We start from the raw sequence: 55,576 nt of genomic DNA on the forward strand, positions 1-55,576 counted from the left end.
CGCCCTGTGCGACAGCGGATACGCACCCGTGCGCAAGGAGAACCTCGCCACCGCGGGACCGGGCCCCTACCTGGTCCGCGTCCACGCCGCCGACCGCTCGACGGACGGCAAAAGGCCCCGCTTCCTCATCCAGATCATCCCCGGGGACCGCCCCGGAGCCGAACCCGGACCGGCGGCCCCCACGATCGAGGAGAGTGCCGGTCCGCTCCTGCTCCGCACCTCCTTCGACCAGCCAGACCGATGGCAACGCCTGCTCCAGGCCATCGAAGGCTGCTCGGAGAACTGCGAGTCGGTCACCGTCATCGACAACCCCCTCTACGCGGGCTTCACGGCCGGTCAGCTGCAGGAGCGGGTCGGCCGTGATGACGAGGACCGGCCCGGCAGCCCCTTCCTCCTCATCGCCGACGAACAGGCCTTGGCATCGGCGGAGTTTCCGCTGCTGGCCGTGAACAACCTGGCCGACGAGGACGACGCCCCGTTCAGGATCACCCTCGCCGCGGCAAGTTCCTTCGTCACCAACATCGAGCTGGGCAACACGAGCTTCGGCGACTGGAGCCGCGGCGCCGGCACCGACGGCGTCTACCGGGCACAGCACTACTGACAGGCACTCTTGCGGGCGGTGCCCGCAGCCGCACGGCGGAAGGCGCCCCCGGGATGGGCGAGCACCAGCACCTGGTCCATCAGGTGCTGGTGCCGGGCCGATGGGGAGGCGAAGGGGAGCCGCCCGATGCGTACGTCCAGGCTTTTGAGCGCGAGCGGTTCCCGCTCGGCCTCGGCCTTGGACTCCGGGTAGGCCCCGCATCTCACCGGGGCGCGGACCGTCGACGGCCGTCGCCCGTACAAGCGCCCGGACCGAGGCGCGGGCTGTGGCGGGTGCCGTCACCGTCTCGGCCATCGACGTCCTGGCCCGCCCCGCGACGTCGCACCCCGCGCGGATTGCGAAGATCACCGCGTTCCCGTCGCCGCACACGGCGGCGACGAAGGCTGCCCGGCTCGTGTGACTCCAACCGATCGAGGCAAACGCCTGTGCGATCCGACGCGGCCTCTCGATGACGTCGCCGAAGGGGCGGCGGGTGGTCGAAGCCAGTCCGCGCACGGCTTGGCGGGGGCGAGCCGGAGCGGTACGGCCGTGGCTCTGCGAGCCCCTCCACCCGAGTCCCTCGATCCCGGTGGACATCGCAGGCTCACGGCGGTGGGTGCCGCCGGTCCCGGCTTCCGGCGGCTCGGTCGTCCATCAGGAAGCCGGGACGGGCAGCTCAGCTGCTCAGGAAGTGCTCCACAGCCTGGAGGGTCAGTACATCGGTCAGGAAGCCGAGGTGGGTCTGGCAGGGGACCAGATGGTTGGCGGCGCCGATGAGCGGAGTGCTGGTGTAGGGGATGATGACGCCGTCGCAGGGCGAGTACCAGGTGGCGTACTGGGTGTCGCCCGGGGTCTCGTCGCCCGCGTTGAGCGTGCTCAGGAAGGCGGAGCCGGGGTACATCTCCAGGCAGGACACGTTCACCAGGCAGGCGCCGGCAGCGGTGGTGCCGTGGTTCGCGCCCGCGATGGAGGCGAGGTGGCGGACGTAGGGCTGGCCGCCGAGTTTCCGGATGTACCAGTTGCTGACCAGGCCGCCCATGGAGTGGTTGACGATGTCGACCTGGTGCGCGCCGGTGGTGGCGAGGACCTGCCGCACGTACGCGGCCAGTCCGGCCGCGCTGGTCGCGTTGGACTGCGTCCAGTTGTACTGGTAGGCGAACAGGTCGCCGGAGGAATAGCCGTCGGCCTCGAAAACGGCTTCCGCGGCGGCCCAGTTGCCGGCGTTTCCGGTGAAGTCGTGGACGAAGACCACGGGGGTGCGGCCGCTGGTCGCCGCGTCGGCGGTACTGGACATCCCGAAGGCGGCGAGCGCCACGGCCGAGAGCATGGCGAGCAAGAGGGTACGAAGGCGTCGCACGGGTGACTCCTTTCTCCTTTGTCCCCTGACCAGGGGCGGTGGCAAGGAGTGTGCGAGTGCCTGACGCGCCGCGGACCGGTGGAACCACCAGTCTTCGACGGCGGCGCCCTTCCGCGGAGTCAGGAGGAAGGCGGTCTCCGCCTCGGCTCCCTTCCGTTTCGGCGAACGCCGCCCCACACTGCCGTCATGGACAGCGACAGCGAAGCGGTCGCCCGCGGACCGGCCCGCCTCCACGGGCGTGCCCGGGCGCGGCGGGCGCTGCGCGACGCGATCGCAGGGTTGCACGCCGGGCGGGGTGCCGCCGTACTCGTGACGGCCGAGCCCGGCGGCGGGCGGTCGGCGCTCCTGGCCGCCGCCGCGCGGTCGGCGGCCGGATGCACCGTGCATCACGTCGCGTGCGTCGAGTCGGAGACCGTGGTGCCCTGGGCGTGGTGCCAGCGTCTGCTGCTGCGACTCGGCGCGGATCGTTCGACGCCGTCCGGGAGCGACGCGGGGATTCTGGCCGACGTCCTGGCGGGCCGGTGCCCACCGGAGGCGGTTCTCGCGGTGGCCTCGGCGCTGCGCCGGGTGCTGGCAGCCTCCGGCGCCGGGCGGCCGCAGGTGTTGTGCGTGGATGACGCGCACCGGCTGGACCGCGTCTCACTGCACGTACTGGGGCTGCTGGCCCGTCGCACGGAGGCTCTGCCGGTCGCCCTGCTGCTCACCGCGGTCACCGGACATCCGGCCCTCGCGGCTCTGGACGGGATCGACGTGCTGCCACTGCCGCCCATGGACGACGCGGCGGCCCGCCGCCTGCTGGTGGACGCGGCGCCCTCCGGCCGGGCGGCCCTGTGTCCGGCGACCGAGGCCGAAGTGCTCGGCCTCGCGGCCGGCAACCCGTTGGCACTGACCGAACTGGCAGCCGTCGCCTATGCCGACGACCGCAGCGGTCCCCTCCGCCTGCCCCCGGGCAGCAGGTGGCAGGCCGGCCACGGCCGCCGTTTCCGGCAACTGCCCGACGGTGCCCGCGCGGTGATCGCCGCGGTGCTCGTCGGCGGCCCGCTCGCCCCGGACGTGCTGCGGTCGGTCGTCCGCCGGGCAGGATGGCACCCTGGCGCCATCGACCTGGCCAAGGCCAGCGAACTGATCGTGGTGACCGACGACGGCACGGCGGCCGTACCGGGCAGGCTGCTGCGCCAGGCGCTGCGTGCGGAGGTTCCGCTGGCCGAACAGGACGCCGCCCACCGGAACCTGGCCGGATGCCTCCACCCCGAGCGCTTCCGGATGCGCCGTGCGCTGCACCTGCTGGCCTGCGGTGCCGCCACCACCGAGCAAAGCGCGGCGGACCTGGAGCGGGCCGTCGGCGACGCCACCCACCACAGGGCCGGGGAGCTGCTGGAGGAAGCAGCCGACTTCGCGCCACGGCCGGGGGTCCGGGAACGGTGGCTGACACTGGCGGCCCGGCACGCCTTCCTGGCCGGTGAGGCCACCCGCACCCGCAACCTGCTGCACCGCGTACCGCCGCACGGCGTGCCCGAGGAGGCACGGGCATCGCGAAGCCTGGCCGAGGGGGAACGCCTGCTGCGCGACGGTACGCCGGCCGAAGCCTGCCGGGAACTGACCGCAGCGGCCGACCTGCTCCTGTCCGAATGCCAGGAGTCGGCGGCACGCGCGCTGATGCTGGCCGGCGAGGCAGCCTGCCTTGCCGGTGATTTCGCCGGGTACTTCGCACTGGCGCGGCGCGTGGCACCCCTGCGGCACGGCGGCGACGCCTCCGTCACGCGTCTGGTCCTCGAGCACTACGCCGGGATGACGGCGGCCCTCGAAGGCCGGCACCGGGACTCGGGCCGGACGCTGCGGCAGGTGATGCGGCTGGCCGAGGCGATCCCCGACCCGTACTGCGCCCTGTGGGCCGGGCAGGCCGCCTACACGCTGGGCGACGCCGCCCGCGCTCACGCCTTCGCGGTCACCGCAACAGACCGGGCCCGGCGCGAGGGGGCGCTCTCCCTGGTGCCCGCCGCGCTCGTCTACCAGGCTCTCGCCGCGTTGCTGACAGACCGTTGCGCGGCAGCCGAGGAAGCGGCCCTGGAGGGATTGCGCCTGGCCCGGCAGACGGGCCAGCGCAACCTCGCCGTGGATCACCTGGCGGTGCTCGCGCTGGTGTCGGCGCTGCAGGGCCACGGGGACGGCGCGGCGGTCAGGCTGCGGTCGATCACGGAGCAGGTGTCGGCACGGGGACTGGGCCGGCCGGCCGCGTTCGGCCGCTGGGCGTCCGCGTGCGCCGATCTCGCGGACGACCGGCCCGCCGAGGCGCTGACCCGGCTTGCGGACATGACCCATGCCGCCGTGGGCAACCAGACCAACCTGCTCATCCGCCAGCTCGCCACCCCGCACTTCGTGGAGGCCGCCGTGCGCTGCGGCCGGCGAGCCAAGGCGGTCGGAGCGCTCCGTTCCTACGATGCCTGGGTGGCCAGCGGGACGAGCGCCGCCCGGCTCGCCCTCGCGCACCGCTGCCACGCGCTGCTGGCGAGCGATGACGCGGCTGCCGACGAGCAGTTCCGGCAGGCCGCTCAGCTCCATCAACGAGACGGCGCCGCACTGGAACTGGCCAAGACCGAGCTGTTCCACGCCCATCGGCTGCGGCGCGCTCGCAAGCCCCGTCCGGCACGCGAGCTGCTGCGAGAAGCGCTGCAGATATTCCAGCAGTTCGGTGCCGCCTCCTGGGCTGAGCGGGCCACCGCGGAACTCCGCGCCACCGGCGCGCGTGCGGACACTGCTGCCTGCCCGGGCGGACGCGGGCGCGATGCGGGCACGGAACTGACGCCGCAGCAGACGCGGATCTGCGTACTGGTCGCCCAGGGCGCGACCAACCAGGAGATCGCCGAGGTGCTCGTGGTCAGCATCCGAACCGTCGAATACCACCTTCGGAACGTCTTCACCCGGCTCGGAGTGCGCTCCCGCGTCGAACTGGCCGCCCACTTCCACTAGGCACTGTCGTCACATTCCCGTCGCCCGTCCGCAGGGCTGGCCTCGCGGCGTCAGGTGCGTGCTCTCGGCGTGCCGGGGCCCACTTTTGTCCGCAGCTCTTACACAGCCACAGCGCATCATCGGTTCGCTCGTGGTCGAGCGCGGACGTCCGAAGCGTTGTAAAGATGATCTCGTGTGGGCAGACCCGGAGCCCCGAACGGGGCGCCGGGTTCAGGAGAAGGACGGCGTCAGAGGAGAACGACTCAGGCGGCGGACGGCCCGATCTCCCCTGCGAAGACGATGACCTGGTCGATGAGGCTCCGCCGCAGATGGACGACGTCCGTTCCCGCCAGGCGGGGGCCTCCGTCCGGCGTCGTGAAGACCCACTGGTAGCGGGCCCACTCGTCCGGCATGTCCACCGCCGAACAGCGCACCATGGTGCCGGTCCCCGCGGGGTGGCGCCGGATGTCCAGCACGAACCGCTCGACCGCCTCGATCCCCTCACTGCGGCCCAACGGTCCCCAGAAGACCACGTCCGAGGTGAGGGCCTGCGAGAGCAGCGCAGTCACATAGCTGTCGTCCGAGGCGTTGAACGCGGAGATGAACGTGTCGATCGCGGACCGCGCGGTCTCTTCCTGCATGCACCAGTAATACCACTCGCCTCGCGGACCGCGCTCGTGTCGTGAACCGTCTCCCGATCACGGTGAACCGTCCCGGCCACCACGCTGGTAGGGCTTGGTCAGGTTCGCTTGTGAGTGGCGTGTCCACCGCGCGATGGGCGTCGTTGGAATGGTGTGACACCTCGATCGAGGAGATGGCTTCGGGCCGGGGAGGAACTGGAGGCGTTCGCAGCGGAGTTGTTCGAGGGGTCTTTCCGTGCGGATCAGCGACGGAGGGGGCAGGTGTATGCGCGGGGTCTGCTGCCGGACGGGCGATGCAAGCCGGTGGAACCGATGGCGGCCTGTCTCGGCGAGGACGGCAACCGCCTGCCCGCCCCCATACGAACCGGACCGAGCCGTACTGGTGCTTTGACCGGGAAGGTTCGCCGGGCCGGGTGGCCGGAGCCCGTTGTCAGAGCCTCCCGATAGCGTGCCGGTAGCCCAGATCCGACTCCTCTCCTGGAGAACAACTGTGGACATCCTGCTCATCGCCGGCCTGTGGCTCGACGGATCCGCATGGGACGACGTCGTGCCCGAACTCACCGCGCTCGGCCACCGCCCCGTGCCGCTCACCCTCCCCGGCCAGGGCGACGGCGCCACCTCCGTGACGCTCGACGACCAGGTCGCAGCAGTGCTCGCCGCCGTTGACGCGGCGCCCGGGAAGCCTCTGGTGGTGGGGCACTCTGCCGCGTCGAGCCTGGCCTGGCTGGCCGCCGACGCACGACCGGAGAAGGTGGCCAAGGTCGCCCTGGTCGGCGGCTTCCCGGCCGTCGACGGGCGGGCCTACGCCGATCACTTCGCGATGGAGGGCGGCGCCATGCCCTTCCCCGGCTGGGGCCCCTTCGAGGGAGCAGACTCCGCCGACCTGGACCAGGAGGCCCGGCACCGCTTCGCGTCCGCCGCCATCCCGGTCCCCGAACAGGTCGCGAGGGGAGTCGTGCGCCTGACCGACGAGCGCCGCTTCGACGTCCCCGTCGTGGTCGTCTGCCCCGAGTTCACCCCGGCCCAGGCCAAGGAGTGGATCGCCGCCGGCGACAGCCCTGAACTCGCCCGCGCCACCCACCTCGAGTACGTGGACATCGACTCGGGGCACTGGCCGATGACCACCCGTCCCCGCGAACTCGCCCGCATCCTGGCACAGGCCGCGAGCGCGTAGTGCCGTGGCCGGGCAGTGGTCATGCCACTGCCGGTAGTGGGCGGCCGCACCAACGGATGCCCTTTTCGCTGCCTGCCGCAGTGGTCGGCGCGTTGTCCTTCGGCCTGCCGCCGAGAACCCTGCGTCCATGGCGGGCCGCCGTCGCGGCGCGCGCGGACTGGACGGCATCGACGGGGGAGGAGCCGAGTGACGACGGCCCGCCCGCCGGTACGGCGTCAGCCGAACCGGCTCGCGGACCCGGCGCGGGCCTGGGGGAGCGGCACGTCCTCCTGAATGCTCTGGCAGCCGGGCGCAGCCCTGGCCGTCGCGAGCCACGTGAATCCTGCCGGTCGGACCGCGTCTTGACCGGCCGGGGCCGGGTCGTGCGCCCCATTTCTGCGGACCCCGGCCGCATATGGTGCACTCGGACGATCCTGGAGTCGACCGGCATCAGCCACTCGGTGCCACCCGCCGTGTCCGCTTGCACCCGCCCGGGTCGCGGCGCATCGGCCTGCCGGGACAGCGCACGGCCGAGAGGGACCGGAGTCCGAAGCGCACACGAAACACCTCCGCTCGGGGCCCAGACGCCGCGCGTCTGTTCAGGACGGGACGCGCGCGACCGCGTCAGCGCACCGCGCGGTCGGTCCGTCAGCGCACCGAAAGCCGTACCAGCCGCGCCGCCCGGTGCCCGTCGCCGCCCTCCACTCGCACCGCGACGTAGCGGGCCGTCGCGCGGACGCGCAGGGCGCGGGTGCGGCCGCGCCCCGAGGCGCGCCCCCAGTCCCGGTAACCGATACCGTCGGTACTGCCCTCGAGTCGCAGGCCGGGAATGTCGCCGCCGGTCCACTCGGCCTCGATCTCCCGCACCGGCAGCGCCGCGCCGAGGTCCACGACGAGGCGGCCGTCCTTGCCCGGCCGCCACGAGCTGCCCGGGTCCCCGTCGACTGCCGCGGACGGGTCCGACATGCCCGCGGGCAGCGGGCTGGTGGGAAAGACCGTGCGACCCAGCGCCAGATCGTTCACCGGGTACGCCCTCGCCCCGTGCAGCCGCACCACGGCCGGCCGCCCGCCGGAGCGCACCGAGACCACCGCGGTCCGGCCCTGCGCGCGCACCCGCACCCGGCAGGAGGCCCCCCAGAGCCGCAGCGTGGCCCCGTCCTCGACACTCACCCGCAATCCGGCAGGCAGCGCACGACCCGAGACCGGGGCGAGCGTGAACCGCGGCGCCAGCAGCAGCGCCCGCGCCGCAGGCAACTCGCTCTCGTGGACGATCCCGTCCCGGGTCACGGTCTGTGTCCCCGCGAAGACATACCGCTCGGCGCCGTCCTGCGGCACCGAGACACGGGTGCGGACCTCCTCGCCGGAGAGATTGAAGAGACTCAGGTGCTCCTCCACGTACGCCGCCCGCACCCGCGCGTGCTCGGCCGACGGCGCCTTCCGCGCCGCCAGCTCCCGCAACCGGTCGGGCGAGGCAGCGGGATACCCCTCGATCACGACCGGGGCGGCGGGGCCGTCACTGAGGACGAGCGCGTCGTCGTAGACGGAGACTGGATGGTCGTGGTCCGCGCCGCGCACCACGAGACCGGCGCGGCCATCCACGTCGAGCCAGCCGCCGTGGCTGCGGGCCCGCGCCGTGGGATAGACGGCGAGATCCTCCCACCGCTCCCCGTCCGCCGAGCCCTGAACGCGGTAGCCGCGCCCGGCCGCGGCCTCCCAGCGCAGCGTCACCTCCCCGACCTCCCGCGCGGCGCCGAGGTCGACCGCCAGCCAGCTGTCCGCACGCTTGCGGTCCGCGGTGGCCACCGCCCAGCGGGTCGCCCCGTCCCCGTCCACTGCCAGCTCCGGGCCCATGCCCGGGGCCGCCGAGGAGGCCGTCGCCGCGCCACCGCGCGCGAGGTCCTGGCCGCCGGCCTCCGCGCGCGCCTCGAAGGCGAACAGGGAGTAGCCGTACGCCGGATCGGGTCGCACCCCCTGCAGGCGCAGGTGACGCACGGCGGTGCGCGGCACGTCGAGCGTGTCGACGCGCCCACCGGCCGCCGGGGCGCTCGCCCCGTCCTGCGCCGCCACCCGCACCGAGCCCTCCGCGAAGCGGAAGGTGCGGGATCCGCCGAGGCCGGGCATTCCCGGCATCGTGAGGTTGTACACCTCCAAGTGCCCCTCGCCCGCGGCTGTACCGCTGCTCGCGTAGACGACGGCGCCGGACCCCAGCGTCGTGAACCCGGCCCAGCCGGTGTCGAGCCGCAGCAGCGTCGCGCTGCCGTCGAAGCCGTCGCGGACCGTGGTCCAGGTATCCACCGCGCGGCCCGAGACCGTGCCCGCCGTCGAGGGCAGGAACATCGGGGTGCCGCCGCTCAGCTTGAACAGCCAGTCGTCGTGCGCCGGCTGCCAGGCGAACTTCACGAAGCCCGGCTTGCTGACCGCCGCCGCCCACGCCGCGGGGGACTGGTGCGAGACGAGCCCGGGACCGGTACCGAAATCCGTCACCCCGGCCGCCCGCGCGAAGAACTCCTCGCGCGAGAGGGGCTCCACGGGTGCGTGGGCCGTCCACACGTGCAGCAGGTAGCTCAAGGCGATCTCGGCGCGCGCCTCGGGCTCGTACTTCGGCTCGCCGGAGAACTTCGCGAGCCGGTAGCGCGGCGCGTACCGCTGGTACGCCTCCAAGCGGGCGGCGAGTTCGGTCTCGGCGCGGGCCGCGGCACGGTCCCCCAACACCCGTGCGAGGAAGGCGAGCGGGATGACGTCACGCCCGTACAGGTGCTCGCGGTCGTTGACCATCGGCATCAACGGCTCGCCCGCGTCGCTCATGACGCCGAGCAGGGTCCGCCACAACGGGGCGGCGTTGGGCTGCTTCGTCAGCACCTCCGGCAGCGCAGTGCCCGCGGCGAGGAAGTGCGAGGAGTTGCGGGCCGAGGTGCGCCACAACTCCTCCTGGTAGTGCGGGCCGAAGGAGCCGTGATTCTCGACGATGAACGTGTCGTAGAGGTTGCGCGCGGTGTTGCGTGAGACCGGCACCCCGTCCACCACCGCGGGGTTGGCGAGGTCGGCGGGCGGCAGCCCGGCCTCGTTGCGCGACCAGGTGCCGAAGCGCTCCCTCCACGCGGCGTGCCGGGCATCGTCGCCGGCCCAGGCCAGCGCGGGGGCGAGGGACTGCGCGTAGACGCCCATCTCCTCCAGCTTGGTGTCGCCCTCGAAGCCGCCGGTCAGCCCGTGCGGGCTCCAGGAGTCCGAGGCCGGGTCGTCGCCGGTGCCGAGACCGTCGGTGTAGGCCGCCTGGCCGCGCAGGAGCGCGTCGACGTGCCCGCGGGTCGTCGCGTCCAGCTCGGACCACAGAAGCTTCGCGGCCATGACGAAGTACGACTGGAAGGTGGTGTCGAAGAAGAGCCTGCGGCCCCACTGGTCGCCACCGGTGAGCCGGTTGGAGGCGGCGAAGTGGCGGATGGTGGCGAGGGTACGTGTCCGCAGGGTGTCGCGGTCGATGCCGGTCAGGTCGCTGTCGTAGCTGCCGTGGGTGAGCAGCACGGCATTGCCGAGGACGACGGCGAAGCCGAAGTCCTTGTCCGTGTAGTAGCCGCGGGCCGCGTCCCACTGGGTCTCGGACCAGCGGGTGTGCTGAGCGAGGACGCGCAGGTAGGTGGCGGCGATGCCGTCGGAGGCCGTGGCCGTCCCGGCGACGGGCGCGTCAGCCGCTGCCTGTGCCACTCCGGCGCCGACTGGCATGGCGGTCAACGCGCCGGTAGCAGCCAGGAGTTGGAGGAAACGTCGGCGGCCTACCTGGGCGGAGTGGTGCGACACGGCGAGGCCTCCCGACTGGACAACGTTGTCAAGGCAGCATTTTCGACGGGCGTCCGGGCGGGAGTCAACGGGTACGGCGCAGTACGTAGTACGGGTTTTCCGGGCGTGGGTCCGCCCGGAGAGCCCTTAGAGCTGCGAACAAAAGGGGCGCCCGGCTCTCGGCGTCCGGAACGCACGCTCGCGGCGTTGCCGGAAGGCCCTGGTAGCTCCGCTACAAGGACCTTCCGGCGCCTTGCGATCGCACGCACCGGACGCCGCGAGCTGACCGGCCATGATCGGGAGTTGCACCGAACGATTTGCAGTCCCCGTTCGGCTCGTGCCCGGAACCGCCGTTCCAGACGGTTCCGGGCGTGGAGCGCGGGCGTGAAGGTGCTCCAGGACTCCACGGGAGAGCCACCGCCGCAGCCACCCCGAGCACGGTCTACATGCGGGACACGCTCGTCCCGCCGTCGACCGGCACCACCGCCCCGGTCACGAACCGGGCGTCGTCGCCCACCAGCATCGTGATGGCCCTCGCGACGTCATCCGCCTCCGCGACGCGCCCGAGCGGCGCCCGGTCCGCCAGTCGCTGCTGGACCGCCTGCGGCATGTGGGCGCTGGCCTCGGTGCGTACGAAGCCCGGAGCGACCACGTTGACACGGACACCCCGGGGGCCGGCCTCGCACGCCAGGAACCGGGCGAAGGTGTTCAGGGCGGCCTTGGCAGTTCCGTGGGCGGTCATCCCGGGGGCGGGCGGACCGTCGGCCACCGTGCTGGAGACGAAGACGATGTTCCCCTGCCCCTGCTTCTCCATCAGAACCAGCGCGCGCTGCGCCAGGATGTAGGCGCCGGCCAGTTCGTCCGTCACTTTCGTACGGAAGTCGGACCAGGACAACGCACTCACCGGTGTGGGCGTGAAGGCGGCTGCGGCCGCGTTGCACACCAGGACATCGAGGCGGTCGTCGACTGCCGCCTGCTCGATCATCCGGGCGGCCTGTTGTTCGTCGCGTACGTCTCCCCGGAGGGCGAAGGCGCTGCCGCCGTCCGCCTCGATCCTCGCGACGACCTCGTCGGCCGCGGAGCGGTTCGAGAAGTAGTTCACCGCCACGCGGAACCCTGCGGAAGCGAGCCGCAGGGAGGTGGCGGCGCCGATGCCCCGGCTGCCGCCGGTGACGAGGGCTGTCGGACGGTCAGGGCGTGCCATGGTTCCTCCTGTGGGGGTGGGCCGGTTTGCGAATCTAGGCCCCCGAGGAGCAACTGATCAAAGTTGACTTTTCGCCCGGACTCGCGTCCCACGGTTGTTCGCACCTCCTCCGGAACGCCCCCGCCACAGGACGGCTTGGTGCTCACCGAGCTGCGATTTCCTCTCGCGAGGTGACCTCTTGGCCGGTGCGGATGAGGAACTTCCGGTCGCCCTCGGTCAGCACCTGGAGGAAGCCGACGCCCGACGCCCGACGCCCGAGGCGCGCTGGGCGTCCGGGCGCTGGGCGTCCGGGCGGCGGCCGGGAAACGCGTCGGGCCGGGACGGCGATGCGGTGCTCGCCGTCCCGGCCCGTTCTCCTCACCGGGGTTTCACCGGGTCACGGCACGGTCGCGATCCCCGCGGCCAGGCCGCCCGCCAGCGCCACGGCCGGCGCGAGAGCGCGGGCCGGGACGAGAGCGGCGAGCGCCTGGGCCGCCAGGGTGGGCAGCAGCAGACCGGCCAGGCCGAGGAACAGCGGGTCGCTGTGCGGCCGGACGGCCAGATGACCGGCCAGGAGCCCCGCCGCCGCGGCGATCAGGGAGCCGTACGACATCCGCTCGCCCAGCCGCGGCCACCGCACCGTGTCGGCGCGCTGCGCCGCCGAGCGGCGGCCGCGCACCACCAGATAGGCCGCGATCAGCGCCAGTTGCGCGGTGACCGCGATCCCGGCGATCCACATCGTGAGCCCTCCTTCCGGGCTAGAACTTGCAGTTGCTCTTGATCGAGTTGATGCCGAGGATGCCGGCGACGATCTTGCGCCCGTCCGTGGTCAGCTTGTGCCGCTTGAGGTAGGTGCGGATGATGTTCGCCGTCTTGCGGAAGCCGACCTTCTTCACCAGCCGTACGGCCGTGATGACCTTCTTGCTCGAACCCTGCGGTGTGAAGCCGTAGATGAAGCTGGCGACCGACGCGGCGCACTTGGTCACCTTCCACGCCGTGGACCAGAACCCCGGGTCGATGACGACCGGGAAGGCGGTGGCGGCGGTGAAGTCGACGGTCTGCACGAGGTAGCCGTCCTTGACCTCGTAGCGGGTCGGTACGTCGTTGCCGGCCGCGTCCTTGGCCCAGGGAGCCTCGAAGAAGCCGATCTGCTCGCGGGGCTGGTCCGGGACGACGGTGAAGACCTGCGCGTCCGTCACGGCGCCCGCCGCCGCGCGGACCAGCGCCGCGTCAGAGCCGGTGGCGGACGTCTCCACGGTCACGAACTTGCCGTTGGCCGACGCCTTGAGCGCGTAGGCACCGTCCTGCTGCCTGACCAGGGTGAACTTCTCACCCGTGCCGACCGCGTCGGCGCGGGCGCGCAGCATGCCCTGGCGGATGCCGGTGTAGCCGGTCTCGACGCTGACGTACTTGCCGTTCGCCACCGACTTCAGGGCGTAGGTGCCGTCGGGGTCGGCGACCAGGGTGAACTTCTCCCAGGTGCTGTCGGCGGTGGCCGAGGCGCGGACCTTGCCCGCCTGGTCGCCGGCGTCGTTCACCCGGGCGGACAGGTAATTGCCGTTCGCGCCGGCGAGGACGGAGACCGTGCCGGTGGGGACGGCGCCGTCGAGGACGGAGACGCTGCCGTCCTCGTGCGTGACGATGTCGACGTCCTTCGGCAGCTGGAGAGCGGTCCGGTAGGAGTGCGGCGCGCCGGCGTTCTTGATCACCTGGAGGGTGCGGACGCCGCCTTCGGCGGTGGGCTGGGTGACGGTGTCCACGTCCTGCGCCGGGTCGGTGTAGACGACCGTGCCGCCCACCGGGACGCCCTTGGCGGTGCCGCCGGGCAGGCCCAGAGAGGCGTAGCCGCCGTTGCCGTCGGCGATGTCGATGGTGCCGGAGGCCTGCCACGGCACGCCGATGGTGTTCTCGTCCGTCGTCGCGATCGCCGCGTAGGTGCTGTCGCTCGTGGTGGCGGCCGTGACGTCGGCGGCCTCGGAGGCGGCGTTGGCGTAACCGAGGGTCCGGGTGGCCGCGTCCATCGTCCAGGCGGTGTCCACGTGGAACGTGGCCGGAGCGGACCAGCCGTTCGCCCAGTGCGTTCCGTCGAAGGTCGTGGTGCGGAAGCTGTAGGTGTGGCCGTTCAGCAGCTTGCCGGCCGGCACCGTCACCTGGGCGGTCGTGCTGGCGGGCACGAACGCGGAGTTGAGGGTGGTCACGACCTGCCCGGTGGCGAGGTCGGTGATCTCGAAGGTGCCGCGGACCTGGTCGTCGGGGTTGGCGTCCTCGGTGGAGAAGCGCAGCGTCGGGGTGGTGGTGGGCACCTTGTAGACGCCGCCGTCACTGACGAACGGCGGACCGGCCTGGAGGTTGACGCCGTTGCGCGGACGGTAGTTGTACGTCACCTCCAGCTGCGGTATGCGGTCCTCGGCGGCGTCACCGGAGTAGAAGCGCTTCCAGCCGTAGGTGTCCGCCTCGTCGGTGGCGCGCAGGCCGATCGAGCCGGTGTCGGCCTTGGCGCTCGCCCAGACCTTCGCCAGTTCGGTGACGTCCGCGCTGACGTAGCCGTCGTTGCCGCACGTGGTGGACCGGGTCTCGGTGGAGGTGGCGAACTTCTCCTTCCACTGCGGCTGGCTGGTCCACCGGGTGCCGGTGGAGGCGGCGTCCGTGGCCCACACCTCCCAGCCGCGCGCCTGGCAGGACCAGGAGTGGTAGTTGTACAGCTTCAGCTTCGCGTCGGTGACCAGCGCGTCGGCGAACGGCGAGGTACGGAAGGTGAGGAAGGAGCGCGCCACCCGCTTGGTGGTGCCCGCGCTGTCGCCCGGCCAGCCGATCTTCAGGTCTGTGGACGCGGACTGGTCGGCGGTCTCACCGCCCTGCACCCAGGTGTCGAACAGCACGTCGAGGACGTCGGCGGCCGGATCGATCGTGACCGGGTACCGCGTCCGGGGATCGGCCAGCCACTTCGGGTCGGGGGTCAGGCGCAGCTCCACGTCGTCGCCGTTCTGGACGACCTTCAGCGGGACGGGGCGGCGGTTGGTGTGTTCGCCGGAGCGCTCGTCCACCGAGGCGTCCCACATGGTGGGGGCCGGAACGGTGGAGACACGCTCGCCGCTCGTCCTGTCGGTGAACAGGATCGAACCGTCGTCCTGTGCCTCGGCCTTGAGCCCTTCGGCCTTGAGCGGCAGCACCAGCGGGGCGCCGTCCTGGTGGCGCTTCTTCAGCGTCAGGTACTGCTCGAAGCCGCCGCGGGTGGCGTCCACCACGAGGTCGGCGCCGGGTGCCGCGTCGCGGTAGGTGGCGCGGTTGCCGTCCAGGACGGGGGCGGGCAGGCCGCCCTTCCACTGCACGGACAGCCGCTGCCGGCCAGAGCCGAGGGTGACCAGGTCGCGGGCGGCCGAGTCCGGGGCCTGCGCGGCCTGCGCGACTGAGGCGGCGCGGGTGCCGCCGGGGCCGGCGAGCCTCAGGTTCTCCGGGTGCGCGTGCGAGCTGACGGTGCCGTCGCCGTCGCGCTTCAGGTCGACGTCGACGTCGACCCACTTGCCGTTCTTGATCATCCGGATGGGGCCGGCCGACTGGAGGGTCGTCAGGGTCCCGTCGGGGTTGGCGTAGGTGGTGGTCGTCCCGGTGCGCTGGTCCAGCACCTCGACGCGCCGGTCGAAGGCCTTCGCGGCGGCCAGAGCCGCTTCCGCGGTGGCGGCCTCGGTGACCGGCTTGCTCTTCGGTACCTCGACCGCTGCCGGGGCGGACGGCCGTTCCACGGCAACCGCCGTGTACGGGGCCGCCATCAGCACGGCGGCCGAGGTCAGCGTCGCGATGCCCAGCGTGCGGGCACGCAAGCTTCCATGCACTTGTTCTGCTCCTCAAACATGCCTAAGTCGGCTTCTGCGCGCACATCTCGTGCAATGGGCGCGGAAGCCGATACTTGCGATGATCATAACCAGGGTGAGAATTGGATAAGAATCGGCGGCGTGCGCGGTACCTGATCTTGACGCGAGGGCGAAGAGCGGTTGGGGCCGTTGCGCGGGACACCTCGCGTGACCGGGTGGGGTGTTGTCGGTGCCGGAAACGGCAACGTGCGGTCCGTGGACGTCCGCCCGTCCGGTGCCTCTCGTCCGGTCACTGGCCGGCGGTCAGGTGATCCGGCCGGGCCGGTCCGGCCACCACGGACGGCCCGCCCGAGACGGCCGCGCGGAACCTTCCTCGAAGGTCTCCGAGGTACTGACCGCCTCGGCTCTCGCCAGACGATCCGTCAGGGGGGCGGTCGGGAAGGCCGCAGCCCCCGGGGGTCTCGGCGGCCTCGGGCCGCAGACCGCGGGCCGAGGCCCGAGGCGGGCCTGGTCCTACGTCGTCGCCCTCAGTGCCCGATCTCGCCTGCCGCGCCGTGCGGGCTCGCGTACAGGGCGCCGTTGGTCCACAGAGTGTCGCCGACACCGGTCCCCAGGGTCATGCCGAGGACGTCGGCCTCGCCGCGCACCGCTCCGCCGCAGACCTCCTGGAGGAGGGCGACCGCCGTTACTGGGCGCCGGGCCGTACCAGAGCATCCACCTGGGGATCACGGCTCGGACTGCAGCCATGCGGTGCCCGTCGTCGTCACCACCCGGAGCAGCTCCAGGAACACGGCGCGGAAGTGGCAGTGCGGCGGAGGCTGGGACACGCGGGGGAGCAGACGCCGGCGGCCGCGCTGGGGAACCCCGGCGGCGACGTCCTCGCCCTGCAGCCCGCCGATGAGTTCGCAGCTGATCTCCCACGCCTGGGGTGCCTGGCCCAGCAGTGCCTTGTGCACCGCCCGCCCGGCCTCACGCTGGAGGTGGGCGCACTTGTGATGAGGAGGTTCGGCGCGAGCCGCGGACGTGTCATGCAGATGGGGGGCGCAGCTCAAGGAAGCTTGATTGTTAACGAGGCAACAGTTACTGTGTTAACTATGAGTGGGCTGAAGCGGGAGAGCACGTTGGAGCTGATGCGGTGGGTCGTGTGGCGGCAGCGACGCATCGCCGATGACTGGATCCGGGAACGCGGCCTCACGCACGAGCAGAGCGCCGTCCTGGCGTACCTGTCCAAGAACCGGGATGCCATCCAGCGTGACGTCGCTCGAGCCATGCGCACCAGTGCGCCGAGCGTCTCGCGGCTCCTGGCCGGGCTCGAGCGGCGCGGACTCGTGGAACGCCAGACGCAGGAGGGTGACACGCGCAGCCGCCGCGTGCATGTCACCCCAGCGGGCTCCGAACTGATCCAGGGTTTCGAAGAGGCCATGGACCGTGTCGAGGAGTCGATTCTCGCGCCGCTGGGCGCCGCGGGGAAGGCGCAGCTCCACGGCCTCCTGGAACAGCTCGCATCCCGGATCGACCCACCCGGCACCCCCTGACCCGGACCCTGCTCCTCCGTGCGGCGGCCGGGGACCTCCGCGGGCAGGACCGCCGGTTCGTCCACCAGCAGCAAGGAACATACGCATGACTCAGATCACGATCATCGGTGCCGGTCTGGCGGGACTGACACTGGCACGGACCCTGGCGGTTCACGGAATCCCGTCCACCGTGTACGAAGCGGAGGCGTCTGCTCAGGCCCGGGGCCAAGGCGGCATGCTCGACATCCACGACTACAACGGGCAGCACGGGATCCATGCCGCCGGCCTGATGGAAGGCTTCCGATCACTCGTTCTCGAAGGCCGCCAGGCATCCCGCGACGTGGCACCGGACGGTACCGTCCTGGCGGACCAACCCGACGACCCCGCCGGAGGCCGCCCCGAGGTGCAGCGTGGCGAACTCCGGCAGCTGCTGCTGGAATCCCTCCCCGCCGACAGGGTCGTCTGGGGTCACAAGACCCAGAAGGTCCGGACCCTTGAAGACGGTCGTCACCAAGTGACCTTCGCCAACGGATCGGCGATCGTCACCGACATCCTCGTCGGTGCCGACGGCGCCTGGTCGAAAGTCCGGCCGCTGCTCTCCGATGCCACGCCCGTCTACGCCGGACGCTCGATGGTCGAGACGTACCTGTATGAGAGCGGCACCCGCCACCCTGCCACCCTGGCACTGGTCGGCGGCGGGTCGATGACCGCCTACGACGAAACCACCCGCATCGGTCTCGGCGTGCAGCGCGAGCGCGCGGACACTCTGCACTCCTACGCCATGTTCGACCAGCCGCTCGACTGGTTCGACGACATCGACTTCAACGACGGCCCCGCCGCCGCCCGCACGATCGCGGCGATGTTCGACGGGTGGGCGCCGGAACTCGTCGCGCTGGTCGCCGACAGCGACATCCCGCCGATTTTCCGCCCCTTGTACGGGCTGCCGATCGGGCACCGCTGGCAGCACATACCTGGGGTCACCCTCATCGGAGACGCGGCCCACCTGGCACCGCCGGACGGGGAAGGAGCGAACTGGGCGCTCTTCGACGCCGGCCGGCTCGGCAACGCCATCGCCGAACAGCTCGACGACATCGACGCGGCCATCCGCGCCTACGAAGCCGCGCTCTTCCCGCGGAACGTCGACACCGCCACCGCAGCAGCGGCCTACTACCCCGACTTCAAACCGTACTGACCTCAGAAACTACTGGTAGCTCGTCAGATCCGGGGGCAGTGCGGGGTCCGCTGCGCGACCCGGACGCGCCGGAGCCGGAGGAGGACGACGCTGGGAGGGCGGCCGCGTCACCTCGGGCGGGACGGTCGTGGGCACCACCTGGCACGGGCCCATCCGCTGGGCCCAGGGTCGATCGAGACCGTGCGGCGCTGTTGGCGTGAGCCGCTCACGTCGGGCCGTCCGCCGTCCGGGCGAGCTCCACGATCTCGTCGACGGGCCTTCCGGTGTGCAGGGCGAGGGTCTGCGCGATGAGGTCGGTGAGGTCGGGCCAGGGCATGCTCCCGTGCGCGTTGTACAGCGCGACCAGGCCGTGCAGGGCGGTCCAGAGCAGCAGGCCGGCCTGCCACTCCTGCTCAGGGCCGCGACGGTCCTCGTGCTCGTGACGGTCCTGGTGTTCCTGACGGTCCTGGTGCTCGTTACGGTCCTGGTGTTCCGGCTGGTCCTGCCGGGCGCCGGCCAGCGAAGCGACGACGGATCCGAGCAGTTCCTCTCCCGCGCCGTGTGCGTTCGTCGGCACCAGCTCGGCGGGCATCCCGCCGCCGAAGAGCGTGCGGTACTGCCCGGGGTGACCGACTCCCCAGTGCACGTAGGCGGCGCACCGGGCCACCAAATCGGCCAGGGGCCCCTCGGCGCCGTCCGCGGCCGTGCGCATGACCGCCGCGAGTTCGTCGTAGCGCAGCCGCAGCACGTGCTGGACGAGCGCGCCGAGGTCCGGGAAGTGCCCGTAGATGCTCGCGGGGGCGACGCCGACCTCGCGTGCGACCTGCCGGAGGGTGAGCGTCTCGGGCCGTTCGAGGGTGGCCAGCAGCCGGTCGGCGGCCTCCACCAGTTCGGCCTTGAGGACCTGCCCCTGTCCCCGTGGGTTCCGTCGGCGTCTGCGGGGGACGGCCTCTTCGCTGCTCACAGGCGTACTCCCGGTGTCCGGCAACAGTCGTTCACTGTACCGCCGGCCCCGCGCCCGCCTCCAACTCCCTCGCCTCCCCCCTGCCTTGACAACAATTACCAACACATGTTCACTTACATAACCAACAAGTGTTCAGTCAATCGGGAGGAAGCATGCGCATCGCCGCACTCGGGGCGACCGGCAGGGTCGGCCGCCTCGTCGTCGAGCAGGCCCGCCAGCGCGGGCACGAGGTCGTAGAACTGGACCGCCGGCCGGAGACCCGCCCGGCGTCCGGGCAGCCGACCGTCGAGATCCGCCGGGCCGATGTCACCGCCCCCGCCGCGTTCCCGGACCTGACGGACGCCCCCGGCCTGTGGGCCGGCGGCGTCTGCACCGGGCGCCGCAACACCCCGTTGCAGGACTACACGGAGTCCGTCCTGCCGCCGCACGCCTCCCGTGCCACCGTCGCGGCGCCGATGCTCGACGAGGCCGAGCGGCCGACCCGCGCAGCGGGGACCCTCGTCCCGGCGGGACGCGTCTGATGCGCGGGTACATCGCCGTCGAGGAGGCCATCGCGATCCCCGGCCTGGCGGACCGACGGCCGCCGTCGCCGATGCCGGACAACATCGAACCGGCCTTCCTCGCGGACATGGCCGCCCGGCTGCCCGACGTCACGCGGTTGCGGCTGCCCGACATGGACGCCAACGGCATCGCCGTGCAGGTGCTCTCCCTCACCGTCCCGGGCATCGAAGCGGAAGCCGATCCGGCCCGCGCGGTGGACAACGCCCGGTACGTCAACGACAACCTCGCCGAGATCGTCGACGCCCACCCCGGCCGGTTCGCCGCCTTCGCGGCGCTCCCGCTCCAGGACCCGGCCGCCGCCGTCACGGAGCTGCGCCGGACCGTCGAACGCCTCGGGTTCAAGGGAGCGCTCGTCAACGACCACATCCAGGGCCGGTACCTCGACGACCCCGCGTTCGACCCGGTCTGGGCCGCGCTGAGCGAACTCGGTGTACCGCTGTACCTGCACCCCGGCATGCCGCCCGCGGACCGCTGGCACGTCCTCGACGCCCATCCCGAGCTGGACGGCGCGTTGTGGAGCTGGCAGGCCGCCACCGGCGGGCACGCCATGCGCGTGATCATGTCAGGGGTGTTCGACCGGCATCCGGAGGCGACGATGATCCTCGGGCACGCCGGCGAGTTCCTCCCCTTCCAGCTCTCCCGCTTCGACTCGCGCTACGCGACCCTCACCGTGCCGCACCCGCTGCGGCGCAAGCCGTCCGAGTACTTCGGGACGAACGTGCTCGCCACGACCAGCGGTGTGTTGTCCCCGGCCGCGATCGAAGCGCTCGTGCACGTGCTCGGTGCGGACAGCGTGCTGTTCGCCGTCGACTACCCCTACGAGAGGACAGGTGCGGCCGTCACCGCCCTCGAACGGACCCGCCTGCCGGATACCGACAAGCAGAAGATCGCCTCCGGCAACGCCCGTCGGCTTCTGCGCCTTTGACCGACCCCCGGAGCCAACTGCCGGGCGTGCTCCGGACATTCTGCCGTCAACTTCCGCCTCGTGCCCGGGCTGGTGGGTCTGCGGGACGAAGGCCTCCAGCGGGGTCTTGCCAGACTCGACCAGGATCTCCGGCTTTCGGGCGGCAACGTAGAAGGGGACCATCCCTGTAGGAGACGTCCGCTCCCTGCCCGTCGACCAGGCGGTGAAAATGCGGGTGACGGTGTGCCGCTGCTTGCGCGGAGCGTCGAGATCAGCTCGGAGGATGCCGTCGGGTCCAGAGCGGCGGCCTGGCCCGGGTCGGCAGCTTCTTCCGCGGCACAGGCCAGGGCGAATCCAGTGCTTTGCGAACCGTCCGCCAGGTGACGCCGTGCTTGTGCTGGGGCTCCCGCATCGACATGGCACCGCGCCGCTGCGCGCCGTCCAGGACGAGGCCGGTGTCCCGCCCGGCGTCTGGAAGGGCCGGTGCCTTGCCGCAGTCGCCTGGCGGCCGGGAGGCGTGGTGAGCGAGCGGCAGCAGCGCTGCTCCTGGGGGAAGGCCGCACCCGGATGCGGCACCAGGATGCCGACCGGATCGAGCGCGAGCTCCTGGCAGCGAGGGCGAGCCCGGCTCGTACCCGGCGGACGACCGTGCCGGGCAGGCCCATCGAGCACAACCGCTCGCCGAAGACCGAGAAGGCCAAGGAACGCACTCCCCGGCTGGCCATGGACCCGGTGTTCCGGGTGCCGTTGACGGCACACATCGCAGGAATTGTGGGTGCCGGTCACAGAGCTACTGAAGCTGGCAGACAGACAGAGGAAACCGGTCATCAGGTAGCGGCCGGGCATCAGCCCCCCGCCGCGATCGCCCTGGCGCTGCACCCGTCCACGCGGTCGGCAGGCGGCTACGGCAAGTCACCCGGATCACGCTGGCACTCTGCCCCGACGCGTCCCACCGGGCCGGTTGCCGGCGGGCAGCGGCTCCGTGATGCGGGTGGGTAGCGGGAAAGCTAGCTTGGAGTGGGGGTTCTTCGATGCCGAGGAGAAGCCCCTATGACGGACCAGTCACTCGAACAGCTGGCGACAGAAGCGTGGGTCTTCGGGTATCCGCTGCTGACGGCGGCAGCCACCGAGGAAGCGATGACGGCGATCCCGGCCCGCGACGACGACCGGCGCGCGGCTCCGGTCAATCAGTTCGTCTACCTGCGCCGGACGCCGGACGCCTCATTCACCGAGGTCGTCTCCCCGAACGCCGACACCCTCTACTCCAGTGCCTGGCTGGACCTGTCGGAAGAACCGCTGGTGCTGACCTTGCCGGACTTCGGTGACCGGTTCTGGATGGTTCCCATCCTCACCGCCTGGTCCGACGTCTTCGCAGTCCCGGGCAGACGCCAGAATGGTTCGACGGCCGGCCCGTTCCTGATCGTAGGGCCGGCCTGGTCCGAGCCGGCTCCGCCAGGGCTGACGCTGCTGAAATCACCCACCGCCCTGAACTGGATCGTCGCCAGGTATGCGACCAGCGGTCCGGCGGACTTTCCGGACGTCCACCGTCTCCAGGACCAGACCCGGCTCATCCCGCTGTCCCAGTGGACCGGTGATCCCGGGGACTACACCCCACCCACGGACGTCCCCGTCCCTTCCGGCGTCGACACCACAACGCCGCCCGTGGACAAGGTCGAATCCCTGAGCGGCAGGCAGTACTTCAGCCGACTCAACCAGCTCATGACCGCCAACCCGCCGAATGCGGCCGACGCCGCGTTCCTGGAGCGGGTCGCCACGGTCGGTGTCGCCCCCGGCGCAAGCCTGGACGAGCTGCCGTCCGAGGTGGTCGCCGCTCTGGACGCGAGTGCTGCCCAGGGCCCGGAGACGCTGCGCACCATGATGGGCCGCGCTGAATCCCACGGCGCGGACACCAGCACATGGACCGTCCACCGCGGCCTCGGCGACTACGGAACCGATTACGGCAAACGCGCCGTGATCGCCAAGTTCGGCTACGGCGCCAATCTCGATGCGGACGCCCTCTACCCGCACGCCACCACGGACGCGGACGGAAAGCCCCTGAACGGCGCACACTCCTACGTCCTGCACTTCGACGCAGGGCAGACGCCCCCGGCCAAGGGCTTTTGGTCACTGACGATGATGAACGACCGGCAACTGTTCGTCGACAATCCGCTGGACCGATACGCGATCGGCGACCGCAGCGCAATGAAACCGAACCCCGACGGATCCCTGGACATCCACATCCAGGCCGCCAGCCCCGGCCCGGACCGGGAGAGCAACTGGCTGCCCGCGCCTCCCGACAGCTTCAACGTCATCCTGCGCCTGTACTGGCCCGACGAGCCGGCCCTCACCGGCACCTGGACACCACCGCCGATCCGCCGCACGGACTGACCGGCCGGCCACAGCACCCGGAGGGACACATGCACGCCGGACTCCCCCCAGGTGCCACGCCGAACACCGGCAGCCGCGCCCGGGACCACCTGGCCAACGAACGCACCTACCTCGCCTGGCTGCGCACCGGCATCAGCATGGCGGCCCTGGGCGTGGCGATCGCGAAATTCGCCCCGCACCGCGGACTGCACGCGGTGGTCTCCGGCGGCATCCTGCTCCTCGCAGGACTCCTCATCACCGCCTACGGCACGGTCCGATACCGCTCCGTCGGACAGCAACTGGACGCCGACGTCTACACCCCCGCACGGTTCGGTCTGATCACAGCAACCAGCCTGATCACCCTGCTCGCTCTGATCGCGGTCCTCGTCCTCCTCTGACCCGCTGGTCGCCGTGACCGTGACCGACTGAGAGCGCCCCTGCCGCTCGTCCTTGCACACCCACGTCCGCAACGACTCCGCGGTGATCCCAAGATCTGCGGCCAGCGCCGCGTACGTCCGCTTCCCGCCCGCGGCGCGGTACAGCGCGACGGCGTCCTTCCTGAACTCCTCCGGATACGGAGACGCACGTCCCACACCCGGTAGCAGCGGACCCCCAGGGGCGCTGCACTCCACCGTCGCGGCCTGCTTTTGACGAGGTGCCACCCCCGTCGGTGCCCTCTGTCGCCGCAGGCCCTCGGTGCGCCCGCCGGTGCCGACGGGCGCGGCGGACCGGCCAGCTCTTCTGCACCCTGTGCTGAGGGCGATGCCGCCCGCTGTCAGATGCCGGCAGCCTGCAGCTGGGCGAGGGTGCCGACCTTCGCTGACCACGCCTGCTGATCCGGTACAGCACGCCAGCCGATCAGCGAGTCGGGGGTGACAGTGTCAGGCCAGAGCATGTAGCCAAGCATGATGAGTTCGCACCCCGCCGCATGGGCGGCCTCGATCGGGAACGCAGGCCAGTCCGGCCAGTGCGAAAGGGCCTTCTCGGCAAGGGGTGCAGAGCTGCCGTCCCCCACCACCTGCAGGAGGTAGCCGCTGTCCGCGGCCTTGCAGAGAGCGGTGAGGTCACGGCATGCGTTCTCAGTCGTCATGCCACCACGCTATGGGAATGCCAGTACTCCGGGGGAGGATCGGTGCTTCCGGTGTCCCAGGCGGAGGCCGTGCTGTCCCGGCGGATGCCGACTGCCCGGAACTGCGGGTTGGGTCTGGCCGGCTGCCCGGTCTGTGTTGGACGGCTCGGGGCCCGGTGATCGGGCCGGTCGGCCACCGGATCAGACTGCTTCCGAATCCTGGACGGTGATCGATTGGCGGAGCCCTGACCGGGGTAGGCCGGAAGCCGGGTGACTTCCCACCGTGGAAGAACCCCGCAACTCACCCCGGCCGGGGTGCCCCGGCGAGATCGAAGGATGCGTATGGCCAGCGGCACTGTGAAGTGGTTCAACTCCGAGAAGGGCTTCGGTTTCATCGCCCAGGACGGCGGCGGACCGGACGTCTTCGCCCACTACTCGAACATTTCCGGCAACGGGTACCGCGAGCTGGTCGAGGGCGAGAAGGTCACGTTCGACGTCACCCAGGGACAGAAGGGCCCCCAGGCCGAGAACATCGTCCGCGGCTGACGTCCTCCGGCTCCCAGGAAGAGGTCCGTTCACGAACGTCGAGCATCTGCAGGTCGACATGCGGCGCCGCCCCTGATGAGCCCGCGAGCCCCGGAACGACAGGGTCCGGGGCTCGTTCGCGTGCCCACGGGAGAGCGGACGTTCGAACGTTCCGGGCCCCAAGCGCACCAGCGCTCGCCGCCCCTAGGAGCGTGGGCCAGTGTCCGCCGTCGTGTCGGTCCAGGCGATCTCGAAGTACCTGACGCGTTCGTCTTCTCCGGCCGGCCGCATACCGACTGCCGTCATGACCTGCTGGGACGCGATGTTGTCGTGGTCGGCGTCGCCCTTCACGCAGGTGACGCCGACCGCCCGCGCGAACAGCAGCAGCCCGCGGAGGGCTTCGGAGGCGTACCCCTTGCCTCGCGCGGACGGGATGAGGCCGTAGCCGATCGTGACGCTGCCGTTCTCATCCGCAGGTCCGTGGAAACCCAGGCCGCCGATCGCGTGACCGTCCTCGCGGCGACGGATCTCATAGTTCCCGAACGGCCGGGGATCACCGGTGCTCGCGCAGGTGCGCAGGAAGCGCCTGGCGGCGGACACGTCCCCATCGGTGGGGTATCCGGGCGCCCATCGGGCACCGCCATCCGACTCGCCCGCCACCACTCGCTCAGCCTCGCTGACGGTCATCGGATGAAGCACGAGCCGCGCTGTCACAAGATCGCCCATAGACGGGAGGAGTATCACGCGGGACGACCGGACCGCACTTGGATTATCCGACGGGGCAGCAGCACCCCGCCCCCGGTCGATGACCTTGCCGAAGCCGTAGCCACCGCTGTGTCGCTGGAGGTCATAGGGATCTCCGCACTCCCGGCAAAGCAGGGCGCCTCGTATCCTGACAGGGCGGGCGCCCACTGGACCGGGAGCGAGGCAGCCGGCGTCCTGGCCTTGATCGAGAGCTTGCCCGGCGGCGAGCAGCACCGCTGCGGCTTCTCGCCGGGCTGGAGCATCCGGGCGTACGCGGACACTCTCGACCTGGCGCTGTTCGAGCGGCGTTCTGCTTCAGCTGCCATGAAGTCCGCATGCGTGGAACCGCCGTGCCACCCGCACTGGCCCCGCAGTTCTTCGACGCGGGTGCCCCGCAGGCGCCCGCCCTCCTGGCCCTCTTCCGTGAGGCAGCCCCGTAGCCGGTCGGCCCCCGTCACAAGACCTGAAAAGGTGACCTGTGAAGTCCGGGACCAGGTTGAGGGAATTCAGGCACCCGCCCCCGCGGGATCTGTTGCATCGTGGCCGCCCTGGGGGGCGGTGACCTCGGGCTGGGGCACCATGGCGACAGTCCCGGAGGGCTGTGGCTTGTGATGGGCGCTGCGGGTGCGGCGGTGGAAGGTGAGGAGTGCCAGGAGTGCTGCGCCGGTGAACCACAGGAGCTCGATGGCCAGGTGGGCAGGGGTCGTCGTGGTGGAGAAACCCGCGGCTGTGGCGGCCTGGGAGGCGCCGTAGGAGGGCAGGAAGCGAATGAGGGAGCTGTCGGCCCCCGAGCTCCACATGGGGTTGGGCAGGAGGACGTCGATGACGCTGATCATGACCAGAGCGAACATGCCCTCGACCTCTCGGCGGAGGATGGATCCGAGGATGACGCCGATCGCGCCGTAGGTCATCGCGGCGCAGAAGAGGGCGGCGGCGAGCTGGAGAGGCTGCTTGGGCGTCCAGGAGAGACAGGTGACGGCGGCGGCGTAGACGGCGATGAAGGCCGAGGTGAGGGTGAGAGAGGTGGCCTTGGCGGTGATGAGGTGGAGGCGGGGGTAACCGGCCATGGCCAGGCGGCGGTCGAAGCGGTGGCCGGTGAATGTGGCGGCGAACATCATGAAGCCTGTGATCAGGGTGACCGCGTTGATGGCGCCGGTGATCTGGGTGAGTTCGTTGCCGGCCGGTGCCAGGTGCTCTCCGGTGGAACGCAGGTGGAGAGGCGCGGGCCGGTCGGGGATGGCGACGTACGCGAGCGAGATCCACAGCGGGATGTAGAGAACGATCAGCAGCATGGCGAAACGGTTGCGGCTGTGTTCGACCAGGTCGTAACGGGCGGCGGTCGCATACAGGCTCAGGTGTCGTCTCATGCCGCCGCCGTTTCATACGGGCTGAGGATGCCGCGGTCCAGGCGCCAGAGTTCGTCGAGGCGTTCGATGTCGTAGGCGAGGTGGGAGACGACCAGGACGGAGCGGCCGGCATCGCGAAGACGGGCGGCCAGATCCCAGAAGCGCTGGTAGGTGTCCCAGTCGAAGCCCTGGTAGGGCTCGTCGAGCAGCAGGACCTGCGGATCGTGCATGAGGGCCAGGGTCAGGTTCAGCTTCTGCCGGGTGCCGCCGCTGAGCACTCCGGCACGCTCGTCGGCGTAATCGGAGAAGCACAGCACGTCCATGACTTCTTCCGCGCGTTTGAGATCTGGTAGCCGGAAGGCCGCCTTGAAGTACAGCAGGTGCTGGCGGACGGTGAGGGCGTCGTTGAGGACCACGTCCTGCGGGCAGTAGCCGAAGCGGCCCGGGTGCCGGACGGTTCCGGCCTGTGCCCGCAGTTCACCGGCCAGGATCTTCAGCAGCGTCGACTTGCCGGCGCCGTTCTCGCCGACGATCCCGGACAGCCTGCCCGGCTGCAGGTCCAGGTCGATGCCGCGCAGGACCTCGCGTCGGCCGTAGGCGTGCCGCAGTCCGCGCACTTCCAATGTCCGTCCTCCCCCTTCGATCCGGTACGCCTTCAACGCCTGATGGCCAGGGGCGGATACGCCGTGTCAACGTCCGCATCGTCGTACCGTCCGATCGGGGCAGGGGACACCCGCGGCTACCGGGTCCTGCGGGCGTTCCACGAGGGCAGTTGCTCGAAGAAGCCCACGGCTTCCCCACGCCAGTGCCGGCGCCAGGAGCGGGCTTCGGCGGAGGCGGCTTCGGCGTACCGGTCGATCGCCGACTGCAGGTGCTGGTGCACGTCGTGGCGGTAGGCGATGTCCCGGATACCGTCGATGGTCTGCGGTGTGCAGCCGGGATTTCCGAGAGCGGCCTTGACGGTGTCGTGCGCGTCCGCGTCAGTGACGGCAAGCAGCTTGCGGACCAGGTAGGTGAGGCGGCCGGCCCGCAGGTCGGTACCGATGGGCTTGCCGGTGATGTCCGGGTCGCCGAAGAGGTCGAGGTAGTCGTCTCGCATCTGGCCGCTGATGCCGGCCAGCGTGGCGTAGCGGCGCAGGCTTTCCTCGTGCGCGGCCAGGTCCTCGCCGGCGGCCAGCAGGCCCAGGCGCAGGGGGGCGAGGACGGAGTAGCGGGTGGTCTTGTACTCGCCCACCGTCTCCAGCAGCCCTTCGTCGGCCGAGGGGGTGACGTCGCGTTCGATGTCGAGGATCTGGCCGATGACGGTATCGGTCGTCACGCCGAGTTGGACGTCGAGCATGGCCTGCTTGCGGTCGGCGGGAAGGTCCGCGTGGAACAGAACGCGCAGGGCCAGGAAGCCGGCGAGATCGCCGGTCATCATGGCCAGTCCCAGCGCGGCCTGCGGGTTCTCGGGGAGGTCTGCGCGGCACGCGTAGTACGTCGAGGGGCCACCGCGCCGCAGGGGTGAGTCGTCGATGATGTCGTCAAGGATGAGCGCGTGGCTGTGGAGCAGCTCAAGACTCAGTGAGGCCTCCAGCAGTCCCGGTACCTCCTCCTCCGTGACCAGGCGCGCCGCCTCGTAGAGCAGGGCGACCCGGATCCGCTTCCCGCCGCGCAGCGACAACTCCGCCAGCAGCTCCAGACACCGGGGGGTGAAACGGCCCAGGCTGGAACCGTTGAGGTCGCCGGCGAGTTCGGCGAAGTACTTCTCGAAGGACGAGACGAAGCGCTGCTGGTGACCGGCGGCACGCTCCAGGGCGGTGAGGGCATTGCTGTTCATCTGCGTTCCGGCCGGCCTTCCTCATGGATGTCAGCGGTCAGTCTGCCACTGCCGTGGAACGTGCTGTGACTGCCGCCGGTTGCGAGGGAAGCGGCGGTGGAGGCCAGGTTTGTGGTGAGGGGTCGCAAGAGACTCTCCTCACGCTTCTACGCGCCCCCGGTACGCGCCAGGCGCTTCTCGGCTGATCACTCTGTGCCTGATCGCCGCTCCTACGATGACGGTGCCGTTGCGTCGCAGTCGGGGAGGACGGGCCACTGTGGAGACTTGTTTCAGCCGCCGGAGCACTCCTCGGCCCGGTGGCCGCCGCGGCCCGGTGCCCGGACACATCGCTGTCATCCTGGACGGGAACCGTCGCTGGGCCAAAGCCGCAGCCCGCGAATCCGCCTGGGGATACATGCAGGGAGGCGACAGAGCCCTGCAGTTCCTCAACTGGTGTGACGCCGCGGGGATCGACGTCGTGACGCTGTACGCGGTGTCCCTGGACAACCTGCGGCGCGAGGACGACTCCGTCATCGCCAGTCTGCGGGCGGTGGCCGAGACGCTGCAGCAGCTTGCCCGGCAACCCCGCTGGCGCATCCGGCTGATCGGCCGGATCGAACTGCTCGACACGCAGATCGTGGAGGAGCTGCGGGAAGCGGTGGACCTCACCGCAGCGGTGAGCGGGCCTACGGTGAACATCGCACTCGCCTACAGCGGACGGGAAGAAATCCTCCAGGCCCTGCGAGAGCTGCTGTCCACCCCAGGGGGCATCACCCAGGCACAGGCCGGGCTCACCCAGGACATGCTGGCCCGTCATCTCTACACAGCCGGACTTCCCGACCCCGACCTCATCATCCGCACCTCGGGCGAACAACGCCTGTCCGACTTCATGACCTGGCAGTCCACCTACAGCGAGCTCTACTTCTGCGACACAGGCTGGCCCGGATTCGACGAACGCCACTTCGCACAGGCACTCGATCACTTCGCGTCCTGCTGCCGCCGCTACGGGCAATGACGGTGCCCGGACCCGATCTCCGGGGCAGCTACCCCGAGCGCAAGGCCGCTCACTGCCGCGCGACCAATACCCCCGGCGCTTTCCTAGGCCACGATCGGACGCCCACCTGGAAAGCGAGCGAGGCCAGCCCTCGCCCGCCCAGAGTCGTGGGGCGGGCGAAGATGTCGTAACCGTGCCGTTCGACCTGGGCCAGCGTGGCGAGGTTGCGCTCGATGACCGCCCACACGAACGGCCTGCACCGAGGACGGATCAGCTCGGTCACCTCCATTCCGCAGGCGAACAGTGCGCGGGCGCGCTGCACCTCGAAGCGGATCAGGCGGCGCAGCCGGGGCGTGATCCGGGCCGCGCGCAGCTCATCGGGGGTGACGCCGAAACGCCGCAGATCCTCAGTCGGCAGGTAGATCCGGCCCAGGCGGATGTCCTCCCCGACATCCCGCACGACGTTGGCCAGTTGCAAGGCCACGACAAGCTCGGTCATGGCACGGTCGGCTCGCGCGTCGACCGCCTCCACCAGTCGCAGAATCATGCGTCCAGGCGGCCCGTTGATCGCTTCGCTGTAGTCGCGAAGCTCCTGCCAGGTGGCGTACTCGCTCACCTCGAGATCCCGCAGCCACGCGGCCAGCATCGTCTCGACATCGTCGAGATCGAACCCGTACACCTGCGCGGTGTGGGCGAATGCCTGCCCCAGCGGATCGGTGCACCGGCCGCACCGCAGATCTGTGAGCATCCGCTGACGCCACACCTCGTAACGCCCGGCGCGCTCCTGAGGATCACCGCTGTCCAAGAGCTGGTCCGCCCACCGGGCCAAGGCGTAGACGGCCCAGGCGTGTGGCCGCTTCTCCGGCGGCAGCAGCAACGTACCCGCCCAGTTGGATCGCCCGTCGACGGCCACCAGTAACCGGCCGCACAGCCGGTACGCCTCCCGCAGCACCGGATCGGTAATCCCAGCCCGGTCCAGAGCGCCCCGGTCACCCAGCACGCAGCATCCACCCTTCGGTCATCATCTGCTCCTCCGGAGACGACGCGTAACAACCCGTCCTCGGAGCTCACTTACCTAACAAGCGCCCCGGAGGTGCGGTAACACCGACCTCAGCAGCTCCTGGCATCCGGCGAGTATCACACCGGCAATGACGGGGTGTCACCGGCGCACGGGAGCGCGATCGGCCTCACGAAGATCTTGACCGAGCTACGGTGGCCCGAACGCGCGGGTGCACAGAATCCGTCTGAACACATCGACTGGACGGGGAAATGCACTCAGGAATGGATCACCGCCAACCCCGTTGAGGCCCGCCGCGGGCGGTTCGCCTCCCGTTCGAACCACTGGTCGACGCCATTCACCGTGTCCGCGCCGGCCTGTGCTTCGTGGACCCGGCCCTCGCTGCGGCAGCGCCGGCCGGTGGCGCGAGCCCGCTGACCGGGCGCGAGGCGGAGGTACTGCGCGCCGCCGCCGAGGGAGGCACCGTGACCGACATCGTCAGGGCGCCCGGGCTGTCCCAGGGCACCGTGCGCAACCACCTGTCGTCGGCGGCCGGCAAGACGCAGGCCCGCACCCGCGCCGAGGCGGCCCGGCTCCCGGAGGACAACGGCTGGCCGTGACCGCCGCGCCGGCGGGGCGCAAGCGCCGCAGGCACGCCAGGGCCGCAGGCATCGGAGGTGGCTGCCGCTGCCGGCAAGCTCGTGCCGGACGCCGGGCGGTGCCGTCGAGGTCCCCGTCGCTCCGAGATCCCGGCGGCCGCGTCCGCAGCCGCATCCCGCGAGAGCGAATCCGCAGCAGCACCGTGCCCCGTGGTCAGTTCCCGAAGCCTATGATGTTCAAACGTCTGATGTTTGTGTACGGTGTCCCCATGGAACGCATCAGTGCACCGCGGCGGACGGCTAGCCTGTCCGCTCAGCTCGTGGACAGTCTCCGGTCACACATCGAGTCAGGCGGGTGGCCCGTCGGGACGCGGATCCCGCCGGAGCAGGCCCTCATCGAGGAGCTCGGTGTGGGACGCAGCACGCTGCGGGAGGCGATCGGTGCGCTGGTGCACCTGGGCCTGCTGGAGCCGCGGGCCGGGGACGGCACCTATGTCCGCTCCTCGAGTGAACTCCAGTCGGTCATGGTGCGGCGGGCGAGTTCCGGGAAGCGGGACAACGTGCTGGAACTGCGGACCGTTCTGGAGGAGTACGCCTCGGGAACCGCGGCCCTGCGCCGCAGCGAGAGCCAGTTGCAGCAACTGCGGGAGCTGCTGGCCGACGCCGACGCGGCCTGTGCCGGTGAGGACACGTCCACGGCCACGAGCGTCGACGCACTGTTCCACCGGGCCGTGGTCCGGGCGAGCGGGAACGACCTGCTGGTCGAGGTGTACGACTACCTCGGTACGGCGCTCACCTCGTCCCTGGGCGGCCTGCCCTGGGACGCCGCCCACGCCGAGGAGCACGCCCGTCTGCACCGGCGGCTCGTCGACGCGATCGAGGCCCGGGACCAGGGCGGCGCCCGCGACGCGGCGGCCGCGATCGTCCAGCTCACCCGTGACCACGAGACCAGTACGCCACGAGCAGCGGAGGACCAGTGAGTACGCGGCCGGCTTCGATGTCCCGTCAGCATTCCGCCTCCCGACCACCCTCCGCCGATCCCGCCCGGCCCGCCGTGTCGGCCGGGCTCGTCATCGCCATCTGCCTCGTGGCGGCGAACCTGCGCACCACCCTCACCGGTGTCGGCGCACTGCTGCCGGAGATCGAGCACGGCAGCGGCCTGACATCGAGCTGGGGCGGGCTGCTGAGCACCCTCCCGCTGCTCACGTTCGCCGCGACGTCACCCCTGGTCGCCCGTGCCTCCCACCGGCTGGGCAGCGCGCGCCTGCTGGTGGCGGCGCTCGGTGTGCTGGCCGTCGGGACGGTGGTCCGCTCCCTTCCCTCCGTCCTCTGCCTGTTCGCCGGAACGGTGATGCTTTCCGCGGCCATCGCGTTCGGCAACGTGCTGCTGCCCGCTCTGATCAGGCGGAGTGTGCCCGCACACCGTATTCAAGGCATCAGCGCTCTCTACGTGACCGTCATGGGCCTCATGGCCGCGGTCTCCTCAGGGATCTCCGCACCGCTGGCCCACAGCGTGCCGGGTTCCTGGCGCACCGCGCTGGCCTGGGGTGTCGCCTTCACGATCGCGGCGTTCCTCGCCTGGCTGCCCCGGATGCGGGGTGACAAGCCGCAGGAGTCCGCCGGCGGAACGCACAGCCCGGTGCCCTGGCGGTCGCGGCTCGCCTGGCAGGTCACCTTCTTCATGGGCCTGCAGTCCCTGGCCTTCTACACCGCCGTCGCATGGCTGCCCAGCATCCTGATCGACCGCGGCACGAGCAGCACCACGGCCGGATGGATGCTCTTCTACTACCAGGTGGTGTCCCTGGCGGCCAGCAGCCTCCTGCCCCTGCTCACCCGGGGCCGGCACGACCAGCGCTGGACCGCGGCCGGGGCCTCGGTCCTCGTGGCAGGCGGCTTCACCGTCCTGGTCGCCGCCCCCGCGTTGTCCGTCCTCGCGTGCACTCTCCTCGGAGTCGGCGGCGGTGCGTGCCTCGTCCTCGCCCTCACCTTCCAGAGCCAGCGCGCCGGCAGTTCCGCCGAAGCCGCCGCGCTGGCGGGCATGGCACAGTCCATCGGCTACCTCGTCGCGGCGGCCGGGCCTCTCCTCCTCGGCATCCTGCACGACACCACGCACAGCTGGACGCTTCCGCTCACCGTCCTGGCCGTCCTCGGCATCGCCACGGCGGTGGCCGGACACGGTGCGGGACAGGACCGCCACATACATCAGCCCTCCCGCTGACACGACCGGTCCGCCCCCGGAAGCGTTTCGGCACACTCACCTACGGCAGACTCCGGGAACGGGCGATGCTGCGGCTTCCGAGTGGCGGCATCGTCCCGAACGTGCCCTGGAGGCAGGCGACTTCGTTCGTGCGGTCGCCCGCGGTCGTACCGGGCCGCTGCCTGCCTGCCGGGGCAGGTCCGCTGAATCACCGGTCGGTCCTCGCACCCCTCGATGTCGTCATCGCATCCGTCCACGTCATCGGGGCGCAAGGCGCTGAGCCGCCACAGCACCAGGCCCTCGGCATCCGGCCCGGTCCGGGCGACGCGCGCCGTGAAGAGAGCGCCGGCGGGGATGTTGAACTGGTCCGCCTCACGGTCTCCGCACGTCACCTCCCACTCGCTCTCCACGGTGCCCCGGCCGAGGATCAGGGTGATCGAGCGAGGGCCTGGGGCCTGACAGGCGATGTCGAGCGTGTGCGGCCGTCCCTCGGCGGTGAAGGTCTTGTCCAGACCCTGCGGCAGGCTCGCCATCCCCTCGGCGACACGCGCGGCTCCCTCGATCTCCGAGGCGTTCAGAGCCTGCGTGGCGTCCCGGAGCGCGTCTTCCTGTTCCGCTTTGCCGTCCCACCCGGTAACCGCAGAGGGACTCGGGTATCGCGGGGCTTCCGCGCTTCCCGGATCGACGGCCGTCCCCTCGCGGCCCCTGCGATCCGAGCAGCCGCCGGCCACCACGACGGCGAGGGCGACAAGGGCGACGGCGAGGCTCCGGCGTGCGGGCATGCGGCTCCAGTCGGTGGCTGCCGCCGCCCCCGTCGGCCGGTTGCGGCGGCACGTCCTGCAGGTCTTCGTCTCCTCGGCCGCGTACAGCCGAGGTGCGCGGATCGTTCGGCCGCACCATCATCTCGCAGGACGGTGTGATCCGGTCGACGCGTCGCAGGGCGGTGCCCTGCCTCGCCAGGCGCGGCCGGCGACGAAGTGGTGCCACAGCGGTGCTGCTCGGTGAGCGGGTTCCGCCGGGCGCGGTCGGTTCCGGCCCGGAGGACTCCGGCGACCTGCCGGATGTCGTGGTGGCCGCCCCCGGCTCAGGTCGTCAGATGATGACGCCGCTCCAGGACGTCACGGGTGCCTGGAGCGTGGTGCCGGTGCTGCGGAAGAAGAACAGCGCGTTGTGCTGCCGCCCGTCGTCGGTCCGCCCCTTGTCGTAGTAGACGGTGATGTCGTCCTTGCCGTCGCCGTTGCAGTCACCCGAGCCGGGGAGCGCGGCGGCCCAGGAGAAGCCGCCCGAACTGGTCCACACCTTGGAGGAGATGAACCCGCCGCCACCGCTGGTCAACGTGAACAGCATGGACACGTTCTTCCCGTCGCTGCTCTGGCCGCCGTCGTAGAGGACGGCGATGTCGTCCTTGCCGTCCCCGTCGTAGTCGCCGGAGGTCGGCCGGCTCTTGGCCCATTCGAAGTTGCCGGGGCTGGTCCAGGTCTTGGTGGCGGTGAAGGCGGTGCCGTTGCTGGTGAGGGTGAAGACGAGGGTGGTGTTCTTGCCGTCGCTGCTCTGGCCGCCGTCGTAGGGTGAGGGTGAAGACGAGGGTGGTGTTCTTGCCGTCGCTGCTCTGGCCGCCGTCGTAGGGGCACGAAAGCCCGTCCCCGTACTCGTGAACGTGTACACGGACGAGACGTACGAACCGTCCGAACTCTGGCCGCCGTCGTAGAAGACAGCGACGTCGTCCTTGCCGTCGCCGTTGTAGTCACCGGCGACCAGCCGGCTCGCGGCCCAGGTGAAACCGGCGGAGCTGATCCAGCTGCGGACCGGGGGCTCGAAGCCGTCGGCGGTGGCGTAGAAGGTGTAGAGGGAAGTCCGGTTGCCACCGTCCACGGACGCGCCGTTGTCGTAGAGGGCGGCCACGTCCTCTCTGCCGTCGCCGTTGAAGTCACCCGAGGCGACCGCGTACTGCTGGGGGAGCAGCCGTACCTGCTGTATCCAGGAGCGGATGTCGTCCAGCCGTGTCTCCACGGCGCCGGTCCGCGACTCCGTCGAGCCGAGGCAACCACCCTGCCAGGAAGCGCTGTTGACGGCGACGAGTTCGAAATGGCCACCGGCGTCGCGCAGCGCGGGGCCGCCGCTGTCCCCTTTGCACAGCGCTCCGCCGTCGCTGGTCAAGGACACCGTCGTGGCATCGGTGGCCGCCACGGCGAACGCCCCCGAGTGCAGACGGTCGGGCACCCAGGTGTGCTCGCCGTCGAAGGCCGACGCGTCGGGCAGCTGCCCGGTCGCGGTGACGGCCTCCGGGAACGCGGGTGCCGTCTGGGTGCCGTTCCTGGAGCGGAGCACGACCCGACCCGCGTCCACGGACAGCCCGGCGCGGAAGCCGCGCCCGAGCCGGAGCCGGAGCCGGAGCCCGGCTCGGCTCGGCTCGGCTCGGCGTTCCGACGTCTCTTTGGAAACGCAGCAGCCGGCGCCCCTGGCTGTTCCGCCGGAACATCTCACCAGTCGGAGGGGTGTCTGATCTGTCTGCCTCATTCCGTCTGGCGGGCACGGATGGCTTCGCTGATGGTCCGCACCGCACGGTCAACATCTCGCACCGTGGCTTCGGGGGCGAGCTGTTCGGATTCGTAGATGAACGCTGTGGAGCCGCGCCGGCTGCCGCAGTAGTCGACGATGCCGTGCTCGATCTGCGTCCGCAGTGCGCTCTCGTATCCGTGGCGCTCGTACGCACCGGAGTCGTCGCCGGCGATGGGCAGAAGATGCGTGGTGAGACCCTGCAGCTTCGGCCGCAGGCCCGAAGCGGGGGAGTGCTCGAAGGCCCAGCCGTTGACGAAGACACGGTCGATCCACCCCTTCAACAGTGCGGGCATCGACCACCAGTAGACGGGGAAGACCAACACGAGGTCGGTGGCACGCTCAAGACGACGGTGTTCAGCCGTGACGTCAGCCGGATAGTTGCCGCCGTCGTGGTACGCCCGACGATCCGCCGGCGTGAACCGGGGGTCGAATCGCTCCTCGGCCAGGTCGGCGATTTCGACCGAACCGGGTTTGAGTGCTGCCTCAAGTCGTCCCAGTACGTAATGCGTCAGGGACCGGGGGTCGGGGTTGGTGGCGACCAGCAGGGTGTGCATCGATGGCTCCAGTTACGTGAAGAACGGACGTCTGCAAGTGGTGTGGACGTGCAGGAAGGGGTGCGGTGCTCCGCCTCGCGGAGCCCAGTACGCCAGGCCGGGCGCGTGGGACTCAGCGCCGCCAGGCTTCCGCTGCCGTGGCCCGCAGGACGAAGTTCTCGAAGGTCCGCGGCGCGCGTCCCAGCACGGTGGCGACGTCGTCCGTCGTCCAGGCGGTGGTCCCGCGTTCAAGCAGCACGAACATCTCGGTGAGGTGCTGGGCCTCGTCCTGGCCCCAGCCCTCCTGGACCAGCGTCGCGGTGTACTCGGCCAGGGAGATGCGCCGGTAGACGATGGGCACCCCGGACGCCCGGGAGATCAGCTCGACCGCCTCCGCCCAGGTCAGCCCACGCGGCCCGGTCAGCTCATAGACCCGACCGGCGTGCCGGCCGGGCTCGGACAGCACTGCGGCCGCTACGTCGGCGACGTCCTCGATGTCGATGAACGGCTCAGGAACCGCACCCGCCGGAAGCGCCAGCTCGCCGGCGGCCAGCGGGGCACGGAAGGGGTGCCCGCCGAAGTTCTGGGCGAAGTTCGAGGCACGCAGGACGGTCCATTCCAGCGCCGAGCCGCGTACGGCGTCCTCGGCCGAGCGCATGTCCAGCCCGAACGCGGAGTCGCCCCAGTCGTCGGCGCCGTGACCGGAGAGCAGTACCAGGCGCCGCACACCGGCGGCCTCGGCACGCGCCACGAAGTCGTGCACCGGACCGGGCACGGGCGGGGGCACCACGTAGACGGTGGTGACACCCCGCAGGACCTGGTCCCAGCCGCTTTCGGGGTGGAACCAGTCGAACAGGGCCTGACTGGAGCGGGAGGCGGCGCGTATGGGCGTGTCGCGCAGCCGCAACCGGGCGGCCACCCGCCGGCCGGTGTTGCCCGTCGCGCCGAGGACAAGAGTGATGCCGTTGCTCATGACCGCGAGTCAACGGCATGAACCCGGACGGTTCCATAGGTGATGAGCCAGATCACCTGGGTAATCGTCTGAATCGTCTAGTCTTTTCGGGTGGATGCTTTCGGTGATCTACTGCGCGGAGTGCGGGCCCAGGGCTCGTTGTTCGGCAGCTCGACCCTGACCCCGCCCTGGTCGCTGCACTTCGTGGACGGCGCGCCGCTGACCTTGTGCACCGTCCTCTCCGGCGGCGGCTGGATCGTGCCGGAGCGCCGGCCGCCCGAGCGTCTGGGCGTCGGCGAGACAGTGATCGTGCGGGGACCCGCGCCGTTCCTCTTCGTCGACGAGGTGAGCACTCGGGCCGAACCCGTCGAGTGCGGTGCGTTCTGCTCGACGCCCGAGCAGGGCGGGACCCGGTACCGGCTCGGCTGGCACGACGCCGGTACCGGCGGGGAGAACACGACGACCCTGGTCGTCGGTGCCTATCCGGTGCGCGGCGAGATCAGTCGCAGGCTGCTGGACGCCCTGCCGGTCGTACTGCGCGTGGGGTCCTGCGGCGGCCCCGACCCCGTGTGGGACCATCTCGCCGCCGAGGTCGCCGCCGATACGCCGGGCCAGCAGGTCGTCCTCGACCGGCTGCTGGACTGGATGCTGGTGTGCGCGCTGCGCGAGTACTTCGACCGGCCCGGCGGTACTCCGCCGGGCTGGTACTCCGCAGGGCGCGACCCGGTCGTGGGCGGCGCGCTGCGCCTGCTGCACGGGGAACCGGCAGCGCCGTGGACGGTTGCCTCGCTGGCCAGCCGGACCGGGGTGTCGCGGGCCACGCTGGCGAAGCGGTTCACCGAACTGGTCGGCGAACCGCCGCTGACCTACCTCACCCACTGGCGGATGACGCTCGCGGCGGACCTGCTGACCGAGCGCGAGACGGTGACTGTCGCGGAGATCGCCCGCGCCGTGGGCTACTCCGACGCGTTCGCGTTCAGCGCGGCGTTCAAACGAACCCGCGGCATCAGCCCCAGCGCGTATCGGCGCGCCGCGACGACCCCATCCCCCCAGCCGGCCGGCACACCCCGATGACAAGTCCCAGGCATCTGCCCTCCAGGTTCAGGACCTTCAGATGGTCAGCGAAACAGAGGTGCAATCAGCCTACGAGAAGCACTCTGCCTGACACACATTTCACGTCTGGAGAGATGGTCACTGCCGATCTGCCGATCTGCCGATCTGCCGATCTGCCGATCTGCCGATCTGCCGATCTGCCGGCCTGGACGCGCGACTGGAGGCCCTGCCGGTTCGCGAGGCCCATGCCCGCAGGGCCCGTCGGACAGTCGAAGAGGACGGTGGCAGCCTTTCGATGTTCGGGGTGCCCGTCGTTGCAGTGGGCGGCGTGCCCAGAAGTCGGCACCTGCCCGTGATGGCTGTACGCGTCGACTACGGCGACGGCATCGGGACTCGCTGGTCCGAGGTCTCGATCCACCTGAATGAGGGTCAGTCGCGTCATCGGTTTCCTTGGGCAGCATAGGAGTGGACTGAGCACGTGTGCTCTTCGGCGATGTCGACGCCCTGAACACAGGGCAGCACGATGGGCCGGTGGACGGCCTGGCCGACATGGCGTCTGGGGGCGCCGCGGCAGACGAAGCCGCCGCCACCTTCGCCGCGCCCGAACTCGGAGAGCCCGGCGAGGACGGCATTCGGGGGTGGGCCGCCCTGCCCAACCGCCGCCTTGGAGGTGCGGCTGCGCGGTGGTCGAGCGCGCCGGGTACGCCTCCATTGCTTGTTTCATCCCCGCGGCCTCCAGCCGGCGCAGGACGCCGGTGATGTCGCCGTGGTCCTCGGTGAGGACGTTCTCGGTGAAGCGGATGATGGTCCGGGCGATGCCCGGCGGGAAGGCCAGGCAGGCGCCGTCGCCTCGGCAGGGGACCTCCAGCAGCAGCCGCCGAGCCGCCGCCGCCAGGAAGGTGCGCGCACACGGCTTCCCGTCGCAGTCGTCCATGGCGATGACCGGGATGAAGACGCGTGCGGCGACGTCCAGGAGCAGCCGGCGCATCTCCGGGCCCGTTTCGTTGGCGACCGCGCCGGCGGTGTCGATGTCGTGGGCCTGCATCGTCCGGACGTAGGCGAAGGAGCTGGCGACGTCGTCCGGCTCCATCGGGGCGAGCGGCGCGGTGACGGTGTTCTCGGGCATCACAGCTCCTCACGTTCGAGGGCCGCCCCTGCTGATCGCGGCGGTCTCGAAGACACCCTCGAACCGCGCTCCTGCGGACAGAGTCCGGTCGCTGACGGGGGAGAACACTCCCCCTCCGGGTTTGGCTGGTTCTGCGGACCGGCAACAGCCATCAGCACAGCACAAGGCCCAGCTCCCTACGGGTCCACCGGTTGACCCACTGGGGCGGGGCCCTTCCGTGCGTGTCAGCCGGTCTTGCCGCCAGTGAGGGCGATGTCCAGGTGCGCGAGCAGCGTGTCGAGCGTGGCCAGCTGTTGTGGTTCGAGACGGCCGAAGTGCTGGCGAAGTACGTGCGTGCCCGCTTCTTCCGCGGCCCTTAGCGCCGTGCGGCCGATGTCGGTGATGGAGACGCTCTTGCGGCGGCGGTCCTCGGGGTCGCCGGTTCGGGCGACCATGCCGAGGCGCTCCAGGGCCTCGACGATCTGGGTGACGGAGCGCGGTGCTTGGCCGAGGGAGGCGGCCAGCTGCGCTTGGTGGAGCGCGCCGCAGCCGGCCAGTGCCTGAAGGACCTTGGTGCGGGACAGGGACAGGCCGGCGGTCGCCAGCATGTGCTGGTCGACTTGTTCGCGCAGGCTGTACGCGAGGGCCAGGAAGGACAGTCCCACCTGCTCCGGGGCGCTGCCCGCCGTTGTTGATTCGTGCTGCTCCATGGTTCGGGTATCCTCGCACAACATAATCATGAGGTACCTCACGAAATGAGTTGTGGGATGGATCGTCCCGTCGCCGTGATCACCGGAGCCACCTCCGGACTGGGCCGCATTGCCGCCTTCGAGCTGGCCCGCCGGGGCTACCGCATCGGCGTCGTGGCCCGCTCCCGCAGCAAGGCGCAAGCCCTCGTCGCCGACCTGAAGGCGGTGACCGACGAGCCCGTCGACGTCTTCCACGCCGACCTCGGCCTGCTCTCCAACGCCCGCCGCGCGGGCGAGGAGATCACCGCGCGCTACCCGCGCCTGGACGTCCTGGTCAACAACGCCGGCCTGCATGCCTTCGCGCAGCGCATCACCACCGAGGGCCTCGCGGAGATGACGGCGGTGAACTACCTAGGTCCGTTCGTCCTGACCGAGGCGCTCACGTCGAAGCTCGGCGCCTCGGCGCCGGCCCGGATCGTCAACGTCGCCTCCGAAGCGGCCCAGCAGGCGAAAACGATCGCCCCGGCCGTGGACCTGCGGCGCACCGATCCCTACACCCGGCGGGAGTCGATGTCCCTGTACGGGCGCACCAAATTGATGAGCATCATGTGGACGCAGGAACTCGCCCGCCGCCTGGACGCGGACAAGGTGACCGTGAACTGCTGCGACCCCGGCTTCAACGCCACCGGTCTGGGCCGGGACCTGCCCGGCTCCGCGGTCCTGCAGCGGGTGCTGAACACCCTGAGGATCGGTGATCCCCGCAAGGGCGCCGGCATCATTGTTCGACTCGCCACCGACCCGGCGTTCGCGGGCACCAGCGGCGGCTACTTCTCCGTCCGCGACGCCCGTCCCCTGCAGTGTCCCGAGCCCGGCCGGGAGCCGCGCGTGCAGCGGGAGCTGTGGGACGCGACCGCGGCGCTTCTCGCCGCCCACCCGGCCGGCTGAGGCCCGGGACGTCCGCCTCAAGGAGGACACCGCCCGGTACGGGGGTCCCGTCCCGGCCGCAGATTCGTCCTCGCGTAGCTCATTCCGGCCGCACGCGACTTCTACGTTCACGGGCGGAGCCTGTCAGGGCGCCCTCACACATCCGCTGTCCCTCCTGGGGGAGCGGTCTTCGTGACCACCTTTCTCTACCGGCTCGGTCTGCTCGCCTTCCGGCGGCGCAGGCCGGTGCTGCCGGCGGGGATCGCGGTGCTCGTCGCCGCGGTCATCGGTGCCAGCAGCGTGTCGGGTGGTACGACGGACGACTTCACGCTCCCCGGAACCCAGTCGCAGCAGGCCATCGACCTGCTGCGGAAGGAGTTTCCGCAGGCTTCGGCCGACGGCGCCATGGCCCGTTGGTCATCGAGGCTCCGGACGGGCAGAGGCTGACGTCCGCCGCACACAAGCAGGGGGTGGAGTCCCTGTTTGCCGACCTGCGCAAGGCGCCGCAGGGGGCGAACGCCCTACCGCCTGCTGTCCGAGCAGCCCGGCCTGCCGAGTTCCGGGTGTTTGCGGAGCGTGGACGCGATTTCGGTCGTGCCGATGAGTCTTGTGCGAATCCGTGGTCGGAACGGCTGGACACACCGACAGGCGGTGGGCCTGTGCTGGGAACGTCCCAGCGCGGGAGGGCATATGGAGGCAGTGATGAGCGTCGACGACTTCAAGCAGGACCACACCATCCGGACTGGCGAGCAGCGGGCGCGGGCGAGCGCTCCCAGGGTGTTGGTGGCGGGGGCGAGCATCGCGGGACCCGCGCTGGCCCATTGGCTGCGCCGGCGAGGGGCCGAAGTGACCGTGGTGGAGCGGGCCCCCGAGCTGCGTCCCGGCGGGCAGGCGGTGGACGCGCGCGGGGTGGCCAAGGAGGTCATCGGGCGCATGGGGCTGGACGCAGCGGTGCGCGCGGAGTGCACCGACACCGCCGGCGCGCACACCGTAGACGCGGATGGGCAAGTGCTGGAGACCTTCCGTGCCGACGACGACGGTGGCGACGGGTTCATCGCGGACATCGAGATCCTGCGCGGGGATCTGTCCCGGGTGCTCTACGACGACACCCGCGACGGCGTCGAGTATGTCTTCGGCGACCGAATCGCCGGGCTCGCCCAGGACGCGGACGGGGTCGACGTGGTCTTCGCGGGCGGCGACCGGCGGCGCTTCGACCTGGTGGTCGGGGCCGACGGGCTGCACTCGGCGCTGCGGGCGATGGTCTTCGGGCCGCATGTGCGGTTCCTCCGCCACCTCGGGCACGTGCTGGCCTTCTACAGTGTGCCCAACGAGTTCGGGCTCGACCGCTGGCTGCTCGAGTACCGGGATCAGGAGTCCGGGCGCTCAGCCCTCCTGCGACCCGTCCAGGACGCCACCCGGGCGATGGCGATGTTCTACTTCGGCTCGGCTGACTTCGACGTCGACTACCGTGACATCGCCGCCCAGAAGGTGCTGCTGCGTGGGCGGATGGCTGGCCTGGGCTGGTTGACCCCCGACATCCTCGCGTATCTGGACGACACCCCGGACTTCTACCTCGACCAGGTCGCCCAGGTGGTGATGGACCGCTGGTCGAGCGGACGGGTGGGGCTGCTCGGGGACGCGGCGTTCAGCTCGTCGCCGATGTCCGGGCAGGGCACCGGGCTGGCCCTGGTCGGCGCCTACCTGCTGGCCGGAGAGCTGGCCGCCGCAGGGTGGGAGCCGGAAGCCGGGTTCGCCCGCTATGAGGCGCGGATGCGCCCGTTCGTCGAGGCCAACCAGGAGATCGGCCGGCTGAACGCCCGCAGCCGCGACGTCCCCGGGCCGGACGCCGAGCCGAGCCCCGATTTCGCCGGCGAGTGGTTCACCGAGCTGGTCGGGCGCGCGATCAACGGCGTCGAGCTGCCCGACTACGCGGGCGTGCCGGACTCCGCAGCCCCGGCCGGATCGCCGATCACCTCGCCGGTCAAGCCGTAGGTGTCACATAACGTGTCAAGAAGGAACACGCTTCGGTAGGACACCACCGGACGGCCTCCCCTCATGACGCGCAGTGCCCAGGGGAGGACCCGGTCGGCGGCCACGCCACATTCCGATGAGGCGGCGTTGGCACAGCCGGCTGCTGCACGCTGCTCGGCCCCCTGGCGGTCCGGTCTACGTGTCTCGGTTTGCGGTGAGGCGCTGAAGCAGGTCGAGCAGGGTTGCGCGGTCCGCGTCGGGCAAGGCGGAGAAGCAGTCGGCGAGCACCTCGTCAGCAACCTTGTGGCCAACGGCCAGGACTTGCTCGCCGAGGGGCGTGAGGTGATGCTCGATGCGGCGGCCGTGTCCCGGTCGGCGCTCCACGAGGCCCTGTGCCGCGAGGCGGCCGATGAGCGTACCGAAGGCTTGCCCGGTCTGAAATGTCGCTGCGGCCAACTCGCGGGCCGATGACCCGGGTGAGCGGCTGATCGCACGCAGGGCGTCCCACTGGGCCAGCGTCGTGCCGATGGCCGAGAGTGCGCTGTCGAGTGCCCGATGCTGTCGATACTGGGCTTGTTTGACCGCTCTGCCGAGTTCTTGCAGCTCACCATGCATGGAGCAAGTCTACGTCATGACTAAGCTAGCTTATATAAAGATACTTAGTTACCTTGGTGGGCATGCTCACAGACGCATCAGCTGTGTACGCCGACCTGTCCCTCACTGTGTCCGAGGCCGGAGCCGGCAGACCAGTTCTCATCCTGCATGGCGGCGGAGGCCCCGCCACAGTCGCCGGCCTCGCCCAGCACCTCTCCCGCACCGCCCGCACCCTCACACCCGTGCACCCCGGCTGGGACGGCACGCGCCGCCCCGCATGGCTCACCGGCATCGACGACCTCGCCCTCGCCTACCTGCACACACTGCGCGAACGCCGGCTGCGCGACGTTCTCGTCGTCGGCTCCTCGCTCGGAGGCTGGATAGCCGCCGAGATGGCCGTACGCGACAGCGCGGGAAGCATCACCGGCCTTGTCCTGATCGACGCTGTCGGCGTGGAGGTCGAGACGGAACCGATCACCGACTTCTTCGCCCTTGACGCCCGCGGCGTTGCGGAGCACTCCTGGCACGACTCAGACCGTTACTACGTCGACCCAGCCGACGTCCCATCCGAAGAACTCGCGCGCAGACAAACCAACATGGCCACCATGCGCATCCTCGCCGGCGACCCCTACATGCGGGACCCCAAGCTGCTGCGCCAGCTCGGGCGTATCCAGGCGCCTGCCCTCCTGCTCTGGGGGGAGAGCGACCGCATCGTCACCCCCGCCTACGGTGCGGCGTACGCCGAAGCCTTTGGCAACGGCCGACTCGAGGTCATCCCCGAGGCGGGCCACCTTCCGCACATTGAACAACCGGAACCCACCTTCGCCCTGATCGACGCCCACCTGCGCCAGACGAGCAACCCGCTCCATCAACAGTGAGTAACGCTTGGCGGCCAGGTACCTCCCCACCAACTGGCCGCCAGCGGGGGAATCGCAACTGGCCGCTGTCACTTGCGCTACGACCCACGCGATCCCAAGTCCGGTCAGGCGTAAGGCTCCTGGTAGAGATGAGGAACAAGCTCAGACTGTGCAGGTCTTGTCACCCTTCCAGGTCACTTTCATCGACCCCAGGCGGAGTTGGAGGGCGTGGTGGAGTGCGCCCAGCCCGCCCGCCCCGTACAGCGGTGACCCGTTCGCCATGCCTGGCCGGGGCCTTGCTCCGACCCGCCTGGCCGTCCTCCGAGACGGCCAGGTCGTCCACCAGGGCCGCCACGCCCTGACCCGGCCGGGCACGGCCGGACCCGCGCGTGACCATGACGGCGGAGCCGACGGCACCACGGGCCTGGCCCTGTTCCAGGAGGGCCACTGCAGCCCGGCACAAGCCGATGACGTGCTTGCCAGGGTCGTCACTCGGGCACAGCTGGGCGCGTAGTCCTGACCCGCATCGCCCTCTGAATCACGGCCGCGGGGCGAGACAGGAGAGGGGGCGGCCTCCACCAGGTGGTGAAAGACTGTCTCACCTTAAAAGGCACCTGGATTCGAACGCCGGGGGCAGACGTACACGAGTTCCAGCAACGGCGAGACCGGCAGCCCAGTGAGGAGGCGGGCACGGCCGTGTACTCTTGCCGCGTTCGTGCTTGACCAGGAGCTGAGGATGGGAGGTGAGGTCGATGACCGCGCTCAGGGCCACCCTGCGCAGCGTCCGGGTCTCCCTCACGTCCCGGGCCGTGGCCTGAATCCCTTGCCCTGTCCCAGCTGAGAGCGTGAGCTCGCGGGGCCACCACACGAACGCCTTCCGAAATGGATTCACCATCATCATGAGCAACCCGTGGATCACGCGCGCCGAAACCGGCGCCGACATCCCTGCCATCCGCTGCATCAATCTCACCGCCTTCCCGACCCCCGCCGAGGCCGACCTCGTCGACAGCCTGCGCGCCGACCCGGCCGCCTGGATCGAGGGCCTCTCCCTCGTCGCAGCGGACGAGACCGGCCGCCTCGCCGGTCACGCGCTGCTGACCCGCTGCCACATCGACACCACACCGGCCCTCTGCCTGGCACCGTGCGCCGTGCGACCGGAGCAGCAGCGCACCGGTGCCGGCACAGCGGCGATCCGTGCCGCCCTGGCCGCGGCACGATCCCTCGGGGAGCGCCACGTGGTCGTCCTCGGGCACCCGGCCTACTACCCCCGGTTCGGGTTCACCCGCGCCTCGGCCCACGGCATCGGGCTGACCATCGACGTTCCCGATGACGCTCTGATGGCGCTCAGCCTCGACGCCGGCCATCCGCTCCCCAGCGGGACCGTCCACTACGCCGCTGCGTTCGGCATCTGACCCCGAACGTGCCGCGCGGGCCTACCCCCGCGCGGCACGTGCCGGTCGCCGGTCTCAGGGCCGCCTCGCCGTGATGCTGCCCATCCTCGTGAACCTTGAACACGCCTCGGTGACGGTGCCTCCCAAACCCGTGTTCAGCTGCCGCCACGGCGACGCGTCAACAAAGCCGCCTGGGTCCAGCCACACGTCGCTGTCTATTTCGCCGGTGTGGCCGAAGCCGCGCGGCAGCGCGGTGATCTCCTGCGCGCACCCGCACACGGTGCACAGTGTCGTCGCCGGGTTCCATCACACGGGCGGCAGTGCCAGCGCGGTGCGTGTTTCGCCTACGAGGCGGTGCGAGCCGAAGACGATGATCAGGCCGCCGGGCCCGGTGAGTTCGGCAGCCTGGTGCAGCGCTGTAAGGGTGTTCTGGGCTGTCAGGCAGGGTCCCCGGCGGTCGGGGGAGAGCCGGTGGTGCAAGGTGGTGCAGTTCGCGGCGTGTGGGGCGTCGGTGCGGGTGAGGACCAGGGGCCAGTGGTCGGGGAGCGGGGCGAGCATGCCGGAGACGTCCTTGTCGTCCATCGCGGCGAAGACCAGTACGGGCGGGCCCGAGTTGCCGTCGGCCCGGGCATGGCGCAGGATCTCCGGGGCGACGGTCGCGACGCCTTGCGGATTGGTGGCGCCGTCCAAAAGGACGCGGCCTGTCCAGTCGTTGAGCCGTGCGTGCGCAACGAGTTCGAGGCGGCCGGGCCAGCGCGTGGCCGCCAGTCGTGCGCGCAGACGTTCCGCGTAGGGTTCCTGGATGTGGCCGCGTTCGGCCATCGAGTCCATCGCCGCGACGGCGAGCGCGAGGTTGTGGTGCTGATGCGCGCCGGAGAGCGGGCAGGGCAGATCACGGTGCACGGCGCGGGGGGTGAAGACGTCGACCAATGTCGTCGTGCCGCCGTCGTCGCCGCGGCCGGCGGCACGGGCGGTGTAGTGGATCTCGTGGTCCATGCGCCACACCGACAGACCCGTCCGCTCCTTGAGGACCTGATCTGCGGCGGTGGCTGCTTCGGGGGCCAGGCGTCCGAGGACGACATGGTCCCCGTCCTGGGCGGCTGCGACCTTGGCCCGGGTGATCTGGGACAGGGATCCGCCGAGCAGCCGGGTGTGGTCGAGTCCGATGCCCGTGACGACCTTGACGTCCAGGCCGAGTTCCGCGGCCGCCGCCCTGCTCCCGCCGATGCCCGCCTCGGCCACCGCGAGCCTGACCCCGGCCCGCCGGAAGTGGACGGCCGCGGTCGCCGTGTAGATGCCCTGGGCCAGGACGGGCAGACCATGCTGCTCGATCGCCTGCCAGACTTCCGCGAACGCCGCGGCGTACTCCGCGCGTGTGACGGGAACCCCGTCGACGCGGATGCGTTCCCTGAGTTCCTGCAGGTGGGGGCTGGGCATGCTGCCGACCTGTACGCCGGTTGCGGCCACGGCCGACACCGCGAACGCACAGGTCGACCCCTTGCCGTTCGTTCCGATCACCAGCATCCCGCGGAGTTCGCGCTCAGGGCGGCCCAACGCTTCAAGGAGCCTTGAGACGTTGGCCTGCCGCACCACCCGAGGATGCCCGTGAGGGTTCTTTTGCACGTGTGCGAGGACGTCCGCGCAGTCTGAGTAGTCCACGGACCAGATCATTCCCTTCGCCACGGGGGACCAGACGTGCCTACAGGAGATCTGGCTCCGGTGAGCCGCCCGGGCAGGCGTCAGCGCGCGTGCCAGGCACGCACCGGGGGCACTGGCGTGAGCCGGTGGCGCAGGCAGCCGTGTGCCGGCCCGGCCCCTCGATTCTGCCGGACAGGCCGGCCGCCGTCGGGTCCCGGTGGTCACGGCGAGGCGAGGTCAGCGGCGGGGGACGTGGGACCGGACGGTGTGTCTTCCGGGGCAGGCACGGCCACCGTGTAGTCCGACACGTTCACGCAGATGTAGATGTCTTTGCCCGGCACCTTCGTGCCTTGTGCCGGTAGGCCTTGAACGTCAGCGGTTTTCCGTCGGCTTTGACGCCGGGGTAGGAGACGTTCACAGCCAGGATGCCGGCACAGGTGCGGATGCCGGAGTACTTCATGCCGGTCGGCGGCCCAGGACCACGGCGTAGATCACGAGACAGGTCCAACTCCGGCGGGATGCCGGATTCGGCTGCGTCCACGACCGGCCCCCGCCTACGATCCGTCAGCAGGTCGCTGCCCTGGCGGGGGCCTCAGTCGCCATGGGCGACCGGCTCGGGATCGGCGTCGAGCGCGTCGAGCACTGCGTCGCCGTTCGCCCTCGCCCACTCGGTCAGCGTATGGATCGGTTCGATCAGCGTCGCCCCGAGCGGGGTGAGCTCGTACTCGACTCGCGGCGGGGCCTCGGCGTAGGCGTGGCGGCGGACGAGTCCGTGCGCCTCGAGCCGTCGGAGCGTCTGGGTGAGCATCTTGCGGGAGATGCCACCGATCAACTCGATCAGCTCGCCATGGCGCACCGGACCCCTGCTGAGGCCGGCGAGCACGACCACCGTCCACTTGTCGGCGATGAGCTCGACCGCCAGACGCGCCGGGCAGTCGGCGAGAAAGAGATCACCGGGACCGAAACAACTCATGGAGCCAAAGGTACCTGCGCCAGAGGTACCTGCTGGTTCCTGTCGGAAACCTAGCCTGGGTTCCCTCCCCCTTCCCAAACCAGGAGAGTCATGCGAGTCATCACCCAGCAGGTGCTCGGCGGTCCCGAGGTGCTCACCATCGTGGACGCGCCCGAACCCCAGCCCCTCCCGACCGAGGTTGTCGTCCGCGTCAAGGCGATCGGGCTGAACCCGCTGGAGGCGCGGCTGCGCGCGGGCGAGTTCCCGTTGATCGGCCCGCCGCCTTTCGTCCTCGGCTGGGACATCAGCGGCGTGGTCGAGGAGTCGTCGCAGACGTGGCGGTTCAGGCCCGGCGACGAGGTGTTCGGGATGCCGCTGTTCCCGCGGGCGGCGAGTGCGTACGCCGAGGTGGTGTCGGCGCCGGCGGTGCACCTGGCACGCAAGCCGGTGTCGCTCTCGCACGTCGAGGCGGCGGCGCTGCCGGTCGTCGGGTTGACGGCGTGGCAGGGCCTCGTCGACCTCGGCGGCGTGAGCGAGGGCGACCGCGTCCTGGTCCACGGCGGTGGTGGCGGGGTCGGCCACGTCGCGATCCAGATCGCGAAAGCGCTCGGCGCGCACGTGATCACGACCGCCAGCGGGAGCAAGCGGAAGTTCGTCGAGGGGTTCGGCGCCGACGAGGTGATCGACTACACGGCGGTCGACTTCACCGAGGCCGTCCGCGACATCGACGTCGTGCTCGACACGATCGGCGGCGACACCGTCGAGCGGTCGCTCGAAGTGCTCCGCCCAGGTGGTCACCTGGTGACGGCGGTCGCCGAGGAGGATGTGGAGCTCATCGCCAAGTACGAGGCGGCCGGTATGCGCTTCAGCGGCATTGCGGTCGAGCCCGATCAGGTCGCCCTGCGAGGCCTCGTGGAACTCGTCGAACAGGGCAGGCTCCGGGTCCACGTGCAGGAGACGTTCCCGTTCGAGCGCGTCGCCGACGCGCACCGGCTGCTCGATGGCGGTCACCTCCAGGGCAAGCTTGTCCTCACCGTCTGAACCCGTCGGGGCCTCGCGTGAGCGAGGTCCCCCCTGAGATCCGGGCGTAATAGAAACTGCACGTCAGTGGGCCTGGTGTGCGTAGGCATCAGAAAGCTCGGGCAGGTCCGGAGCGGTAGTTCACCGACAAGACCGTCCGGCAGCGGGAGACCTTCCGGTGCGTCACCATGGTCATCGGCCGTCGACCGGCGCGAGCACCCCACTCGCCCTTCGACCAGACCGGTGACCTGCGACTTCACGATGCACACCACTCACTGGGGCCAGCTGTCGACCCTCTCGGGGCCCAACTAGCAGTCCTCGCAGACCGCAGACCTCATCGACGCCCGAGGACGCGGGGCCACCTGGCGATCGAAGCCACGGGAGTTGATCACGATGCGGTCGCGGCGGCGGGGTTCTTCAAGGCCGCGTCACACGGAGCCCGGATTCCACACCTGTACGAAGTGAATGGCGGGAGTTGGGCCCGCCCCACCGTTCGGGAGCACCCCGTGGCCGCAGACGACCCCGAGCAGCACCTTGACCGGGCCGGAGAGACTCCTTCCGTGGACCCCTCCATCACCCCCTCCGCGCCCCGTCGCCAAGGACCGGGGTTTGCGCAGGTCAGGCCCGGCGGGCAGGGGGTCGTCGCGGGTCCGACATCCCTCATGTGGATGTAGCACGGCGTCCGAAGCACAGAAGGACTTCGAGCCGGCCTCGACGCCGGGAGCTGCTGCAAGTGCTGGGGTTCTTCCAGAGGGCTACGGCCGATCAGTTGTGGAAGCTGACCCGTCCGGACAAGCAGCACGACAGGCTCACGCGGGACAACCTCCTGGATCTGGAGGACCACCACCTGGTGCGGATCGAGTCGGTGCAGCAGGACCAGCGGCAGGTGTGGGTGCTGACCAACGAGGAGATGGCGAGGCGAAGACGCTGCTGGAGTCGGAGGACATACGTGTCTCGGTGCTGCGCAGGCAGGAGTACGACCCGATCACGTGCCGGCCGCTCGGTACCGGCTACGACGACCATGCCGTGGTGGTCACCTCGACGGCCGCCGCACTCCACCGCGCAGGCATCGGTCACCGGCTTCGGCACCACCGAACCCTCGTACGGGCCCTTCGCCGCCGCCTGAACACGACGCCGGTCCAGGACGGTTCAAATGTCGTGACGCACGTCACAGTTGAGGTTGACCCGAGGTCAGGGTCCAAGCTCTCCGCGACGGCCCGGCATCGAGCGGGTCACCCACGACGCGGAGGTGCACCATGTCCAGCGATCCCACCCCCCGGGGACCGGACCGGCCGGAACTGCAGAAGGCGATCGAGGAGATCGCGGCGTCCGGGATCCTCGGGGTGCAACTGCGGGTCGACGACGAGCGCGGCGCATGGGTGGGCAGCGCCGGACGCCGTGAACTGGGTGGCACTCAGCGTCCGTTGACGGGCGCGCACTTCCGGATCGGCAGCACCACCAAGAACTTCGTCGCGACGACAGTGCTGATGCTGGTGGCCGAGGGCCGGACCGGCCTGGACAGCCCGGTCGCCGACCAACTGCCGCAGCTCGGCCTCGATCGCCGCATCACCGTACGGATGCTGCTCCAGCACACCAGCGGGATCTTCAACCACACAGGGGAGTACTACGAGGACGGGAAGGTCGCCGCCGGCATCCCCTGGCAGGGCAAGGAGTGGGTGGACCTGCGCTTCCACACCTACGAACCGGCAGAACTGGTCCGGTTCTCGCTCGTCAGGCCGACCCGGTTCGAGCCGGGGGCAGGCTGGAGCTACGCCAACACCAACTACGTGATCGCCCGGCTGCTGGTCGAGGAGCTCACCGGCCGCCCGTTCGCCGAGGAACTGCGGCAACGGATCCTCGAACCGCTGCACCTGACCGGAACGCTGGCGCCGGGCGCTTCCCCCGAAATCCCGGACCCCCACAACCACAGCTACTACCGCTACGACGACGCAGGGGTGGAGCGCACGATCGACATCACCCGGCAGAACCCGTCCTGGGTCGGCGCCGGCGGCGACATGATCTCCACTACCGCGGACCTGCACACGTACTTCTGCGCACTCATGGGCGGCATGCTGCTGCCGGAGGGACTGCTGGCCGAGATGCGCACCCCGGAGCAGACCATCGGCTACGGTCTGGGGATCTTCGCTCAGGACCTGGGCGAGGGCCGAACCGTCTACCACCACAACGGCGGCCAGGGCGGCTCAGCGGCCCTGATGTACGCCTCGGCCGATGGCACCACGACACTGACCGCCGGGCTCAACTACGTCGACGATCCCGGCCTGTCGCTCGCCGCGCCCTTCCAGAAAGCCCAACAGCGGCTCGCCGAGGAGGTGTTCGGCACACTGGGCGCATGAGCAACGGAGTCACGATCGGGCAGGCCGCGGCCTTCGTCGGTGTCACGGTGAAGACGGTGCGGCACTACCACAAGCTGGGACTCGTCGCAGAGCCGGAGCGCGACAGCTCCGGCTACCGGCGCTACGGCTCGGCCGACCTGCTGCGCCTGGTGCAGGTGCGCACCCTCGCCACCGCCGGAGTGCCGCTCGCCGACACCGCGCCCCTGCTGACTGCGGACGGCGCGCAGTTCACCGCGGCGCTCGCCGACGTGGAGCGCCGACTTGCCGATCACATAGCGGAGCTGACCACTCGACGCGAAACGCTGCGTCGGCTCGCTGACGGCGACCGGGCCCTGCTGCCCGACCGGGCCTGCGCCCTTCTGGACCGCATGCGCGCCCTCGGCTTCACCGCCGAGTACGTGGCCACACAGCGCGAGGCGCTGGTCCTCGCCAAGGCGCTGATCCCGGCTGGCTTCGACGGTTTCCTGGCCGTCCAGGAGAGCCGCCTGGCCGACCCCGACTACGTCGAACTGACCCAGCGCGGCTGGGAGGCCGAGAGCTGGGACCCCGACGACCCGCGCATCGAGGAACTCGCGGCAGCCCTGGCCGACCACTACCTCGCCCACCCTGAACTCCTCGATGCCAGCGGCCCCATGCGGGCCTGGGCCACCGCCGCCGCCCGATACCGGCTGATCAACAACCACGGCGAGGAACAGGCCCCCATCTCGGCCCGCCTGACCGCACTGACCGAACAGAAGCTCCGCGCGGCCGGCTTCCGCGTCCCCCGAGTACCGTGACCCGCCAGCACATTCACCCCGCGCCCTTGCCGGTCAGCGCGGGCAGCTTGAACGTCTCCAGGTCGTCCTCATGGAGGAGTCCGTCCCGCGCTACCGCACCGCCGGCCCCGATGCGATGCGCGGACGACTGCACCACCTGGCGGCCGTGATGCCGCTCGCCTCGGTGTCGCCGGCGATCAACCGTCCACCGCGCGATGCACCGTGTCGCCTCTGGAGACGTTATGGACCCCGACACCGGCGGCCCCCAGCCGGGCGGCCACGGACTCCTGACCGCGGGGGAGGACTGGCTGCGCATCGACGTCGGCAGCACCCTGGAGAACCCCGTCGTCACCCTCTACGCCGGAACCGATCCCGGGGCGGAGAGCGGCTGGGACGAGGTCGAGGAGACCACCGTCATCTCAGCCTGGGAGGAGGTGCCCGACCCGGACGTCAAGGAGCCCACCGACGCCGTCGTCCGGGTCGACACGGTCACGATCTGCGGGACGGACCTGCACATCCTCAAGGGCGATGTCCCGGAGGTGCGCCCGGGCACGGTGCTGGGGCACGAGGCCGTCGGTGAGGTCGTCGAGACCGGCACCGATGTGCGGAGCGTACGGCCGGGGGAGCGGGTGCTGGTCTCCTGCATCACCGCCTGCGGGCGTTGCCGCTTCTGCCGTGAGGGCGTGTACGGCCAGTGCCTGGGCGGCGGGGGCTGGATCCTCGGCCACTTGATCGACGGCACTCAGGCGGAGTACGTGCGTGTGCCCTTCGCCGACCTGTCCGTGCATCCGCTGCCGGCCTCGGTGACGAACAGGGACGCCGTGCTGCTGGCGGACATCTTCCCCACCGCCTACGAGGTCGGCGTGCTGAACGGCCGGGTCCGGCCCGGGGACACCGTCGCCGTGGTCGGAGCAGGCCCCATCGGCCTGGCGGCCGTCGCCACCGCTCGCCTGTTCGCGCCCGAACGCGTCATCGCGGTGGACCTCGCCCCGGCCCGGCTGGAGGCCGCGAGGAAACTCGGAGCCGAGGCGGTGGCGGACGCCCGTGAGGCTCCCGAGCAACTGGTCGCGGACCTCACGGGAGGGCTCGGCGCGGACGTGGTCGTCGAGGCGGTGGGAGTGCCGGAGACGTTCGAGATGTGCACCCGCATGGTGCGGCCAGGAGGACGAGTCGCCAACGTGGGCGTCCACGGCAGGCCGGCGACCCTGCACCTGGAGGATCTATGGATCAGGAATGTGACCATCACTACGGGCTTGGTGGACACCAGCTCCACGCCCACCCTGCTGAAGATGGCCGCTGCCGGGAGGCTGCCGACCTCCCAGCTGGTGACGCACGTCTTCCCGCTGGAGCAGACGCAGGAGGCCTACGACGTCTTCGCGCACGCCGCCGACACCGGGGCCCTGAAGGTCGTCCTCGGTGAGCTGCCGCGGAACGAGGTCCTGCCCGTGACGGCGACCGATTGAGCCGGCGCGCGGAGGGCGGAGCGGGTCGGCCGGCCGTTTCGGTCATAACCGGAGAGAGCAGGTCAGAACCGGATAGAGCGGATCGACCGATGTACCGCAATGACGGATTCCGGGAGCTGGATCGGCAGGAATGCCTGCGGTTGCTGGTCACGACCGTGGTAGGCCGTGTCGTCCACACGCGCCAGGCACTGCCCGCCGTGCTCCCGGTGAACTATCGCGTGGGCAGCGACGGCGCGGTGCTGCTGCGTACCGCGGCCGCCTCCGAGCTGGCGCGCGCGATCGACGGTGCGGTCGTGGCGTTCGAGGCCGACGAGGTGGACGCGGCGACCCGCTCCGGCTGGAGCGTCGTGGTGACGGGTTCCGCGTCCGTGATGAGCGACCCCGCCGAGCGCGGTCACCTCGTCGCGGACTGGCCTCCCTCCTGGGTGCCCTCGCCCCGTGAGGTCTTCATCCGCATCGAGCCCGAGCTGGTCACCGGCCGGGAACTGGTCGGCGGCCGCAGCTTGTACGGCCTCGATTCCTTCTGACTTCTGGCCAGGAGTCGGCCGACCACGCGGGAGGTTGTCGTGCAGGGCTTCCAGTACACCGTGAGTGACGTGATGACCAGCAAGGTCGTCGCCCTCGCAGGTGCCGCGACGTTCAAGGAGATCGTGCGGACGATGCGGCGCTGGGGCGTGAGCGCCATGCCGGTGCTGGACGGTGACGGTCACGTCACCGGGTCGTCTCCGAGGCGGACCTGCTGCGCAAGGAGGAGTTCCGTGACAGCGACGTGGACCGGCCCGTTGGTGACGTGGACCGGCCCGTCGGATCGGCCGGCCCGCCGGGCGCGGTCAGAGCGCGGGCGGTCACGGCCCAGGACCTGGCGACCAGACCGGCGGTCTCCGTCCGTGCCGACGCGACCCTCGCCGCGGCTGCCAGAATCATGGCCCGGCACGGGATCAAGCGGCTTCCTGTCGTCGATGACCGAGGGGTTCTCATCGGCATCGTCAGCCGCTCCGATCTCCTCAAGGTGTTCCTCCGCAGCGACGAGGCCATCGCGCAGGAGGTCCGGCACCAGGTCGTCGCCGGGCGGTTCCCGGTTCCGCTCGACTCGGTGCGCGTGCGGGTGCGCGAAGGCGTCGTCACTTTGTCGGGGGAGGTGGCGGACGTGTCCATGGTGCCGCTCGCCCTGCGCCTGGTCCGCTCGGTCGAGGGAGTGGTGGATGTCCGCTCCACGGTCACGACGTCGCGGCGGAGCACCGGCCCGGCGGCATGATGGTCCGTGGCCAGGAGGCTCCGGCGCGGTGTCGCTCCCACGGTCTCTCGGGCGCCGCCCAGTGAGGATGCCGGAGACCCCCCTTCAGGCTTCAGTCCGGGTCCACCGGGGCGGCCGCGCTCGTCAGCCGGCAGTCGACGTCCACCACGCCCTCGACGGCGCGTGCGAGGCGCGCGGCGACGGGCACGAACGACGTGTCCCTGATGCGCCCGGTGAGGGTCACCACACCGTCGCAGACCTCGACGCGGGCCGTCTCGCCGGTGGCGTGGAAGAGGGGTGACACGACTTCCCGCCGTACTTCCTCGGCGATGTCGTCGTCCG

General features: G+C 70.7%; 52 protein-coding genes and 5 pseudogenes (1 of these 57 cut by a window edge). 29 read left to right on the forward strand and 28 right to left on the reverse strand.

Going from position 1 to position 55,576, the window contains the following annotated elements:
• Window positions 1–601: DUF6924 domain-containing protein (locus IG64_RS35600; RefSeq protein ID WP_037864271.1), on the forward strand; the 601-nt coding region annotated here is incomplete at its 5' end.
• 110 nt (window positions 602–711) lie between these two features.
• Here IG64_RS35600 and IG64_RS40895 read toward each other — a convergent pair.
• A pseudogene (locus IG64_RS40895) lies at window positions 712–798 on the reverse strand (NAD(P)-dependent oxidoreductase); the annotation flags it as partial.
• Window positions 799–866: 68 nt separating this feature from the next.
• Between IG64_RS40895 and IG64_RS42980 the strand changes: the two are divergent.
• Window positions 867–1,001 (forward strand): hypothetical protein, encoded by a 135-nt coding sequence (locus IG64_RS42980; RefSeq protein WP_267883427.1) that lies wholly within the window; start codon window positions 867–869, stop codon window positions 999–1,001.
• 255 nt (window positions 1,002–1,256) lie between these two features.
• Here the strand turns inward: IG64_RS42980 and IG64_RS35610 are convergent, their stop codons facing one another.
• Window positions 1,257–1,937, reverse strand: a complete 681-nt coding sequence (locus IG64_RS35610) for an esterase/lipase family protein (protein WP_037864277.1) — start codon at window positions 1,935–1,937, stop codon at window positions 1,257–1,259.
• A 186-nt stretch (window positions 1,938–2,123) separates the two neighbouring features.
• On the opposite strand from IG64_RS35610, the gene IG64_RS35615 reads away from it, so the two are divergent.
• Entirely contained in the window at window positions 2,124–4,904 is a 2,781-nt protein-coding gene (locus IG64_RS35615) for a helix-turn-helix transcriptional regulator (RefSeq protein ID WP_037864281.1), read from the forward strand.
• Window positions 4,905–5,146: 242 nt separating this feature from the next.
• Here the strand turns inward: IG64_RS35615 and IG64_RS35620 are convergent, their stop codons facing one another.
• Window positions 5,147–5,524 (reverse strand): nuclear transport factor 2 family protein, encoded by a 378-nt coding sequence (locus tag IG64_RS35620; RefSeq protein WP_037864283.1) that lies wholly within the window; start codon window positions 5,522–5,524, stop codon window positions 5,147–5,149.
• Window positions 5,525–5,677: 153 nt separating this feature from the next.
• On the opposite strand from IG64_RS35620, the pseudogene IG64_RS42670 reads away from it, so the two are divergent.
• Both IG64_RS42670 and IG64_RS35625 read left to right on the forward strand, forming a co-directional pair.
• Window positions 5,678–5,869: pseudogene (locus tag IG64_RS42670) on the forward strand (IS701 family transposase); the annotation flags it as partial.
• Between the two features lie 145 nt (window positions 5,870–6,014).
• Window positions 6,015–6,698: an alpha/beta fold hydrolase gene (locus IG64_RS35625; RefSeq protein WP_037864284.1), complete on the forward strand. Its 684-nt coding sequence runs from the start codon at window positions 6,015–6,017 to the stop codon at window positions 6,696–6,698.
• A 627-nt stretch (window positions 6,699–7,325) separates the two neighbouring features.
• Here IG64_RS35625 and IG64_RS35630 read toward each other — a convergent pair.
• The 6 genes and pseudogenes from IG64_RS35630 to IG64_RS35650 form a co-directional block, all read right to left on the reverse strand.
• Window positions 7,326–10,469, reverse strand: a complete 3,144-nt coding sequence (locus IG64_RS35630) for a discoidin domain-containing protein (protein WP_037864285.1) — start codon at window positions 10,467–10,469, stop codon at window positions 7,326–7,328.
• Between the two features lie 421 nt (window positions 10,470–10,890).
• The gene (locus tag IG64_RS35635) at window positions 10,891–11,652 is read right to left on the reverse strand and encodes an SDR family oxidoreductase (protein WP_037864286.1); all 762 of its coding nucleotides are present in this window, start codon (window positions 11,650–11,652) and stop codon (window positions 10,891–10,893) included.
• 376 nt (window positions 11,653–12,028) lie between these two features.
• The gene (locus IG64_RS35640) at window positions 12,029–12,370 is read right to left on the reverse strand and encodes a hypothetical protein (RefSeq protein ID WP_037864287.1); all 342 of its coding nucleotides are present in this window, start codon (window positions 12,368–12,370) and stop codon (window positions 12,029–12,031) included.
• Between the two features lie 19 nt (window positions 12,371–12,389).
• Window positions 12,390–15,461 carry a DNRLRE domain-containing protein gene (locus tag IG64_RS37790; protein WP_158771734.1) on the reverse strand — a complete coding sequence of 1,024 codons (3,072 nt, stop codon included), beginning with the start codon at window positions 15,459–15,461 and terminating at the stop codon, window positions 12,390–12,392.
• Window positions 15,462–15,970: 509 nt separating this feature from the next.
• Window positions 15,971–16,114 (reverse strand): annotated as a pseudogene (locus IG64_RS40905) (ROK family protein); the annotation flags it as partial.
• A 51-nt stretch (window positions 16,115–16,165) separates the two neighbouring features.
• On the reverse strand, window positions 16,166–16,396 hold the full coding sequence (locus IG64_RS35650) for a hypothetical protein (protein WP_037864289.1): 231 nt from the start codon (window positions 16,394–16,396) through the stop codon (window positions 16,166–16,168).
• A 138-nt stretch (window positions 16,397–16,534) separates the two neighbouring features.
• Here IG64_RS35650 and IG64_RS35655 point away from each other — a divergent pair, with 138 nt between their 5' ends.
• Together IG64_RS35655 and IG64_RS35660 are read left to right on the forward strand one after the other, a co-directional pair.
• Window positions 16,535–16,975 (forward strand): MarR family winged helix-turn-helix transcriptional regulator, encoded by a 441-nt coding sequence (locus IG64_RS35655; protein ID WP_037864383.1) that lies wholly within the window; start codon window positions 16,535–16,537, stop codon window positions 16,973–16,975.
• Window positions 16,976–17,060: 85 nt separating this feature from the next.
• A complete protein-coding gene (locus tag IG64_RS35660; RefSeq protein WP_037864292.1) occupies window positions 17,061–18,146 on the forward strand; it encodes an FAD-dependent oxidoreductase in 1,086 nt (361 codons plus the stop codon).
• Between the two features lie 205 nt (window positions 18,147–18,351).
• Here the strand turns inward: IG64_RS35660 and IG64_RS37795 are convergent, their stop codons facing one another.
• Entirely contained in the window at window positions 18,352–19,089 is a 738-nt protein-coding gene (locus IG64_RS37795; protein WP_234438720.1) for a TetR/AcrR family transcriptional regulator, read from the reverse strand.
• 152 nt (window positions 19,090–19,241) lie between these two features.
• Here IG64_RS37795 and IG64_RS37800 point away from each other — a divergent pair, with 152 nt between their 5' ends.
• The 4 genes from IG64_RS37800 to IG64_RS35685 all read left to right on the forward strand — a co-directional run bounded on the left by IG64_RS37800 (window position 19,242) and on the right by IG64_RS35685 (window position 23,319).
• Window positions 19,242–19,610, forward strand: a complete 369-nt coding sequence (locus IG64_RS37800) for an NAD(P)H-binding protein (RefSeq protein WP_051813735.1) — start codon at window positions 19,242–19,244, stop codon at window positions 19,608–19,610.
• Window positions 19,610–20,575, forward strand: a complete 966-nt coding sequence (locus tag IG64_RS35675) for an amidohydrolase family protein (protein WP_037864293.1) — start codon at window positions 19,610–19,612, stop codon at window positions 20,573–20,575. Before IG64_RS37800 ends, IG64_RS35675 begins: the two co-directional genes overlap by 1 nt.
• A gap of 1,029 nt (window positions 20,576–21,604) precedes the next feature.
• Window positions 21,605–22,942 carry a DUF1254 domain-containing protein gene (locus IG64_RS35680; protein WP_037864294.1) on the forward strand — a complete coding sequence of 446 codons (1,338 nt, stop codon included), beginning with the start codon at window positions 21,605–21,607 and terminating at the stop codon, window positions 22,940–22,942.
• Between the two features lie 29 nt (window positions 22,943–22,971).
• Complete coding sequence (locus IG64_RS35685; RefSeq protein ID WP_037864297.1) at window positions 22,972–23,319, forward strand: YidH family protein; 348 nt, start codon at window positions 22,972–22,974, stop codon at window positions 23,317–23,319.
• On the opposite strand, the pseudogene IG64_RS42680 reads toward IG64_RS35685, so the two are convergent.
• Both IG64_RS42680 and IG64_RS35690 read right to left on the reverse strand, forming a co-directional pair.
• A pseudogene (locus tag IG64_RS42680) lies at window positions 23,305–23,514 on the reverse strand (transposase); the annotation flags it as partial. The gene IG64_RS35685 and the pseudogene IG64_RS42680 overlap by 15 nt on opposite strands.
• A gap of 182 nt (window positions 23,515–23,696) precedes the next feature.
• The gene (locus tag IG64_RS35690; protein ID WP_037864300.1) at window positions 23,697–24,011 is read right to left on the reverse strand and encodes a hypothetical protein; all 315 of its coding nucleotides are present in this window, start codon (window positions 24,009–24,011) and stop codon (window positions 23,697–23,699) included.
• Window positions 24,012–24,332: 321 nt separating this feature from the next.
• On the opposite strand from IG64_RS35690, the gene IG64_RS35695 reads away from it, so the two are divergent.
• Entirely contained in the window at window positions 24,333–24,536 is a 204-nt protein-coding gene (locus IG64_RS35695) for a cold-shock protein (RefSeq protein WP_037864303.1), read from the forward strand.
• Window positions 24,537–24,719: 183 nt separating this feature from the next.
• Here IG64_RS35695 and IG64_RS35700 read toward each other — a convergent pair whose 3' ends face one another.
• From IG64_RS35700 to IG64_RS35720, 4 genes are all read right to left on the reverse strand, one after another.
• Complete coding sequence (locus IG64_RS35700) at window positions 24,720–25,241, reverse strand: GNAT family N-acetyltransferase (protein WP_037864304.1); 522 nt, start codon at window positions 25,239–25,241, stop codon at window positions 24,720–24,722.
• 524 nt (window positions 25,242–25,765) lie between these two features.
• Window positions 25,766–26,626: an ABC transporter permease gene (locus IG64_RS35710; protein WP_063758868.1), complete on the reverse strand. Its 861-nt coding sequence runs from the start codon at window positions 26,624–26,626 to the stop codon at window positions 25,766–25,768.
• Window positions 26,623–27,228: an ABC transporter ATP-binding protein gene (locus IG64_RS35715; RefSeq protein WP_199811726.1), complete on the reverse strand. Its 606-nt coding sequence runs from the start codon at window positions 27,226–27,228 to the stop codon at window positions 26,623–26,625. Before IG64_RS35715 ends, IG64_RS35710 begins: the two co-directional genes overlap by 4 nt.
• 116 nt (window positions 27,229–27,344) lie before the next feature.
• Window positions 27,345–28,424 carry a polyprenyl synthetase family protein gene (locus IG64_RS35720; protein ID WP_037864308.1) on the reverse strand — a complete coding sequence of 360 codons (1,080 nt, stop codon included), beginning with the start codon at window positions 28,422–28,424 and terminating at the stop codon, window positions 27,345–27,347.
• Between the two features lie 214 nt (window positions 28,425–28,638).
• Here IG64_RS35720 and uppS point away from each other — a divergent pair, with 214 nt between their 5' ends.
• Window positions 28,639–29,418: a polyprenyl diphosphate synthase gene (gene uppS, locus IG64_RS35725; protein ID WP_063758869.1), complete on the forward strand. Its 780-nt coding sequence runs from the start codon at window positions 28,639–28,641 to the stop codon at window positions 29,416–29,418.
• A 49-nt stretch (window positions 29,419–29,467) separates the two neighbouring features.
• On the opposite strand, the gene IG64_RS35730 is transcribed toward uppS, so the two are convergent.
• On the reverse strand, window positions 29,468–30,397 hold the full coding sequence (locus IG64_RS35730) for a phytoene/squalene synthase family protein (protein WP_051813739.1): 930 nt from the start codon (window positions 30,395–30,397) through the stop codon (window positions 29,468–29,470).
• 383 nt (window positions 30,398–30,780) lie between these two features.
• Here IG64_RS35730 and IG64_RS35735 point away from each other — a divergent pair, with 383 nt between their 5' ends.
• The 3 genes from IG64_RS35735 (at window position 30,781) to IG64_RS35745 (ending at window position 33,211) form a co-directional block, all read left to right on the forward strand.
• Window positions 30,781–31,014, forward strand: coding sequence for a response regulator transcription factor (locus tag IG64_RS35735; protein ID WP_420710046.1), 234 nt, complete (start codon window positions 30,781–30,783; stop codon window positions 31,012–31,014).
• 248 nt (window positions 31,015–31,262) lie between these two features.
• The gene (locus IG64_RS35740) at window positions 31,263–31,973 is read left to right on the forward strand and encodes a FadR/GntR family transcriptional regulator (RefSeq protein WP_037864313.1); all 711 of its coding nucleotides are present in this window, start codon (window positions 31,263–31,265) and stop codon (window positions 31,971–31,973) included.
• A gap of 17 nt (window positions 31,974–31,990) precedes the next feature.
• On the forward strand, window positions 31,991–33,211 hold the full coding sequence (locus IG64_RS35745) for a CynX/NimT family MFS transporter (protein WP_234438721.1): 1,221 nt from the start codon (window positions 31,991–31,993) through the stop codon (window positions 33,209–33,211).
• On the opposite strand, the gene IG64_RS35750 is transcribed toward IG64_RS35745, so the two are convergent.
• From IG64_RS35750 to IG64_RS35765, 4 genes are all read right to left on the reverse strand, one after another.
• A complete protein-coding gene (locus IG64_RS35750) occupies window positions 33,196–33,972 on the reverse strand; it encodes a hypothetical protein (protein ID WP_037864317.1) in 777 nt (258 codons plus the stop codon). The two genes, IG64_RS35745 and IG64_RS35750, sit on opposite strands and share 16 nt — an antisense overlap.
• 310 nt (window positions 33,973–34,282) lie before the next feature.
• On the reverse strand, window positions 34,283–35,518 hold the full coding sequence (locus IG64_RS35755) for an FG-GAP repeat domain-containing protein (protein WP_051813741.1): 1,236 nt from the start codon (window positions 35,516–35,518) through the stop codon (window positions 34,283–34,285).
• Between the two features lie 185 nt (window positions 35,519–35,703).
• The gene (locus IG64_RS35760) at window positions 35,704–36,303 is read right to left on the reverse strand and encodes an NAD(P)H-dependent oxidoreductase (RefSeq protein ID WP_037864319.1); all 600 of its coding nucleotides are present in this window, start codon (window positions 36,301–36,303) and stop codon (window positions 35,704–35,706) included.
• Between the two features lie 112 nt (window positions 36,304–36,415).
• The gene (locus tag IG64_RS35765) at window positions 36,416–37,255 is read right to left on the reverse strand and encodes an NAD(P)H-binding protein (RefSeq protein WP_037864321.1); all 840 of its coding nucleotides are present in this window, start codon (window positions 37,253–37,255) and stop codon (window positions 36,416–36,418) included.
• Window positions 37,256–37,345: 90 nt separating this feature from the next.
• Here IG64_RS35765 and IG64_RS35770 point away from each other — a divergent pair, with 90 nt between their 5' ends.
• Window positions 37,346–38,308 carry an AraC family transcriptional regulator gene (locus IG64_RS35770; protein WP_037864324.1) on the forward strand — a complete coding sequence of 321 codons (963 nt, stop codon included), beginning with the start codon at window positions 37,346–37,348 and terminating at the stop codon, window positions 38,306–38,308.
• A gap of 64 nt (window positions 38,309–38,372) precedes the next feature.
• Here the strand turns inward: IG64_RS35770 and IG64_RS41775 are convergent, their stop codons facing one another.
• Both IG64_RS41775 and IG64_RS35780 read right to left on the reverse strand, forming a co-directional pair.
• Window positions 38,373–39,413 (reverse strand): hypothetical protein, encoded by a 1,041-nt coding sequence (locus tag IG64_RS41775; RefSeq protein ID WP_199811727.1) that lies wholly within the window; start codon window positions 39,411–39,413, stop codon window positions 38,373–38,375.
• 224 nt (window positions 39,414–39,637) lie between these two features.
• Complete coding sequence (locus IG64_RS35780; protein ID WP_234438722.1) at window positions 39,638–40,102, reverse strand: MarR family winged helix-turn-helix transcriptional regulator; 465 nt, start codon at window positions 40,100–40,102, stop codon at window positions 39,638–39,640.
• 57 nt (window positions 40,103–40,159) lie between these two features.
• Between IG64_RS35780 and IG64_RS35785 the strand changes: the two genes are divergently transcribed.
• From IG64_RS35785 to IG64_RS35795, 3 genes are all read left to right on the forward strand, one after another.
• The gene (locus tag IG64_RS35785; RefSeq protein WP_063758870.1) at window positions 40,160–41,026 is read left to right on the forward strand and encodes an SDR family NAD(P)-dependent oxidoreductase; all 867 of its coding nucleotides are present in this window, start codon (window positions 40,160–40,162) and stop codon (window positions 41,024–41,026) included.
• 171 nt (window positions 41,027–41,197) lie between these two features.
• Window positions 41,198–41,452: a hypothetical protein gene (locus IG64_RS35790; protein ID WP_037864328.1), complete on the forward strand. Its 255-nt coding sequence runs from the start codon at window positions 41,198–41,200 to the stop codon at window positions 41,450–41,452.
• 255 nt (window positions 41,453–41,707) lie between these two features.
• A complete protein-coding gene (locus tag IG64_RS35795) occupies window positions 41,708–42,997 on the forward strand; it encodes an FAD-dependent monooxygenase (RefSeq protein WP_199811728.1) in 1,290 nt (429 codons plus the stop codon).
• A gap of 174 nt (window positions 42,998–43,171) precedes the next feature.
• Here the strand turns inward: IG64_RS35795 and IG64_RS35800 are convergent, their stop codons facing one another.
• Window positions 43,172–43,591, reverse strand: coding sequence for a MarR family winged helix-turn-helix transcriptional regulator (locus tag IG64_RS35800; protein WP_037864330.1), 420 nt, complete (start codon window positions 43,589–43,591; stop codon window positions 43,172–43,174).
• 62 nt (window positions 43,592–43,653) lie between these two features.
• Between IG64_RS35800 and IG64_RS35805 the strand changes: the two genes are divergently transcribed.
• Together IG64_RS35805 and IG64_RS35815 are read left to right on the forward strand one after the other, a co-directional pair.
• On the forward strand, window positions 43,654–44,448 hold the full coding sequence (locus tag IG64_RS35805) for an alpha/beta fold hydrolase (protein ID WP_078884414.1): 795 nt from the start codon (window positions 43,654–43,656) through the stop codon (window positions 44,446–44,448).
• 878 nt (window positions 44,449–45,326) lie between these two features.
• Window positions 45,327–45,839 (forward strand): GNAT family N-acetyltransferase, encoded by a 513-nt coding sequence (locus tag IG64_RS35815; RefSeq protein WP_037864335.1) that lies wholly within the window; start codon window positions 45,327–45,329, stop codon window positions 45,837–45,839.
• A 285-nt stretch (window positions 45,840–46,124) separates the two neighbouring features.
• On the opposite strand, the gene IG64_RS35825 is transcribed toward IG64_RS35815, so the two are convergent.
• Both IG64_RS35825 and IG64_RS35830 read right to left on the reverse strand, forming a co-directional pair.
• Window positions 46,125–47,489: a bifunctional folylpolyglutamate synthase/dihydrofolate synthase gene (locus tag IG64_RS35825; protein ID WP_234438728.1), complete on the reverse strand. Its 1,365-nt coding sequence runs from the start codon at window positions 47,487–47,489 to the stop codon at window positions 46,125–46,127.
• A gap of 559 nt (window positions 47,490–48,048) precedes the next feature.
• Window positions 48,049–48,429, reverse strand: a complete 381-nt coding sequence (locus IG64_RS35830; protein WP_037864339.1) for a winged helix-turn-helix transcriptional regulator — start codon at window positions 48,427–48,429, stop codon at window positions 48,049–48,051.
• 90 nt (window positions 48,430–48,519) lie between these two features.
• On the opposite strand from IG64_RS35830, the gene IG64_RS35835 reads away from it, so the two are divergent.
• The 4 genes from IG64_RS35835 (at window position 48,520) to IG64_RS35850 (ending at window position 52,558) form a co-directional block, all read left to right on the forward strand.
• Entirely contained in the window at window positions 48,520–49,449 is a 930-nt protein-coding gene (locus IG64_RS35835; RefSeq protein ID WP_037864340.1) for an NADP-dependent oxidoreductase, read from the forward strand.
• 748 nt (window positions 49,450–50,197) lie between these two features.
• On the forward strand, window positions 50,198–50,554 hold the full coding sequence (locus IG64_RS35840) for a hypothetical protein (protein ID WP_234438723.1): 357 nt from the start codon (window positions 50,198–50,200) through the stop codon (window positions 50,552–50,554).
• 130 nt (window positions 50,555–50,684) lie between these two features.
• Window positions 50,685–51,782 carry a serine hydrolase domain-containing protein gene (locus tag IG64_RS35845; RefSeq protein WP_037864342.1) on the forward strand — a complete coding sequence of 366 codons (1,098 nt, stop codon included), beginning with the start codon at window positions 50,685–50,687 and terminating at the stop codon, window positions 51,780–51,782.
• Window positions 51,779–52,558 (forward strand): MerR family transcriptional regulator, encoded by a 780-nt coding sequence (locus tag IG64_RS35850; RefSeq protein ID WP_037864344.1) that lies wholly within the window; start codon window positions 51,779–51,781, stop codon window positions 52,556–52,558. The genes IG64_RS35845 and IG64_RS35850 overlap by 4 nt, the downstream gene beginning before the upstream one ends.
• Before the next feature lie 13 nt (window positions 52,559–52,571).
• On the opposite strand, the gene IG64_RS43420 is transcribed toward IG64_RS35850, so the two are convergent.
• Window positions 52,572–52,694, reverse strand: a complete 123-nt coding sequence (locus IG64_RS43420) for a hypothetical protein (RefSeq protein ID WP_420710048.1) — start codon at window positions 52,692–52,694, stop codon at window positions 52,572–52,574.
• Window positions 52,695–52,779: 85 nt separating this feature from the next.
• On the opposite strand from IG64_RS43420, the gene IG64_RS35855 reads away from it, so the two are divergent.
• The 3 genes and pseudogenes from IG64_RS35855 to IG64_RS35865 all read left to right on the forward strand — a co-directional run bounded on the left by IG64_RS35855 (window position 52,780) and on the right by IG64_RS35865 (window position 55,255).
• Window positions 52,780–54,000, forward strand: a complete 1,221-nt coding sequence (locus IG64_RS35855; RefSeq protein WP_078884411.1) for a zinc-dependent alcohol dehydrogenase family protein — start codon at window positions 52,780–52,782, stop codon at window positions 53,998–54,000.
• Window positions 54,001–54,089: 89 nt separating this feature from the next.
• Window positions 54,090–54,527, forward strand: a complete 438-nt coding sequence (locus tag IG64_RS35860) for a pyridoxamine 5'-phosphate oxidase family protein (protein ID WP_037864345.1) — start codon at window positions 54,090–54,092, stop codon at window positions 54,525–54,527.
• 72 nt (window positions 54,528–54,599) lie between these two features.
• Window positions 54,600–55,255: pseudogene (locus IG64_RS35865) on the forward strand (CBS domain-containing protein).
• 91 nt (window positions 55,256–55,346) lie between these two features.
• Here the strand turns inward: IG64_RS35865 and IG64_RS35870 are convergent.
• Window positions 55,347–55,576: the 3' end of a CBS domain-containing protein gene (locus tag IG64_RS35870; RefSeq protein WP_037864346.1), read on the reverse strand. Its footprint extends 436 nt past the window's final position; the window shows 230 of its 666 coding nt (coding positions 437–666); its start codon lies off the right edge, out of view; its stop codon occupies window positions 55,347–55,349.

The organism is Streptomyces sp. NRRL S-340 (genome assembly GCF_000720185.1).
GTDB lineage: Bacteria > Actinomycetota > Actinomycetes > Streptomycetales > Streptomycetaceae > Streptomyces.

Bases quoted from the DNA above. Each gene is read 5' to 3' on its own strand.
- IG64_RS35805 (WP_078884414.1), top strand. From the start codon at position 43,654: ATGCTCACAGACGCATCAGCTGTGTACGCCGACCTGTCCCTCACTGTG.
- IG64_RS35640 (WP_037864287.1), bottom strand. From the start codon at position 12,370: ATGTGGATCGCCGGGATCGCGGTCACCGCGCAACTGGCGCTGATCGCG.
- IG64_RS35750 (WP_037864317.1), bottom strand. From the start codon at position 33,972: ATGCCCGCACGCCGGAGCCTCGCCGTCGCCCTTGTCGCCCTCGCCGTC.
- IG64_RS35815 (WP_037864335.1), top strand. From the start codon at position 45,327: ATGAGCAACCCGTGGATCACGCGCGCCGAAACCGGCGCCGACATCCCT.
- IG64_RS35635 (WP_037864286.1), bottom strand. From the start codon at position 11,652: ATGGCACGCCCTGACCGTCCGACAGCCCTCGTCACCGGCGGCAGCCGG.
- IG64_RS35720 (WP_037864308.1), bottom strand. From the start codon at position 28,424: ATGAACAGCAATGCCCTCACCGCCCTGGAGCGTGCCGCCGGTCACCAG.
- IG64_RS35850 (WP_037864344.1), top strand. From the start codon at position 51,779: ATGAGCAACGGAGTCACGATCGGGCAGGCCGCGGCCTTCGTCGGTGTC.
- IG64_RS35615 (WP_037864281.1), top strand. From the start codon at position 2,124: ATGGACAGCGACAGCGAAGCGGTCGCCCGCGGACCGGCCCGCCTCCAC.
- IG64_RS35655 (WP_037864383.1), top strand. From the start codon at position 16,535: ATGAGTGGGCTGAAGCGGGAGAGCACGTTGGAGCTGATGCGGTGGGTC.
- IG64_RS37800 (WP_051813735.1), top strand. From the start codon at position 19,242: ATGCGCATCGCCGCACTCGGGGCGACCGGCAGGGTCGGCCGCCTCGTC.
- IG64_RS35680 (WP_037864294.1), top strand. From the start codon at position 21,605: ATGACGGACCAGTCACTCGAACAGCTGGCGACAGAAGCGTGGGTCTTC.
- IG64_RS35785 (WP_063758870.1), top strand. From the start codon at position 40,160: ATGGATCGTCCCGTCGCCGTGATCACCGGAGCCACCTCCGGACTGGGC.
- IG64_RS35795 (WP_199811728.1), top strand. From the start codon at position 41,708: ATGAGCGTCGACGACTTCAAGCAGGACCACACCATCCGGACTGGCGAG.
- IG64_RS35825 (WP_234438728.1), bottom strand. From the start codon at position 47,489: ATGATCTGGTCCGTGGACTACTCAGACTGCGCGGACGTCCTCGCACAC.
- IG64_RS35835 (WP_037864340.1), top strand. From the start codon at position 48,520: ATGCGAGTCATCACCCAGCAGGTGCTCGGCGGTCCCGAGGTGCTCACC.
- IG64_RS35745 (WP_234438721.1), top strand. From the start codon at position 31,991: ATGTCCCGTCAGCATTCCGCCTCCCGACCACCCTCCGCCGATCCCGCC.
- IG64_RS35675 (WP_037864293.1), top strand. From the start codon at position 19,610: ATGCGCGGGTACATCGCCGTCGAGGAGGCCATCGCGATCCCCGGCCTG.
- IG64_RS35740 (WP_037864313.1), top strand. From the start codon at position 31,263: ATGGAACGCATCAGTGCACCGCGGCGGACGGCTAGCCTGTCCGCTCAG.
- IG64_RS35620 (WP_037864283.1), bottom strand. From the start codon at position 5,524: ATGCAGGAAGAGACCGCGCGGTCCGCGATCGACACGTTCATCTCCGCG.
- IG64_RS35660 (WP_037864292.1), top strand. From the start codon at position 17,061: ATGACTCAGATCACGATCATCGGTGCCGGTCTGGCGGGACTGACACTG.
- IG64_RS35860 (WP_037864345.1), top strand. From the start codon at position 54,090: ATGTACCGCAATGACGGATTCCGGGAGCTGGATCGGCAGGAATGCCTG.
- IG64_RS35710 (WP_063758868.1), bottom strand. From the start codon at position 26,626: ATGAGACGACACCTGAGCCTGTATGCGACCGCCGCCCGTTACGACCTG.
- IG64_RS35830 (WP_037864339.1), bottom strand. From the start codon at position 48,429: ATGAGTTGTTTCGGTCCCGGTGATCTCTTTCTCGCCGACTGCCCGGCG.
- IG64_RS35800 (WP_037864330.1), bottom strand. From the start codon at position 43,591: ATGCATGGTGAGCTGCAAGAACTCGGCAGAGCGGTCAAACAAGCCCAG.
- uppS (WP_063758869.1), top strand. From the start codon at position 28,639: ATGACGGTGCCGTTGCGTCGCAGTCGGGGAGGACGGGCCACTGTGGAG.
- IG64_RS35845 (WP_037864342.1), top strand. From the start codon at position 50,685: ATGTCCAGCGATCCCACCCCCCGGGGACCGGACCGGCCGGAACTGCAG.
- IG64_RS35855 (WP_078884411.1), top strand. From the start codon at position 52,780: ATGGACCCCGACACCGGCGGCCCCCAGCCGGGCGGCCACGGACTCCTG.
- IG64_RS41775 (WP_199811727.1), bottom strand. From the start codon at position 39,413: ATGCCCGAGAACACCGTCACCGCGCCGCTCGCCCCGATGGAGCCGGAC.
- IG64_RS35685 (WP_037864297.1), top strand. From the start codon at position 22,972: ATGCACGCCGGACTCCCCCCAGGTGCCACGCCGAACACCGGCAGCCGC.
- IG64_RS35700 (WP_037864304.1), bottom strand. From the start codon at position 25,241: ATGGGCGATCTTGTGACAGCGCGGCTCGTGCTTCATCCGATGACCGTC.
- IG64_RS35760 (WP_037864319.1), bottom strand. From the start codon at position 36,303: ATGCACACCCTGCTGGTCGCCACCAACCCCGACCCCCGGTCCCTGACG.
- IG64_RS35695 (WP_037864303.1), top strand. From the start codon at position 24,333: ATGGCCAGCGGCACTGTGAAGTGGTTCAACTCCGAGAAGGGCTTCGGT.
- IG64_RS35780 (WP_234438722.1), bottom strand. From the start codon at position 40,102: ATGGAGCAGCACGAATCAACAACGGCGGGCAGCGCCCCGGAGCAGGTG.
- IG64_RS35690 (WP_037864300.1), bottom strand. From the start codon at position 24,011: ATGACGACTGAGAACGCATGCCGTGACCTCACCGCTCTCTGCAAGGCC.
- IG64_RS35765 (WP_037864321.1), bottom strand. From the start codon at position 37,255: ATGAGCAACGGCATCACTCTTGTCCTCGGCGCGACGGGCAACACCGGC.